The organism is Deinococcus aquatilis DSM 23025, from assembly GCF_000378445.1.
Taxonomy (GTDB): Bacteria; Deinococcota; Deinococci; order Deinococcales; family Deinococcaceae; genus Deinococcus; species Deinococcus aquatilis.
Window position 1 is genome coordinate 56,081 of sequence record NZ_KB899708.1, and the last position, 48,361, is coordinate 104,441.

A 48,361-nucleotide genomic window follows, 5' to 3' on the forward strand; every position below is an offset into this window, starting at 1 on the left:
AATTCATCGAGGTAAGCCTTGATTTCGCGGGGGGTGGGGAGTTCGTCGAGGCTGAACTCGCTGCCGCCCTTCTTGTTCTGCTTGACGAGTTCGTGCGCCCGCTCGGTGCACTCGTTGCAGATGAAAGCGGCGCGGCCCGGTGCCTCGATCAGTTGCGCGATCTGAGGATGCTGCCGCCCACAAAAAGAGCAACGGTCGCCGCTGGTGGTGCCAGAAGTATTGCCTGTGCGTCCGGTCATTGCGATTCTCCAATCTGCCGTGTCTGCTCGATCACGGTGTCGATCAGGCCGTATTTCAGGGCTTCTTCGGGCGACATGAAGTAGTCGCGCTCCATGTCACGCATCAGCTTTTCATGGGGAAGATCGGTGTGGCGGTGGTAGATGCTGACCAATTTGTCTCGCAGGTGCAGCACTTCCTTGGCCTGCACTTCCAGATCGGGGGTGTTGCCCCGGAAGCCCGCCGATCCCTGATGAATCATGATGCGGCTGTTGGGCAGGGCCATGCGCTTGCCCTTATCGCCGCCCATCAGCAGCACGCTGCCCATGCTCATGGCGATGCCCACGCAGATGGTGGACACGGGAGCCTTGATGTACCGCATGGTGTCGTAGATCGCCAGACCCGCGTACACCTCACCGCCGGGGCAGTTGATGTACATCTGAATCTCCTGCTCCGGGTTTTGCGAATCGAGCAACAGGAGCTGTGCCACGATGGAATTCGCCATCTGCGACTCGATGGGAGTGCCCACGAAGATAATCCGGTCTTTGAGCAAACGGGAGTAAATGTCGTAACTCCGCTCGCCCCGCCCGGTCTGTTCAATCACATACGGAATCACGCTCATGCGGCGCATTATCGCACGGGTTGCCCGCAGGAACGTAGCCAAAATGAGGGTTAAGACAGAAGGTATCCGGTGGTCTGTTGGGGGCAGGGGTGTGAAGTACAGCTTTGGATAGGCTGGCCGAAGGTATTAGGACAGCATTCTGTGAGGAGTTTGTGGGCGGCGGGAAAGGGAAACGGTATTGCTGTGATAGGCCACAAAGCATAAGCCAGAGGGCCTAAGCAAAGGCGCATCCGCCCTTCCTTAGACCCCCTGCTACATCCCTGTTTTATTGATCTATTTAAGCTGTCGCCCTCAGTCCACGATCATCGGAATGAGCACGGGATTGCGCCCTGTCACCTTCCGCACGAAGCGCCGGACTGCGCCGTACATATCGTCGCGCACGTCTTCGAGGCGTTTTTTCTCGCGTACGCCCTGTTCCACTGCTTCCAACGCCACGCGGCGAATCTGGTTGTCGAGTTCGCGGTTGGCCCGCACAAAGCCGCGTGACACGATTTCGACGTGTGGCACGGGATGCAGCACCGCCGTCATGATCAGAATGCCTTCCTGACTCATGTTCACGCGGTCCAGAAGCACGTCGTCGCCAATGTCGCCCACGCCGAGGCCGTCCACATACACCGCTCCGGCGGGCACGGTTCCACTGACCTTGAATTCGTCTGGGCCGAGGCGCACCACGTCACCGTTTTTGGCGATCAAGGTGCGTTTGGGCGGGCGCGGCAGGGTCTGGGCCAGGCGGGCGTGGTTGATCTGGTGGCGGGGTTCGCCGTGCCAGGGCAGGAAGTATTTGGGGCGGGCGAGGTTGAGCACCTGCGCCAGTTCTTCCTGACTGCCGTGACCCGAGGCGTGCACCTTGTGGTTGGGCGGGTAATACACGTCCACGCCGATTTCATAGAGTCGGTTGATCACGAGGTTTACGGCCTCTTCGTTGCCGGGAATCGGGTTGCTGCTCAGAATCACGCTGTCGCCGCGCCGCAGCGCAATCTTGGCGTGCGTGCCGAAGGCGAGGCGAGACAGCACGCTCATGGGCTGGCCCTGCGACCCGGTGCACACGAACAGCACCTGCTGGTCTTGCAGGCCGCCCACTTCCTCGCTGGTCAGGAAGGGATCGGGGGCCGTCATGTAGCCCAACGTCTGCGCGACCTGCGCGTATTTCAGCATGGAGCGGCCTTCCATAACCACGCGGCGGCTCTGGCGGTGGGCCATGTTCAGGATGTTCTGAATGCGGTGGACCTGTGAGGCGAAGGTGGTCAGGAACACGCGGCCCTTGCACCCGGCGATCACTTCTTCGAGGGCGCGGGACACGTCGGCCTCCGAGGTGGTGCGGCCCTGACGCTCGGCGTTGGTGGAGTCGCTGATCAGCAGCAGCACGCCGTCTTTGCCCGCCTGCTCGATGCGCGGCAGGTCGCTGAGCAGGCCGTCGGTGGGATGTTCGTCCAGCTTGAAATCCCCGGTGTGCAGCACGCGGCCCACGGGCGTGGTCAGGATGTACCCGGCATTGTCGGGAATGGAATGGGTCATGCGAATAAACTCGACGTGAAAGTGCGTGCCGATCTGAACCTTGTCGTTCATGCCGACTTCGCGCAGGTCGGTATCGGCATCCTTGATCCCAAATTCCGACAGCTTTTCACGGAGCAGGCCCATCGTCAGGCCGCCGCCGTACACGGGCACGCGGGGCAGGCGGGGCAGGATATAGGGCAGGCCGCCGATGTGGTCTTCGTGGCCGTGCGTCAGAATCCAGCCCTTGATCATGTGGGCGTTTTGCTGGAGGTAGTCGATGCGCGGAATGATCAGGTCAATGCCCATCTGGTGCGAATCGGGAAAGGCCAGACCGCCGTCAACGACCATGATTTCGTCGCCGTAGCGGTAAGCGAAGATATTCTTGCCGATCTCGCCCATGCCGCCCAGCGGAATCACGTCGAGGTGGCCCGGCTCGGAGGCGGGCACGGCTGGCGTAAGCGAGGTCGGTACGGCCCCTGTAGACGGGTCGGTGTCTGTGGTGTTCATGTGGACTCCAAGTGGTCTCAAAAGAAAGTTTGAGCCTTGTTATGAATGGTGCAGCGGCGCATGAGGCGCGGCCCTAATGTTGCGGCGGTATTGATCTTGCAGCTCGGTGCAGCAGTGTGAACTCAGCAGTGTTGACGCATTGGGCTTGCAAATTGTGTCGCTCGGTCACAACAACAGACCAGAACGCGGTTCCCTCAACCTAGCACATGGCCGCCGGGGGTGCCGCCTTCCCTACCGGTTCCTTGCAGCGGCTCCATATCCATAGTGCAGCTCCTTTAATGAAAACCAGGAGAGCGTTACGAAAATGAGTTTTTTAAGAGATTTGAGGGTCTTGACAGACCGAATAAATAACGCCTCTTGATTTCAAGTCTGACGCCCCAGACGCAGCCGTCATATCTACTTTAATGTGACAAAAGCCCCATTTCCCATCAATAGTCATACCTCGCATGAATATAAGTTCATGAAGTCGTATCATGGGGGGGTGAGCGCACAACGGATTCTGGTGGTCGAGGACGACCTCGACATTGCAAATGTCCTGCGAATGGACTTAACTGACGCAGGTTACGCGGTTGACCACGCGGACTCGGCCATGAACGGCCTGATTCGCGCACGGGAAGATCACCCGGATCTGATCTTGCTGGATCTGGGCCTGCCCGATTTCGACGGTGGAGACGTGGTTCAGCGCCTCCGGAAGAACAGCGCCGTGCCGATCATCGTGCTGACGGCCCGCGATACCGTGGACGAAAAGGTGCGGCTGCTGGGGCTGGGAGCCGACGATTACCTGATCAAGCCGTTCCATCCCGACGAACTGCTGGCCCGCGTGAAGGTGCAACTGCGCCAGCGCACCAGCGAGAGCCTGAGCATGGGCGACCTGACCCTCGACCCCCAGAAGCGTCTGGTGACCTACAAAGCCGAAGAACTGCGCCTGTCTCCCAAGGAGTTTGACATTCTGGCGCTGCTGATCCGTCAGCCGGGCCGCGTGTACTCGCGCCATGAAATCGGTCAGGAAATCTGGCAGGGCCGCCTCCCCGAAGGCAGCAACGTGGTGGACGTGCATATGGCGAACCTGCGGGCCAAGCTGCGCGACCTCGACGGATACGGCCTGCTGAGAACCGTGCGCGGCGTCGGGTACGCCCTGCGCGGCTGAATCTCCTGCAATGAGAGCGGCCAGATGACATCAGACCAGGCCAAACTGGAAGAGGGCCAAGCGGCCTCCCCCCCACAGGCCTGGTCTGGCCTGCCCGCCGGGGCGCTGCTGGCTGCCCTGCCCGATCCGGTCTTCTGGCTCCATTCGGGCGGCGTGCTGCCCAATGCTGCGGCTGAGGCGCTCTTTTCCTGTCATCTCCACTCCCTCTCTTCTGCCCAGCACGCTGGCTCCCCTGCCCAGAATTCAGGCTGGCCTGCGCTGCTGGGCGGTATTCCTGCCCTGACTGACGCCCTGCCCCGCGCAGAGGCGGGCGAAACCCTGACCCTGCCGCTGACTGTGGAGGGGGCGGGGTTTACGGCCACTCTTTCCCCGGCTGGCCCTTCCTCCGGCCAGCCGGGCGGCGTGTTGCTTCACCTGCGGGCCAGAGTGCTCGATCCGCTGGAAGGAGCGCTGGAGTTGCTGGACAACCTGAATCTGGGCCTGACCGTTCAGAATCGGGAGGCCAGGATCTTGCATGCCAACAATGCAGCGCAAAAAATTCTGGGCCTCACACTGGATCAGCTGACGGGCCGGGATTCGCTCGACCCACGCTGGAAGGCGGTGCATCCGGATGGCTCGCCGTTTCCGGGCAACACCCATCCCAGCATTCGCAGTCTGGAAACCGGGCAAATCCTGCGTGATGTGCCGATGGGCGTGTTTACGCCGCCCACCTCCCAACGCGCTTCAGAGGAATGGCGCTGGCTGAGCGTCACGGCGCTTCCGCAGGGGCCGAGTCCCTGGTTACCGGAGGGCGGCGTGCTGACCATTTTCAGTGACGCCACCGCTGCCCAGCGCACGCGGGGGCAGTTGCAGGGCACCGAGGCCCGCTTCCGGTCACTTGTAGAGGCCACCTCTCAGATCGTGTGGGTGTCGGCTCCGGACGGCATGCTGCACCCGCCTCAGCCCGACTGGACGGAATTTACCGGACAGACCGACGCGGAACTGGCCGGAACCGGCTGGATGAATGCCCTTCATCCCGACGACATCGCTCCATCGGGAGAGGTATGGGGCGAGGCGCTGAGGCGGCAGGGTCTGTACGAAAACGAGTACCGGGTGCGGCGCAAAGACGGCGTGTACGTGCCCATGCAGGCCCGAGCCATCCCGGTGAAAAACGAGGATGGCAGCGTGCGCGAATGGGTGGGTACGAGTTCGGACATCAGCGCGGTGCGGGCCGCCGAAGCACGCCTGCGCGAGCTGAACGCCACCCTGGAGGCCCGCGTGCAGGAGCGCACCGACGAGCTGGCGCAGATCACGCGCTTTACCACCCTGCTGCTGGGCGCGGCGGGCGAGGGGATCCTGGGACTGGACGCAGGCGGGCGCAATACGTTTGCCAATCCAGCGGCGGCCCGTGTGCTGGGCTACGGCATAGAGCGCCTGATCGGGGCCGATCAGCACGCGTTGATCCACCATCATCAGGCAGACGGCACGCCGAACGATCCCGCCGACAGTCCCATTTTGAAAACGATCAGGGATGGTCAGACCCGCCGTGTGGAGGCCGACGTGTTCTGGCACGCACAGGGGCAGCCGGTTCCGGTGGCCTATATCGTGACGCCCACGCAGGATGAAACCGGAAGCGTGACTGGAGCGGTGCTGATGTTTCAGGACATCACCGAGCGCCAGTTGGCCCGCACCGCCCTGGAAGACGCCATTGCCGACCTGGAACGCAGCAACCGCGAGTTGGAGCAGTTTGCGTATGTGGCGAGCCACGACCTACAGGAGCCGCTGAGGACGGTGGGCAGCTATGCTCAGCTGCTCACGCGCCGCTATCAGGGCCAGCTTGACCCGCGTGCCGACCAGTACCTCGGCTTTATGCAGGAAGCAGTGAGCCGGATGCAGAGCCTGATCCGCGAACTGTTGAGCTTTGCTCAGATCGGGCGCACCGATGCCCAACCGCGTCACGTTTCTCTGGAGGCCGTGTTGCAGGAGGCCGCCCAGAACGTGCAGGGGGCGCTGTCGTCTACAGGTGGGCAACTGAACTGGGACGCGCCGGGCACCATACTGGGACATTCCTCGCTGCTGGTTCAGCTTTTTACCAATCTGATCGGCAACGGCCTCAAGTTTCACCGCGAGGGAGTTCCGCCGCAGGTCAGGGTCACGGCGCGGCCCGAGGGAAACATGCTGCGCATTGAGGTCAGAGACAACGGAATAGGCATCACGCCTGAATATCACGAACGAATTTTCGCTATTTTTCAACGGTTGCATCGCCGCGAGGCCTACCCAGGCACCGGCATGGGGCTGGCTATCTGCCGCAAAATCGTGGAGCACCACGGCGGCACACTGGGGATCACCTTACCCCCGCCTGACCAATTTGGCAGTATTCTGACCCTCACCCTTCCCATGCCAGCCTCTCCTCAATCGGCATTGCCCCTGTGAGCCAGCCTGTGAATATACCCAATACACTGAATACACACGCCACCATAGAAATTTTGCTTGTCGAGGACAGCGAGCCAGATATCCTGTTGACCCAGGAAGCCTTTGCCGATGCCCGCGTACCCAACCGCCTGCATGTGGCCCGCGACGGCGTGGACGCTCTGAATTTTTTGCGCCGCGAGGGAATTCATGCCAACGCTCCGCGTCCCGACGTGATTTTGCTGGACATCAACATGCCACGCAAAAACGGCTTGGAGGTGCTGACCGAGATCAAGTCCGATCCCCTGCTGGGCAGCATTCCGGTGGTCATGCTCACGACAAGTCAGGCCGAGGACGACGTCCGCACTTCCTATGCCCGCCATGCGAGCGGGTACGTCATCAAACCTGTCGGCTTCGACAACTTTTTGACGGCCATTCGCGCTTTCGAGGATTTCTGGATGACCTTCGTCCGCTTTCCGCCCCGTGCCTGAGCGTTCTCAGCAGGCCAACTCCAACAACGACGATCCCCCAGCCGAAGAAGCTGGGGGAACGCTTTTGGGGGTGTCAGGCTTAGACGGGGCGGCGGTCCGTGGTGGTGGTCACGGTTGCGGGGCGGTTGCGGCCCAGCAGGCCGAACAGGCCGAGCAGCCCGAGCAGACCCCAGGGGAACTCGCGGGTATCGGCGGTGCCGTTGTTGTTGGCATCCACGACGCCGTCACCGTTGGGGTCTACTGCATTGTCCACGGCTGCACCGGCATCGTCTACAGCTTCGCCGGTTGCGTCTACCGCGTTGTCTACGGCCTCACCAGTGGCGGCAGCAGCGTTGTCTACAGCCTCGCCTGCCTGCTCGGCGGTTCCATCGGTGCTGTCGGTGCTGGTGTCCTGTACCTGAATGTAGCTGGAGGAAGGAGCAGTGGCGAGGGCGGTGGGGGCGGCAAACAGCAGGGCGAGCGTCAACAGGGTCTTGTTCATGGGGTTCTCCTAGGTCAGCCGCGCCTAAGCAGGGCAGTGGGAATGTTCTCTGCCTTGAGGCAAGAGGAATGACCAGAGTGTGCCCTGTATTGCAAAAAAAACCCTGAGATGTTGCCCAAGCTCGCCTTTAAGTGGCGTTTCGCCAACCTGAAGGTAGGATCACGCAGCCGTCAGATTGACCAGAGGCCTTCAGTCGGCGGCGGCCTCCGCCTGTGCGGTGGCCTGCATCGCGCTCAGTACGTTTTGCATGTGCTGGTCGAGTTCTACGCCCAGTTCCTCTGCTCCCTGCACCACCTCGTCACGGTTCACACCACTGGCAAAAGCCCGGTTCTTGAAACGCTTTTTGAGGCTGGACAGTTCCACGCCCCGCACATCCCGGTCAGGGCGCACCAACGCTGCGGCCTGCACCAATCCTGTCAGCTCGTCTACGGCAAACAAGGTGCGGGACAGGAGCGAGGTACGCGGCGTGTGGGTATAGGCGGCGTGCCCCATGATGGCGTCCAGCACAGCTTCGGGCGTATCGGTCTTGGTTCTCAGGAACTCCACGCCCCACTGCGGATGGGTTTCTGGGCGCAGTTCGTAATCGAAGTCGTGCAGCAGGCCCGTCACGGCGTACAGGTCTTCGTCTTCGTTCCAGTGACGCGCATACCAGCGCATGGCCGCTTCCACGTTCAGCATGTGCCGCCGCAAAGATTCGGAGGGCGTGTGTTCTTGCATCAGGGCGTAGGCCTGTTCGCGGTTCATGGTTCAGTTTAGCGGGCAACGACGACGGGTCAGCGTGCAGCAGCGCAAAGAACTCACCTGCATAACTTGACTATCCCTGCATACCGGGCTATACTTTTCTCAATCAAGTTCAGTTCACCGCCGCCAGAAGGCGGATTTTTTTATGGCTCTTGCGGGCCTTTCTGAAGGCAGGCTTTGTGACCGACCTTTTTCATGGTTCCGACCCTATGCTCTAGCCTGCTTCCATGACCGCGCTGCCGCCCCAGCCTGATTTCCAGCCTGACGAACTGCCACCAACGCCGCCGGAAGGCTTACCACTGGAACAGGAAGCCCCGCCCGAACGCGGCCCGGTCCGTCAGCGGTCTCCTCTGCCCGATGTCCTGCGTGGTCTGGCCCTCCTGGGCATCCTGATCGTGAACGTGCAGGACTTTGCCGGGTTCCGGGTCTGGACCCAGGGCGGCCTAGACCGCGCCGTGCAGGTACTCACCGATATTTTCGCCAATGGGCGTTCGATCAGCCTGTTTGCCATGCTGTTCGGCTGGGGCGCGGCAGGGCTGCTGGCACGGCAGGGGGTGGGCACATTTTTGCTGCGTCACGCGGTGCTGCTGGCGGTGGGCAGCCTGCATTTCATCTTCGTCTGGCACGGCGACATCATTGCCAATTACGCGTTGCTGGGCGTGTTCTTGCTGCTGACCATCCAGATGACGGCTCCTCTGCTGGTGCTCCTGGCAGGAGGAATGGGCGCGTGGTGGCTGGCAGATGGAGTGTGGGCCAGCGTTCAGGCCAGCCTCTCCGAAACGCAGTTTGGGCGCTTCGCGGGTCTGCCCCAACTGAGTTCGGATTACGGCAGCGTGGTCAGCGACCGGGCCAGCGATTTCAGCTCCAACCTGATCGGCGGCAGCATCTACAACGCGCCCTGGCTGCTGGCCCTGTTCTGCCTGGGGGCCGCCGCGTGGCGCACGGGCCTGCTGACCCGCCCACACGAACACCTGCCCCTGCTGCGCCGCCTGACGGGGTGGGGCTGGAGCCTCGGCCTGCCGCTGGGGGTGCTGCTGGCGTGGCTGAACACGCGGGGCGACTACGCTTCGGGCCTGCTGGCAATTCCGGTGCGGATGGGCGGCGGGCTGGCGCTGGCACTGGGGTACGTGGGAGTGCTGGGCACGCTGGCCGCCCGTGACCAACTGGGCCGTTGGCTGGCCTTTGCCGCCAGCGGGCGCGTCGCCATGAGCAACTACATTGCCCAGAGCCTGATCATGACTGCCGTGTTTTATCCCTATGCAGGCGCACAGTTTGGAAAGTGGGGCGCGGCATCGGCAGTGGCGTTGGCACTGGTGGTGGGGCTGGCCCAGTTGCCGGTCAGTGCGTGGATCTTGCGGCGCTGGGGCACGGGGCCGCTGGAACGGCTGGTGCGGGCGCTGGTGTACGGCGTGCGTCCGGGCAAGAAGTCAGGTGAAGTTGGAAGGTGAACCCCCCCGTTGCTGTGCAACGCCCCCCCTTAGACTTGAAAAGCTCCGCAGGAGAGGGGAGGACAACAGCTCTTTTGCGCTCCCCTCAAGGGGGGCTGGCGGCGAAGCCGACTGGGGGGTTCACACACAGCGTTGATGGACCAACGCAACCGGGCCTTTCTTCTCCGCTGCTTTAGAATAAAAAACGTTGTGCGCCTTCCAACGCAAGGGAAGCGCCGAACTCAAGGAGACACAAAAACATGGCCGGTCACAGCAAATGGTCGCAAATCAAGCGCAAGAAGGGAGCCAACGACAAGCGGCGTTCGGCCATTATCAGCAAGCACCTGCGGGCTATCACGGCGGCGGTGCGTTCGGGTGGCAGCGGCGACCCGGCGGGCAACCTCAGCCTCAAAAACTGCATCGCGGCGGCCAAGGCCGATACGGTTCCGGTGGACAACATCGACAGCGCCATCAAGCGGGCCTTGGGCGCGGGCGAAGGTGCAGCGGAGTACAAGGAAGTCAGCTATGAGGGCTACGGCCCCGGCGGAACAGCCATCTTTATCGAGGCCCTGACCGACAACGTGAACCGCACGGTGGCCGAGGTTCGCAGCGTGTTCAGCAAGAAGGGCGGCAGCATGGGCAACAGCGGCAGCGTGGCCTGGCAGTTCGAGAAAAAAGGCGTGCTGCTGGTGGCCGACGCCTCGGAAGCCGCGCAGGAAGCCGCCATCGAACACGGCGCGGAAGACTTTCTGGAAAGTGAGGACGGCCTGGAGATCACCGCCGCCCCCGCCGACCTCTACGCCGTGCAGGACGGCCTGACCGCCGCCGGATTCGCCGTGGAAAGCGCCCAGATCACCATGATTCCCAGCAACACGGTGGCCGTAGAGGGCGACGACGCCCGCAAACTGATGGTGCTGATGGAAGCTCTGGAAGATTTGGACGACGTGCAGAACGTGTATTCCAACGCGGATATGCCGGAGGAAGAAGAGCAGTAAGTGGGAAGTGGTGAGTGGTAAGTAGAAAAAGCGTGGCCTGCACACCGAATATCGTTGCAGGCCACGCCCTTATCTTTTCCCACTCACCACTGACCACTCACGGTTTTACAGCACCAATGCCCGCGCATTTCCGCCCAGCCTGTCCCACAGCGTAAAGGCGGCCCGTGCGCCGGGGCGGATGATGCCTTCATCTTCCCAGCCTGCGGCCAGGGCGGGGCCGCGTGTGTGGGCGTGCAGCACGTCCAGTTCGGTCAGGGCCTCGTGCGGGGCCACCCGGCCACCTTCGTCGTCCACGCGGCTGACGGCGGCGGCAAAATTGGCGCGGTAATCGGGCGGAGTCACGGGGGCGTCACTGCCGAAGGCCAGCACTGCTCCGGCATCCCGCAGAGCGCGGAAGGCGTACGTTTCTGCCTCCAGATGCGGCAACAACTGGCGAATCATCGCGCCGTCGCCCTGTAGGTGCATGGGCTGCACGCTGGCCGTCAGTCCGGCAAACCGGGGCACATCGGCGGGCCGCAGATGCTGGGCATGCTCGATTCTGAGGCGAATTCCACGGGCGGCGGCGGCCTCTCGCAGATGGTCGTAGGCGTCCAGCACCTCGGTATTGGCCCGGTCTCCGATGGCGTGCGTGACGGGCGTGAGGCCCAGCGCAATGGCCTGTGCGCCCAGTTCGCGGATCAGTTCGGGCGAATCCAGCGCGATGCCTGTGCCGCTGCCATCGGCAAACCCCGGCGCGTGTAGCCAGGCGGTGCGGCTTCCCAGTGCGCCATCGGCAAAAAACTTGACGCCGCCCCACTGAAACAGCCCGCCCGGTCCCTGCGGAGCCACGCCGAGGCCGAGGCCCAGTTCACGGGCCAGATGCAGGCGCTCGTGCGGCAGGCTGGCCCAGACCCGCAGCGGCAACTCTGCGCGGGAAGCGAGGGTTTGCAGGGCGCGGGGAGCCTCGGGCGCTTCGTAGGCCATCGTGTGGGCGCTGACGTAACCGCGTGCCGCGAGGTCATCTGCCCCGGCCTTTGCAGCAGCCAGATACTGCGCCTCACTGGGAGCCGGAATCGCGCCGACGACCAGATCGGTGGCACTCTCCAGCAATGTACCGAGGGGCCGCACGATTTTTCCGCCCGCCGGATCGGGGGTGGCGTCTGAAATTCCGGCCAGACGGAGCGCCAGCGAATTGGCCCACGCCAGATGCAGGTCGCGGGAATACAGCAAGACCGGGTGGTGCGGGCTGACCTCGTCCAGCAGCGCGGCACTGGGGTATTCGGTGAGGCCCAGTTCGCTCATCAGGAAGCCGCCGCCGCGAATCCAGGTGCCGTGGGGTGTGTTCATGGCCCGCTGCGCCACCCGTGCCTGCACTTCCGTGACGCTGCGTGCGCCGTGCAGCCCGACTTGCGACAGAGAAAAGCCGTAGCCGACCAAATGAATATGCGCGTCGGCCAGCCCAGGCGTCAGCAGCAGGTCACGGTGATCGTGGCGCTGGGCGCGGGGAGCGAGTGCGCCCAGTTCTTCGGCAGACCCGGCGGCCAGAATGCGCCCGCCCCCCACCAACACAGCCCCGACTTCGGGCTGGGCAGGATCGAGCGTGAGGGTACGGGCCAACAGAAGATGCAGCGGCGGAGTCATGGCCTCAGCCTAGAGCAGCGGCGCGGGGGCTGTCCGGGTATTGGCCCCAGGTCGTTCCTGTATGCGGGAATGGAAAACACTGCATTTACGGTCACTTGTTCTCACAGTGCGGCAGGAGCCTGCTAGACTGCTCACATGCCGCGCATCCTTGTCGTGGATGACGACGCCGCCATCCTCAAGCTCATCAGTGTCATCCTGTCCCGTGCTGGGCATGAGGTTCGCACCAGCAATCATCCGGTCGAAGCCCTTGATCTGCTTAAAGTTTTCACGCCTGATCTGGTGATCAGCGACGTGGTCATGCCCTACATGACGGGCCTGGAGTTTCTGGAAAAAGTGCGTGACAACGAGCAGTTGGGCGCATTACCGTTTGTGCTGCTGTCGAGCCATGCCGAGCGCGGCGACGTGCGCCGGGGCATGAATCTGGGGGCCGATGACTACCTGCCCAAGCCCTTCACACCGCAAGACCTGACCACTGCCGTAGACGCGAGACTGCGCCGCGCTGGCCTGACCATTCAGGGCGAAAGCGGAATGCTGGCAAAGGGTCTGGGCACCGCTCAGGTGGTCTGGAAAGGGGCGGCGGTGGCGTGGGTTTCACGCAAGGCGCTGGAACTGTTCTTCTATCTGCTGGAACACAAAGAAGTGACGAGCTGGGAAGCCGCCGAAGCGCTGTGGCCCGAAAAAGACGAGGCCCGCGCCAGCAGCCTGTTTCATACGACCCTGCACCGCCTGCGCCGCAGCCTCAGCAACGAGGCCGTGATTAGCACCAACCGCCGCTACGCCCTCGCCAGCGACCTGACCCCCGAATACGACGTGCAGCGCTACGAACTGCTGGCTGGGCAGGCCGAAAACGGCAGCCTCGGCCTGGAAGAACTGCGCGAATTGGCAGGCATCTACGGCCACTTTTTGCCCGGAGCCGACAGCCCGTGGGTCGATGACGTGCGCTCGCGGCTGGAGCAAAAGCAGCTCAGCATTCTGGGCCTTGCCGCCCGCGCCGCCACCGACGCCGGACGTGCCAAAGACGCCGCCATGCTGCACCAACGCGCCCTCGCCATCGACCCCATGAGTGAACTGGACTGGCAGGGTTTGGCCCGCGCCCTCGATACCATCGGTGATCCCCGCGCCCGCCTCGCCGCTCAGCGCGAAGCTTGGTGGGCTGTGGATCTGGACTGAGCGGAGAGAACACAAGAGTTTTGGTGCGCCCCTTTAAGGGGAATTGGCGACAAAGCAGACTGGGGGGTTCACATGCCAACGTTGCGTGTGAACCCCCCAGTTGTTGACGCACCGCCCTTCATCTGGCAGATTCACCCCTTCCCCGCCGCTGATAGACTGCACCTATGACGGTTCCGCCCACCACTGCCCCAACCACGGCACAGATTCGCGAAAAGTATCTGTCTTTTTTCGAGAGCAAAGGCCACCTGCGCCTGCCCAGCCACAGCCTGATTGCCCCTGACCCCACCACGCTGTTTACGGTGGCGGGAATGCAGCCCTTCAAACCGCAGTTTATGGGCGCGGCGGCCAAATTCCCCGGCTACGGCGACAATCCCCGCGTAACCACGGCCCAGAAATGCCTGCGCGTGGGCGACATCGAGAACGTGGGGCGCACGCTGCGTCACTGCTCGCTGCTGGAAATGCTGGGCAACTTCAGCTTTGGCGATTACTTCAAGCGCGAGGCCCTCACCTGGGCGTGGGAATTCCTGACTTCTCCAGAATGGATGGGCCTTGATGCGTCCAAGCTGTACGCCACCATCTACGAGAACGACGAGGAAGCCTTCGGCATCTGGACGCAGGAAATAGGGCTGCCCGAAGACCACCTGCTGCGCTTTGGGGCCGACGAGAATTTCTGGCCCGCCGATGCGCCCGCCAAAGGGCCAAACGGCCCCTGCGGGCCATGCAGCGAGATTTTTTATGACCGGGGGCCAGCCTACGGCGACGATACGTGGGCAGAATACGCCGACACCCGCGAAAGTGCCCGCTTTCTGGAAATCTGGAACAACGTGTTTCCGCAGTTCGAGCGGCAGGAACCGCAGGCCGACGGCACACCCACTCTGGTCGAATTGCCCGCCAAGAACATCGATACGGGCATGGGCCTGGAGCGCGTCGCCACCGTGGTGCAGGATGTGTTCGACTTCTATTCCAACGATGTGTTCGCGCCGATCATCGCCCGGATCGTGGAACTGAGCGGCAAGCCGTACCTCGGGCCAGAAAGCATCTCTCACCGCGTGGTGGCCGAGCATGTCCGGTCTGTGAGCATGACCCTGGCCGACGGCGTTTCCCTGAGCAACACCGGGCGCGGCTACGTGATTCGCAAGATTTTGCGCCGCGCCAGCCGCCACGCCTATCTGCTCGGCCTGCGCGAACCCGTGCTGCATACGCTGGTGCCGCTGGTGGTGGCAAGCATGGGCGGCGCTTACCCCGAACTGGTGAGCGAAGAAGCCCGCGTGACGGCAGCGATTCGGGCCGAGGAAGAACGGTTCCTGAAGACGCTGGAAGGCGGGATTCAGCGACTCCAAGTAGCTATTGCCAAACTGGGACGTTTGTACGACAGGCAAAATTCATCCGATGGCGTGACTTACACCATCCGTGACGAGCATCGTAAGTACCATGATTGGGTTTATACAAAGTTTGGGAGAGAAATTTACAGCAAAGCAGACATCATGAATCCAGATGGCATGATGACTATCGGGCGGGCCAGCTTCCCAGCACATATTGCTCAAATCACAGATTTTCAGCCTACAGACCTCATACTTTCTGGCGAGGAAGCCTTTACCCTCTACGACACCTACGGCTTCCCGGTAGACCTGACCAAAGAAATTGCCGAAGAATACGGCGTCACCGTGGATGAAGCCGGATATGCCGAGAGCCTGGAAAAGGCGCAGGCCACAGCGCGGGCAGGCAGCAAGTACGGCAAATCCGAACTGTTTGGCGCACAGGACACCGTGGGCGACCTGAGCGCCACCGCGTTTGTGGGCTACGACCACCTCGAAGCCGAGGGGCTAGTGCTGGCGCTGATGACCTCTGAAGGCCGCGTGGACGCGCTGGAAGCGGGCACGGCGGGCACGGTGGTACTCACGCAGACGCCGTTTTATGCCGAGGGTGGCGGCGAGGTAGGCGATACCGGACGGCTGGAATGGACAGGTGAGGACGGCCTCGCGGGCGCGGGCGTGGTGCGCGATACCCGCAAGACTCCCGGCGGCGTGTTCCTGCATGAGGTGGAAGTGCAGGCCGGAACCCTGACCCCTGATATCACGGTGCGCGGCGTGGTAGACGGAGCGCGGCAGGCCACCGAGCGCCACCACACGGCCACCCACCTGCTGCACGCGGCCCTGCGTGCCGTGCTGGGCGACGGCGTGCGTCAGGCTGGATCGTTGGTGGCCCCGGATCGTCTGCGCTTTGATTTTGCCCACGGCGCAGCCCTGAGCACCGCAGAACTGGCCGAAGTGGAACGCCTCGTCAGCCGCTGGATCAGCGCCGACTTTGCGGTGCAGTGGCAGGAAATGCCCATTGCACAGGCCAAAGCAGCGGGCGCGACGGCCCTCTTTGGCGAAAAATACGGCGAGACGGTGCGCGTGGTCAGCGTGGAAGGCAGCGTGACCCTTGGCGGCCACACCGTGAGCAGCAAGGAACTCTGCGGCGGCGCACATGTGACCCGTACCGGCGAAATCGGCGCGTTTGTGCTGCTGAGCGATGAAAACGTGGCGGCGGGCGTGCGCCGGATCGAGGCTCTGGCAGGAGAGGCCGCCACCGCGTGGCTGCGCGAACGCCTGAACAGTGACGCCCGCCTTGCCGCCAGCCTGAACACCAGTCTGGAGGGTCTGGAGGTGCGTGTGGCCCAGCTTCAGGCCCAACTGAAGGCCGCCGAGAAGGAAACGGTGCAGGTACGCCGCCAACTGACCGAAGCGCAGATGAGCGGCGGAAACGGCGGCGGCGCGGCCCCCCTGCGCGAATTGGGCGGCTTCCGGGTAGCGGCCCTGAAACTGACCGGAATTGCGGGCAACGAACTGCGCGGAGCCGCCGACAAGTTGCTGGACACCAGCGGCGCTGATCTGGTGGTCATCGCCTCGGATGCCGGACTGGTCATCAAGGCCACCAAAGAAGCTGTGGCACGGGGCGCACACGCGGGCCAACTGGTGGGCAAACTCGCCGCCGCAGCGGGCGGTAAGGGCGGGGGCCGCCCAGATATGGCACAGGCCGGGATCCAGAACCCGGATGCGGCGCTAGAGGCGCTGGACACGGCGTTCTAAGCAATTCCGACTGAGGGAATTCCAACTGAGAGCGGGAGCCGGGGCGATGGCCTGCGGCTCCTGCTTTTTATGGTCAGAACTCTTCCGGCCTGAAGACATCCAGAATCAGGCTGGTGAATCCCAACTGGCCGGAGCCTGCTCGCCACGCTGCATTGCGGTCATCGAGGAAGCTGCTCCGGCCTATTGGAGCCTCGGCTGGGTTCCAGTCGGCGCGGTGAAACTGGCCCGCCGCGTCCCACCATTCCAGCGGGCGCACCCGGAAGCCAGCCGCCTCGAAGATGGGCGCGAAGGTTTCCAGCGTATACACCACCTGATGATCGGCAGCGGGACCGGGGCCGTTGACCGCCACCAACGCCTGATACGCCGGGTCAGGATGGTGGCCGTCCGGCACAGCCACGCGCAGAAATCCACCGGGCTGGAGGTACTGGGAGACCAACCGCGCCGCCGCTCTCCCCTGCTCCAGGGTCAGGTGTTCCCAGACGTGTTCGCACAGGAAGGCATCGGCCCGCGCCTCGCCAAAAAAATGAGCAAAGGTGGCAGGCTTCAGCAGATCCAATTCTTCTTGCTGGGTGGGAATCCAGCCGTTCCAGCGCTGTGTCCCGGCTCCCAGGGCAACGTTCATGCGTCCTCCTGTGTACTCAGTTCTGCCCGCTGCGCCCGCGTCAGGCTTGCCCAGACCAGCGCGTGACTTCCGGCCAGCAATTCCTGCACCAGGTCGTCGGGCACACTGCCGTCCAGCGTGACCGTGATCCAGTGGCGCTTATTGAGGTGATACCCCGGCACGATGGCGGGGTGAGCGGCCCGCAACTGGTCGCCGTGTTCCGGCCGAATCTTCAGCGAAAGCGTCAGCGGATCATCGTTGATGCCCGTCAGCGCGTACATTTTGGCTGTTTCCGGGCCACCCACCTTCCAGACCAGTGTGTCCATGCCAAACGGAAAGGTTTCGTGCGAATGGGGCAGGGCCGCGCAGGCTGCACGCAGATCGGAGACAGAACGCATGGAGGCAGTCTGGCACGCGGGCAGGGTTTCAGCTTTCGGTGATGATGTCCAGCCCTTCCGCCGTGCCCAGTGCTTCGTTGGCCTCGGTCATGCTGGCATCGCCGCCGAGCATGGTGCTGACTTCGCCTGCGCTGAGGCCCTCGGTACTGGGCGTAGGCATGGGCGGAATGGGGCGCTGGGCAAAATCAGCTGGCGCGTCACCCTGTTCGGCGGGCGTGTGTTCAGGCGCGGCCTGATCTGCGCCGCGCACCGAGAGCGCGGGATTTACGGGCAGGGCGTCGCGGTCATCGTTCTGGGTCATGCCCCAGTCTGCGCGGGATGTGTCAGGAGCGTCTGACGGTTCGCTCAAGAAACCGTGATGAACTGACGCCATGCGCCGCCTCGTCCTTCTGTTGCCGCTGCTGCTGTCGGCCACTCCTGCCCCAAGCGCCGCCCCCGACCTGATGCGCGTGGCGGTTCTCAGCGACTTCAACGGCTCTTATGGCAGTCTGACCTATCCTCCCGACCTGAAATCCACCCTCGACCGCATCATCAACACCTGGAAGCCAGATCTGGTGCTGTCGGCGGGCGACCTGATCGCGGGCCAGAAAGCCAGCCTGACCGACGCCAACGTGCGCGGCATGTGGGCCGCCTTCGGGCGGGAGGTGCGTGCGCCACTGGCACAGGCCGCCATTCCCTTCGTCTTTGCGCTGGGCAACCACGATGCCAGCCTGACGCGGGATCGGCGGGAAGCGGCGGCCTACTGGAAGCAGTTTGCCCCTGCCGGAACTGTCGTGGACGCCGCGCAGTATCCCTTCCGTTACAGCCTGACCCGCACCGACCGGGCCGGACGAACCCTCTTTCTTGCCGTGCTGGACGCCAGCGGGCCGGGGGTAGACGCCGCGCAGCGGGCATGGCTGGCCGCGCAACTCGGCACACCGCAGGCGCGGGCAGCGGGTGTGCGTCTGGTCGTGGGGCATCTGCCGCTGGCAGGCGTCAGCGAGGGCAAAAACAGACCCGGCGAGGTGATCGCACAGGCCGCCGCCCTGCGGGAAGTGATGGAGCGGGGGCGCGTGCTGGCCTATGTCAGCGGGCATCACGCGGCCTACTACCCGGCCCGACTGGGCAGGCTGAACGTCCTGAACAGCGGCGGAATCGGCGGGCGAGACTACGTGGGCTTTCCCGGCACGGCCCGCAGCGTGGTCAGCGTGCTGGACATCGACTTGCAGGCCGGAAGCGCCCGCCTGAGCGCCGTGGACGCCGGGACGGGCGCGGCCATCGACCCCACAAAACTGCCCGCCCAGATCAACGGATTGGGCGGGCCACTGCTGCGGGTCAATGAATTTCGGTGAAGGGAGGTTGAATTACTGACTGCGTGGACGAGATGGCCCCCCGCCTTTTCCCACTCGCCACGCACCGAAGTTGGCCCTTACTTCGGCATCAACTTGTAAAACTCCATGCCCCGCGCCGTGCGGTTCTGGAATCCGGGCCAGTAGGTATCGTCGGCCTTGGGCGTGCCGTCGGCGTTGCGGCTGAATTTGCCGTCGTTGGACAGGGGCGTGGGCACATTCAGGTAGGCGGCGGCGGAGGCCATCCCCTTGAGTTTGGTATCCAGAAAGGCCGTCACGAAATGCTGATTGATGTTGTTCAGGCGGCCCATGTCCCACGCGGGTTCGGCGTAGTGCATGTAGTCGTCAAAGCTGTTCAGGGTAATGGCGGGCGGCGGATTGGGAGCCGAGTTGTGGCTGGCATTCTGGTAGACCAGCATGTACCGCTCGGCGTTCACGGCATTCTCAAACAGGGATTTCACGCCGCCCGTGTAGCCTGCCACGTCATCCTTATCGCCCACGATGAACAGAGTCGGCACCTTGAGGGCCGCCAGCCCCGCTTCATCCCAGAAGCCGTATGCACCACCAAAATTGACGCCGATAGAGCGCACGGCGGCGTCTCCTCCCCACGGAGCGAAGGCCACCACAGCCTTGACGCGCGGGTCGGTGGAATAGGCCCCGGTCTGGCGGGCGGCCAGTGCGCCCCCCGGCACCAGCGGCAGCATCTGCGGGCCAAAGCCTGCGCCCGCCGCGTTCAGTGCACCGTAACCGCCCATGCTGTAGCCCACCAGCCCGGTCTGATCGGCGTTGACCATGCCGCTCAGGACACTGCCGCTGCCCGCCGCCCCCAGCCGCGCCATCTCGTTCAGCACGAACATGTCGTCCAGCGGGCGATTCAGCAGCGTGCTGGCAAAAGCGGCCTTATCGCCGTGGGTGCTGTCGGTGTGGTCGATGGCCGCCACGATATAGCCCTTGCTCGCCAGATTTTCGGTCAGGTAGGTCATCAGGCTGCGGCTGCCGGGGTAGCCGTGAGACACGATCACCAGCGGAAACGGCCCGCCCTGAAGGTTGGCCGGGGCATTGCGGGTGGCGCGTCCGGGCGTGGCAAACGGCGTATTGGGCCGCTTGGGATCGTTGGGGCCGCTGCCCAGCACGTCGCCGTAGGTGGTCGCGCCCGCGCCGCTGGCCCCGGTGGTGGGATACCAGACTTCCACCGTCAGCGGGCGGTCATAGCGTGGGGTGGCCCCTTCCTTGGGCGCGTTCACGATGTCCAGTTGGCCGGGATTCACCAGCTTGACGGTCTGCACGCCCACCGCATAGTTGCCGCGTGGACTGAGGGCGGGGGCGTCTGGGCGCAGGTCTCCGGGCACCGACAGGGGCGGCAAGGCCACCGGGGAAGTCTGTGCCATGCCCGGAAACATCAGGCTGCAAGAGGTCAGCGTTCCGGTAGACAGGAGCGCCGCGACAGTGATGGAAAGGCCAAGTCGTTTCATGCTGAACCTCGCAGAGCAAAGGGAGCGGGAGAGGGCAAACCGGGCCGAGGCCCAGGTCCCATGACAGAAAACGCCGACAGAGGAAGGCAGTGAATTGTCTGTTACGGGCTTCAGCCTAACGTCAAACGAGGCACAGGGCACCTAGATTAAGGTCATCTTTATATTGCCGTATTCCTCTGTCCAGCCAGCACAAAAAGCCGGAGCAGTTTGACGCTGCCCCGGCCTGTACTTGATTGTTGTCCCTACCCAGCGGCTTACTCTTCGCTGTAGGTCTTCTCGATGGGCAGGCCCACGCCGTTGCCCCATTCTGTCCAGGAGCCGTCGTAGTTACGGACGCTGGGGTAGCCCAACAGTTCGCGCAGCACGAACCAACTGTGGCTGCTGCGTTCCGCGATGCGGCAGTACGCGATCACGTCTTTGTCGGGCGTCACGCCTTCGCCGCCGTAGAGGGCGGTCAGTTCGTCGGCGCTCTTGAAGGTGCCGTCCTCGTTGGTGGCCCTGGCCCAGGGGATCGAGCGTGCGCCGGGGATGTGGCCGCCGCGCAGCACGCCTTCCTGCGGGTAGGCGGGCATATGCGTGACCTTGCCCGAAAACTCGTCGGGGCTGCGAACGTCGACCAGTGCGCCCGTTCCGGCCTTCACGCTTTCCAAGTGCGCCCGAACTTCATCGCGGTAGGCCCGCAGGCTCTCGTCACGGGTAAGTTTGGGGTAGGTGGTGGGCGTCACTTCGGTGGCGTCGGTGGTCTGCTCGCGGCCTTCCGCGACCCATTTCTGGCGGCCTCCGTTCATCAGTTTCAGGTTCTTCACGCCGCTGTAGCTCAGGAACCAGTAGGCGTAGGAGGCCCACCAGTTGCTCTTGTCGCCGTACAGCACGATCTGGTCGTCTTCCTTGATGCCGAGGCGACCCAGCAGCGCCGACACCTGATCGGCGGTAATAAAGTCGCGCTCCACGGGATGCCAGAAGTCGCCCTGCCAGTCCACCTTCACCGCGCCGGGAATATGGCCTGTGTCGTACAGCAAGATGTCTTCGTTCACTTCCACGAGGCGCACGCCGGGGGTATTCAGGTTCGCGGCCACCCAATCGGTGTTGACCAAAACGTCTTTGGCATAGTTCTGGGTCGGGCTTGCTTGCTGGGTCATGGGGATTCCTCCTGAAGAATGTGGGGGGGCAGGGCCACCATACTAAGCGGTGAGGCAGACTGGTGGTGGGCTTGTCGGCCCTGACTGTTCGGCCTGATTGTACCGAATCGCCCTACTAATTGACAAAATGGGTCAACTGGACAAGCCTTACCATATCCTGCCCAGCCTCGGGGGTACAGTGGCCATATGACCGCCGACTCCACCCCCCCCACTGCGCCCCTGCCCGAAAAACTTCAGAGCATCGTGGATCTGTTCCGGCGTGCGCCCAAGCCGCTGAGATTGCAGGCGCTGCTGGAATACAGCCGCAAATTGCCGCCTCTGCCGCAGGAATACATCGATCACCCGGAATTTTTGCAGCCCGTGCCCGAGTGCGCCAGCCCCTTCTTTCTGGTCACAAAAGAGGAAGGCAGCGGCGTACAGATGTTCTTCAAGGTGCCCGAAGAAGCCCCCACCGTTCGCGGCTACGCGGGCATTCTGAGTGAGGCCCTGAACGGCGAGAGCGCGGAAACCATCCTGAGCGTACCCGATCAGTTCTATATGGACATGGGCCTGACCGAACTGATTACGCCCATGCGTTTGCGTGGCATGGGCGCGATCCTGATGCGGCTGAAGCGGGATGTGCAGGCGCACGCGGAAGGGCAGTAAGACCAACCCCCAGTCGGCTGTGCCGCCAGCCCCCCTTAAAGGGGAGCGCAAAAGCTGTTAGGTCCTCCCCTCTAAGGGGGGCGTTGCGCCAGCAACGGGGGGGTTCACCTTTCAAGTCTCCCGCACTACCGCCGCAGTTTCCTCGCCGCCTCATCTGGCGTAATTTCCCCGCGTTCCAGCCGTTCCAGCACTTCCGACTGGGGGTCAGCGGCCTCGGGTTCGTAACCGATGGCCCGTAGCAGGGTATCGAAGCGGGCGCGAACGGTGGGATAAGACACGCCCAGCACGCGCTCCACTTCCTTGAGGTTACCGCGTACCCGCACGTACAGGCGCAGGAATTCCAGATTGTCGGGCGTGAGGGTCGCAAATTCGTTGAGGGTAAAATCGCCGCGCACCGTGACGCCGCTGCTGGGAAACCGCAGTTCGGTCACGGTGGGCGCTTCCGTTTCATCGGGAAATGGAATGGGCAGGGGGCGGGGCATGGGATTCACTGTAGGGGATGGAGTGTGGAAGGTGGAACGTGGCAACGGCCCAACCACGTTCCACTCTCCGCTCCTTCTACGAAAGTGTCAGCTTGACGCTGTTGCCTTCGCTGTCTTCGGCGTTGATGAGGTTGCCGGGGGGCGGCGAGGCTTCGATCAGGAGTTGCAACGCCTCGATGCTCAGGCCAGCACGTTCCAGGGCGCGAATGCCGTGCGGGGGAATCAGTTTGTGCAGGTGCGCGGCGAGGCTCACGGGCAGGTTGGCGTCGTATTCGTCGCCGCCGCTGGATTCCACCTGTACGCGCAGAATCCGGGCGGTCACTCCGGCGCGGGGGGGCGCTCCCGCCGAACCGATCAATCCGCCCACGCGCCCCAGCACGCTGTTCACGCCTTCCATGATGCCGTCCACATTCACGTCTACATTCATGCCGCGTCCGGGGGGATGGCGATCAAAGCGGGCCTGTTCTTCCCAGGTCCAGCCGGGAGGCCCCGGAGGATTGGGGGGGCGCGGCGCGGCAGGCGGAGTATCACGCACGCCCCGCAGCAGCAGCAGATGCTCGGCCACCTGCCCGGTATCGAGGTCTTCGCGGGCCAGCAACGACCCGATCAGTTCGCGGTCTGCGTCGGTGAGGGCCAGCCGCGTACTCAGGGCGGCCAGCAGCGGCGCGGCGTCGTTCAGGTCGAGTTTTCCGGCCCGCACCAGATCCAGAATGCGCTTGACTTTTTCTCTCATGATGTCACCCCCGATCCGCTCAACACTTTGACCTGACCCGCCGAGACCCGGCAGGAAAGCTGCGCGTCGCCGCTGCCCAGTTGCCCCTCATGCTGGGTATTCAGAAACCCGCCCGATTTGCGTGTGGGAAAGTCGGTTTTGAAGGCTCCCACCGTCACCTCGGCCCTCAAGTGCACGTTGCTGCCCTCTTTGAGGTACAGGGTCGCGTTTCCGGCATTCACTTCCAGACGGTGGTCGCCGCCCGTGAGCAGGCCCGCCCAGCGCAGGTTGCCGCCGTTGATGCTGGCATTCAGGCTGTGTGCGCCCTCAAGGGTCAGGTTGCCACCGTTCACGTTGAGGTGGGTGGGGCCGCCCAGTTCGGTGGCGGTCAGGTTGCCGCCGTTGACTTCGGCGTTCAGGCTGGCGGCGCGGCCCATCCGCACATGGCCGCCGTTCACCTCGGCCTGCATTTCTCCGTCCAGATCGGGCAGGGTCAGGCTGCCGCCCTCCACCTGTGCATGCACATTCCGGGGCACAAACGGCAGGCTCAGGATGGCTTTCAGATTCAGACCGTGATGACCCGAGCGAGCCACCCGGCGCACGACCCAGCCGTGAGCGGTGGCCTGCAAAGTGACTTCGCCGTCGCGGTTGGCGCTGAGCTGGGGGGCAAACAGACGGGCATCTTGCAGCACCGTGAGGCCGTAGCCCGTGACATGCAGATCAAGGTCTGGGGGGCAATCGCTGAATTCATCCGTACTGAGCGTGGGCATCAGCGTCATGCCCTCGGCCCGTTGGTCTGCCGACAACCCGGCTTCCGGCCCTTCGCCTTCCAATAACCCTGCCGCCTCATCGGGGGTGAGTTTGCCTTCGGCCACCAGACGTTGAACCTGCGAGCGGAAATCTTCGGGGGGATGCTGTTCATTCATGCTCGTCTCCTTTGAATGAATATATAGAAACACCAAACTCACAGATTGTCAAGCGCAGTTTTAGACTTAATGAATATCTCGGCGCAATTCGACCCGCTGAACGCACTCCCAGCCCAAACATTGGAAACGGGTCCGGAGGGACTAGCAATCTGAAGTTGCTATTTGCAGAACTTCCGCGCTCCGGCCTGCCCTGCCCCGTATCCTCTAGCTCATGACCCTTCCCGAACTCACGCCCGCCCAGCGCACCGACGTAGAACTGCTGGCGCGGGGCAAGGCCGAGAAAAGCCGTACCCTGCGCGAACTGGGCCAGACCGAAACGCCCGAAGCCGCCCACGCCCTGCTGCTGCGGCTGGGCCTCTGGACGGAGGCCCGCACGCCCTATGCAGACCGTCTGGGCGCGGCTCTGACCCCGGTGACGCTGCCTGTGCCCGACTTTGCCGAAGAAGCCCGCCTCGACCTGACGCACCTCGAAGCCTTTGCGATTGACGACGACGGCAACCGCGACCCCGACGACGCGGTAGGGATCGAAGCCCTCCCAGACGGCCTCACCCGCCTGTGGGTACATGTGGCCGATGTGTCGGCGCTGGTGACGGCAGACAGCCCGCTGGACTTGGAAGCCCGCGCACGCGGCGCGACGCTGTATCTGCCCGACCAGACCATCGGCATGCTGCCCGATGAGTTGGTGGAACGCACCGGACTCGGCCTGCACGACACCATGCCCGCGCTGTCGATCAGCCTCGATCTGGATTCGGACGGCAACGCCGACGCCGTGGACGTGTGCCTGAGCCGCGTGCGCGTGACCCGCCTGACCTACTCGCAGGCACAGGGGCGGCTGGACGCGGGCACAGAACCCTTCTTGACCTTGGCCCGCCTTGCCCGTGCCAGCCGCGATCTGCGCGAATCGGAAGGAGCGCTGAGCATCGACCTGCCCGAAGTGCGTGTGAAGGCCGATGCCCACGGCGCGGAAGTGTCGCCGCTGCCCAAGCCCGAAATGCGATTCGTGGTGCAGGAATGTATGACCCTGGCCGGATGGGGAGCCGCCATCTACGGCGACGACCACAGCATTGCCCTGCCCTTTGCCACGCAGGACGCGCCCACCCGCGACGTGCGCGGCGACACCCTGCCCGCCCAGTGGGCACGCCGCCGCACGCTGGCCCGCACGCGCTTTCAGCCCTCGCCGGGGCCACATCACGGCATGGGGCTGGAACTGTACGTGCAGGCCACCAGCCCCATGCGCCGTTACCTCGATCTGGTGGTGCATCAGCAGTTGCGCTCGCACCTGACGGGCACCGAACCGCTGGGCGGAAAAGCCGTGGCTGCCCGCGTGGCCGAGGCCCAGATGAACGCCGACGCCACCCGGCAGGCCGAACGCCTCAGCCGCAAACACCACACCCTGCGCTACGTGGCCGCCCAACCAGACCGTGTGTGGGACGCCGTGATCGTGGACAGACGTGGCCCGCAGGCCACCCTGTTGATTCCCGATCTGGCCTACGACCTGCCGCTGAGCACGCCCGCCCCGGCAGGAACGGCTCTGCGTGTGCGCCTGACCGACGTGGATCTGCCGAAATTGACTGTGCGGGCCAGAATCGTCACGGGGGAATGACCCAACGGCACTGGAAACGAAACCAACACGTACATTGTGAAAAACTTGGCGAAAGTTCAGCTTACACTCCACGGTCGGAATCTCCAACAAAAGTCTGTACCCGCTTCAAACAACGCTTGGGAACACACCTTTGGCACGCCAAATCCGGTTCACCTTTCATTCATCTACTGCGCTACACGCTTAAAATCGGGGCCATGAACGGCGCGACCTCTGACGTGAACTTGCAAAGCGCACCCTCTGCCCACGGTGCCGGGCTGCTGCCCACCGATATCGTGGCTCTGCGGATCAGCCATTGCCGGGCCGAACATGCCGAGGGTGGGGCGCAGTATCACCTCGCCGTACGCCACTACCGCGACTGTCTGGAGGCCGCCGAACGCCGCGAAGATGCCCGCGCCACACAGTTTTTTGCGCTGAAACTGGCTTCCTGCTACGACATGATGGGCTTTGCCGAAAAAGCCGACATCTTCCGCGCCCTCGCCAGCACCGATCTGGGCGACACGCCGCTGATGGGCTGATTTGACCTGACTGAACTTAGACGGGCGAGGCGGGGATGCTTCGCCCGTTTTTAGTGTATTTATGGGACCAAAAAGATGGGCTATGGGCTGTGAATCCCCCACAACGCTGAGGTGTTCACGGCCCATCACCCTCCCAAAATCACCTTCCCCAAACGCTGGAATGCGACAATGCCCCACGTGACTAGCTCTGATCTGCCTGCCCCCGAACAGCACCTGCTGCCGCAAGACGCTTCTGCCGCCTCGCAGGGCTTTGCGATGCCCGCAGAGTGGGCCGCACACGCCGCGACGTGGATGGGCTGGCCCGCCGACGATGACCTGTGGTTCGGGCATCTGGACGGGGTGCGGGCCGAGTTTGCCGAGCTGGTGCGGACCATTGCCCGCTTTGAACCCGTGCATCTGCTGGTGCGCGACACCGAGAGCGAGCAGGACGCCCGTCAGCGGCTGGAAGGGGCGAACGTGTCCTTCCATCATGTCCCGCTGGACGACGTGTGGATGCGCGACAACGGCCCCATTTTTGTGACTCGGGGAATGGGCGCAGACGCCGACCTGAGCCTGATCAACTGGCGTTTTAACGCGTGGGGCGGCAAATTCAACGCCGACCATGATGACCGCGTGCCGGAATACGTGGCGCAGTCCCTCGGCCTCACGCACTGGGACAGGCCCGAGGTGCTGGAAGGCGGCGGGCTGGAGGTCAACGGCGCGGGCGTGGGCCTGACGACCCGTTCGTGCTTTCTGACCGATACGCGCAATCCGGGCCTGACCGAAGAGGATTACGCCGAACTGCTGCAAGGAACTTTGGGCCTTCAAAAGCTGCTGTGGTTGGATGGCGGGCTGGAAAACGACCACACCGACGGCCACATCGACACCATCACCCGTTTTGTGGATGAGCAGACCATCGTGACCAGCGTGGAACCCAACCCCGAAGACCCCAACCACGCCACGATGGCGGGCAATCTGGCGCAGTTGCGGGCCATGACCGACCTCGGCGGCCAGCCTTTCCGGGTGGTGGAGTTGCCGCTGCCCGCAGACCGTCTGGAGGGCGCAGAGGGCCGCCTGCCGCCCACCTACGCCAATTTTTATATCGGTAACGGTTTTGTGGTGGTGCCCCAGTACGGCGATCCCAACGACCTGCCCGCGCTGGAAGTCCTGCGCCCCCTCTTTCCGGGCCGCGAAGTGATCGGCCTGAGCAGCCGCGCCATCATCGAAGGCGGCGGAAGCTTTCACTGCGTGACGCAGCAGCAACCGCTGGGACAGGCGTGGAATGGGGAGTGAACTGACTCTCGCCCTTCCCATTCCCCCCGCACTTGGCCCCGAAACTGATCTGGGCGGCGGTTACAGCCTGCGCCCCGTGACCAATGCCGAGGCTTGGGCAATGGCCGACCACTTGGAGGCCAAGGCGTACCAGAGCGTGTCGTTCGATTGGCAGGCTGACGCCCCGTTTGCCTTGCCACAGGGCAAGCGCCACGCGTGGCTGATCCTGTTTGCGGGCGAGGTGGCAGGCTGGCAAATCTCGCGGCAATGGGACGCCCGCACCGCGTATATGGTCAATACGGCGCTCTTGCCGCAGCACCGGGGCAAAGGGGTGTATACCCGCCTGCTGCCCGTGGTGCTGGAGGTCCTGAAAGCCGAGGGCTCGGCCCTGGTACGCAGCCACCACCACGCCACCAACAATGCGGTGCTGATCCCCAAGTTACGGGCCGGATTCTGCCTTCAGGGCATGGAGATAGACCATCACGGAGTTATAGCCGTCCTGATCTATAGCTTCGACCCCGTGTACCGCGAGTACATGGACGTTCGCTGCGGCCTGAAACGGGCTGAGGGAGAAGTCGCGCGGCGGCTGGGAATGGATGTGCCAGAGCCTAGGCCTTCTGTGCCGGACGGTTCTTCGCCCGCTTGATGGTGGCAATACCCGCGCCGGAGCGCAGGACTTCGCCGTACAGGTTCCACCAGATCAGCGCCGTATCGGGGTCGCGGGTCAGGTTCTCGAAGCGGTAGTAGGCAGCGCTTCCATCGGGCAGCACAAAGGTGGGCGTACCGAACACTCCGATTTCGGCAGCCTCGGCCAGTTCTGCACGCAGGCTGGCGCGGAGGCCCGCTTCATTGGCGCGGGCGGCAGCAAAGGCGCTCAGATCCAGTCCGGCAGTCTGGGCGGCTTCGGCAATGGCGGTTTCATCCAGCGTCTTTTTGTGTTCGTGGACGGCACGGTACAGCGCCAGCGTAAAAGCCCAGTGCAATTCCTCACCCTGCTGCGCGGCGGCGTGGGCGGCCAGAAAGGCGGCCAGGCTGTGCTGCTGGTACGGGCTACCTTCATCCAGCGGTTGATCGGTCAGCCACCACACCGGGCCGCCCGCCGCCGCGTTATCGGCGTGGTTGCCCTGCACCAGCGAAAAATGCCGCAGCCGGAAGGTGTGGCCCTGCGCCCGCAATACGTCGGCCAGTTCCAGACCGCGCCAGGCGTAGGGGCACAGAAAGTCAAAGAAGACATCGGTGGGAGCAGCAGGCGCAGCAGTCATGCCGGAACGCTAGCACAGGCGTAATGGAGCAATCGGGGCGCTCACTCCTCATTTGATGCAGCAACCAAGTGGCAAGAAACAGTCAAGGCAGCGGCGGCAGGAGTCGAATTCAGCGCCCCGCACCTTGCCGATTCGATCACCAAAGCGACAAAATCTGCCCTGATCACTTCTGTTTCTGGCTGGGTCAGGTAGCCTGAAGACATGAGCCGCACCCCCGACACCCTGAATCTGGCCGTGATCCAGATGCACGTGACCGACCAACTGCAAGACAACGTGGCCCGCGCTGAGGCCCATGTGCGCGACGCGGCCAGGGCGGGCGCACAGGTCATCTTGCTGCCCGAACTGTTCGAGAACCTGTATTTCTGTCAGGTGGAGCGCGAGGAATACTTCGAGTTGGCGCACCCGCTGGAAGGCCACCCGTTTATCGGGCGCTTTCAGAATCTGGCGCAGGAACTCGGCGTGGTGCTGCCGCTCTCCTACTTCGAACGGGCGGGGCAGGCGCATTACAACAGCCTCGTGTGCATCGACGCGGGCGGCGCGGTGCTGGGCAACTACCGCAAAACCCATATCCCCGACGGCCCCGGCTACGAGGAAAAGTACTACTTCAATCCCGGCGACACCGGATTCAAGGTCTGGGACACGCAGTTTGGGCGCGTGGGCGTGGGCATCTGCTGGGATCAGTGGTATCCCGAAACCGCCCGCGCCCTGATGCTGGGCGGAGCCGACTTTTTGCTGTATCCCACCGCCATCGGCAGCGAACCCGAAGGCGTGGAAAGCCCCAACAACCATTCCATGTGGCAGCGGGCCATGCAGGGCCACGCCGTCAGCAACTCGGCGTATGTGGGGGCCGCCAACCGCATCGGCACCGAAACCGTGGGCGACCTCACCCAGACCTACTACGGCCACTCCTTTCTGGCCGACTACACCGGCGAAATCGTGGCCGAACTGAACGAGGCCGAGGAGGGCGCACTGACCCAGACCCTCAACCTCAAAGAAGCCCGCCGATTCCGCGCTGGCATGGGCTTTTTCAGAGATCGCCGCCCAGAACTCTACGGCTCGCTGATGACGCTGGACGGGGTGACGAAACGGGGGTGAGAGACGCTTCGACCACGCTACAGCCAATGATGGATGCTGGCTGAGGTGGGCAACTCCTTGCAGACTGGGCGACTGAACCCTCCCGTTGCTGAATAACCCCCCCGTTGCTTTGCAACGCCCCCCTCAAAGGGGAGGACAAGGGCGTTTGTGCTCCCCTCTAAGCCTCTTCGGAAAGTGAGAGGGGAAGTGGTCAATAAGCTGTGCTAGAACGTGTCCCCCGCTCACCCCCTCCCCAGCCCTCCCCCCTCAAGGGTGAGGGAGCTAAAAATCTCAGCCTAAACAGATTTCTCTTCCAATTAACTTGGCTTTCCTGGATACGCTCTCAAGGGGACTAGCTGGGGGGTTGGGTCTTGAACTCTGTACCCACTTCAGCGGCCTGCCCCCGCACACTGCTACAGTTCCCGGCATGAGTATCAGCGTTGATCTGTCCAGCAAAACCGCCCTCGTGATGGGTGTTGCCAATGCCCGTAGCCTCGGCTGGGCCATTGCCGAGCAATTGTTGGCCGCCGGGTGCCGCATGGGTTTTTCCTATCAGGGCGAGCGCCTGAAGGGAGAGCTGGACAAGCTGCTGGCGGGGCGTGAAGGCGTGTGGACGCAGCAGGCCGATGCTACCAGTGAAGAAGACCTGACGGCCCTGTTTGCCCGCGTAAAAGCAGAATTCGGCACGCTGGACATGCTGGTACACTCCATCGGTTTTGCGCCCCGCAGCGCGATGGATGGCCGCTTTGTGGACACCACGCCCGAAGACTGGAATACGGCCCTGAGCGTCAGCGCCTATACGCTGGTCTCCACGGCCCGCCACGCCGAACCGCTGCTGAATGCGGGCGGCAGCATCGTCAGCCTGACCTACCATGCTTCTCAGCAGGTGGTGCCCAAATACAACGTGATGGGTGTTGCCAAAGCCGCGCTGGAAGCCGCCACCCGCTACCTTGCCTCCGAAATGGGCGCGGCAGGCGTGCGCGTGAACACCATCAGTGCAGGCCCCATGAGAACCATCGCCGCCCGCTCTATTCCGGGCTTTGGGGCCATGTACGACAAGGCCGCCGCCGCCGCGCCGCTGGGCCGCAATGCCACCCCCGAAGAGGTGGGCAAACTGGCCCTCTTCCTCCTGTCCGATCTGGGCAGCGGCATGACCGGACAGACCGTGTACGTGGATGCCGGGGCCAGCATCATGACCATGAAAGTGGACTGAGCGGGCATTGGGGGTGGCGGGTGAATCCCTCCATTGCTCCCGCAATGCCCCCCCTTAGAGGTGGGGACCAAACATCTTTTGCGCTCCCCTTAAGGGGGCTGGCGGCGAAGCCGACTGGGGAGTTTGCTGGTAACGCTGGAAGCTTAACCCCCCGTTGCTCCCGCAATGCCCCCCTTATAGGGGAGGAAAATGATGGGTTTAGGGCATCATAGAGGCACCATGACAGCCCTAGACCTGCCCTATACCCTCGATATTTTGCTGCGCCTGCTGGATACCCCCAGCCCTACCGGGTTCACGGGCGCGGCGGTGGTCCTGATCGAATCCGAGTTGTCGGCGCTGGGCGTGCCTTCTGTTCGCACGCGTAAGGGAGCGCTGACGTGGGAAGTGGCCGGAACTGGGCCGGGGCACACCACCTTCAGCGGGCATGTAGACACCCTCGGCGCAATGGTACGCGGTGTGAAGGGGTCGGGCCGCCTGCTGCTGAGTGCACTGGGCGGCTACGACTGGGCCACGGTGGAGGGCGAAGATGTACGCGTGCATACCCAGTCGGGCCGCGTGGTCACGGGCACGGTGGTCAATATTCGCCAGAGTGTGCATGTGCACGGCGCGGCCCTGCGAGAGCTGCGGCGAGAGCAGAGCGTGATGGAAGTGCGGCTGGATGAGGCCGTATTTTCGGCGGCAGATACGTTTGACCTGGGCATCGGCGTGGGCGATTTCGTCAGCTTCGATGCGCGGCCCCGCCTCACGCCTGCCGGGTACGTCAAGGCGCGGCATCTGGACAACAAGGCAGCGGTGGCGATCTTTCTGGGCGTTACGCGCAAGCTGCTAAAAGCGCCGCCCGCCCGCACGGTGGCTTTTCATGTCACCACCTATGAAGAAGTGGGGCACGGGGCCGCCACCGGCATCCCGGCGCACACCGACGAACTGATCGCCGTGGACATGGCTGCCATAGGTGATGGGCAGACCAGCAGTGAACACCATGTGACGCTGTGCGTGGCCGATTCGGGCGGCCCCTACGACCACGATCTGGGCAACCGGATCAGGGCGGCGGCGGCGCAGGCCGGAGTAGCGTTGCGCGTGGACATCTACCCCTACTATTCCAGCGACGGCACAGCGGCATGGCGAGCTGGCGCAGACTACCCGGTGGCCCTGATCGGCCCCGGCGTGGATGCCAGCCACGCCTACGAGCGCACGCACACGGACGCGCTGACGGCGACGGGGGCGCTGATGCTGGAGTACGTGAGGGAAGGAGTGTAGATCGTGAAGTGTGGATCGTGGAAAAAATGTTGTGGACATCTAGGCTGACATCCGTCTCACAGGATTAAAAGCTCTCGCCCTTCCCCACGATCCACGATCTACCCCCTACAACCTCAGTTCAGCACGTACCCCGCCGCCACATCACGATATTCCTGCGCGGCGGCGGCGGCCCACGCCTCATCTTTGCCCAGTTCCTCGGCCAGAATCGCAGCGGCACGGGGCGCGGCTTCCATGCTGGCGCGGGCATTCAGCAGCAGGGCGCGGGTGCGGCGAGACAGCAGGTCTTCCACGGTGCGTGCGCCTTCTGTGCGGATGCCCCAGCGCAGTTCGGCCTCGGTGTAGGGCAACTCGGGGTGAAGTTGAGTGTCGGCTCCGGTCATGGCCTGAATGCGTTCGGCGTCGGTGCCGTAGACCTTCCAGTGGTCAGGGCGTTCTTCGTCGCTCCAGCCATGCAACTTTAATTTGGGCGTCAGCGTCAGGCGTTCGGGCAGGCCCGCCAGTTGCTCGGCGCGGGTCACGGTGTCTTCTCCCATGCGGCGGTAGGTCGTCCACTTGCCGCCGGTCAGGGTAATCAGCCCGCCTTCCGAAATTCGGATGATGTGATCCCGGCTGATGGCCTTGGTGTCTGCGCCGCCTTCCGGCTTGACGAGGGGACGCAGGCCCGCGTACACGCTGCGAACATCGGCGCGGGTGGGCGCGGGTGAGAGGTAACGACCCGCCGTGTTCAGGATGAATTCCACCTCGTCGGCCAAGGCCCTCGGCTCAAAGCTGGCGCTGGGCACGGCGGTATCGGTGGTGCCGATGACCACATGATCGTGCCACGGCACGGCAAACAGCACCCGCCCGTCATCGGTGCGCGGAATCATGATGGCGCTGTCTCCGGGCAGAAATTTGCGGTCTACGACCACATGCACACCCTGACTGGGCGAGAGCATATCGGGCGCGTCGGGCGTGTCCATGCGCCGGATTTCATCGACCCACACGCCTGTGGCGTTGACCACCGCTTTAGCCCGCACCTCATGCTCCTGCCCGGTTTCGGTGTCGCGGAAGCGTGCGCCCACGACCTTGCCGTCTTCCTTGATCAGGCCGGTCACGGGGGCATGGTTCAGGGCCACGCCGCCGTGATCTTGCAGGGTTCGCAGCAGCGTGATTGCCAGCCGTGCATCATCAAATTGGCCGTCAAAGTACAGGATGCCGCCCATCAAGCCTTCGGGCTGGAGGGTGGGCGTGCGCTTCAGGGCCGCCTCACGGGTCAGGTTTTTGCTGGTGCCGAGGTTTAATTTGCCCGCCAGCACGTCGTACAGTTTCAGGCCGATGCCGTAGAACGGGCCAGCCCACCAGTCGTAGGCCGGAACCACGAAGCCCAGATCGCGCACCAGATGGGGAGCGTTCTGGCGCAGCAGGCCGCGTTCCCGCAGGGCCTCGCGCACCAACGACACGTTGCCCTGTGCCAGATACCGCACGCCGCCGTGCACGAGTTTGGTGGAGCGGCTGCTGGTGCCTTTGGCGTAATCGTGGGCTTCCAGCAGCAGCACGCTGTGGCCGCGAGTGGCGGCTTCTACGGCGGTGCCCAACCCCGACGCGCCCCCACCGATGACCAGAATGTCCCACTGGGCAGAAGTGGTGGCCGCTTGCAGGGTGGCAGTTCGGGGATCGGCTGGCGGGGCAGACACAGAAGACATGCCCGTCATTCTGCTCCTTTCTCTGTCAGAAGAACGTCCTGATCCGCCCAGTCTTTGGCCCGCAACACGGCCCGGCTCCAGCGTGTCATCCGCTCCCCGCGCTCGTCGGCGCTGAGCCGTGGCTCAAAGGTGCGGTCTTCCTGCCACTGGGCCGCAATTTCATCGGTACCCTGCCAGTAGCCCACCGCCAGTCCGGCCAGATAAGCCGCGCCCAGCGCCGTGGTTTCGGTAATGCGGGGCCGCACCACCGGCACGCCCACGATATCGGCCTGAAGCTGCATCATCAGGTCGTTTCGGCTGCCGCCGCCGTCCACGCGCAGTTCGGTCAGGGCCGGACTTCCAGCACCACCCATACGGATTTCGTCCGATTCCCGGCCACCCAGAACCCCACCGGGTGTCCGTCCATCTCCCGAAACCCGTATTCTTTCCTGCTCGCTCCGCTCGGATTGAATCCCAGAACTACGGGATTCAACCGGAATCTTTTTCACGTCCTGTTCCATCGCCGCCAGCACCTCGGCCACCTGCATGGTCACGCCCTCCAGAGCGGCGCGGGCAATGTGGGCCGCCGTGGTTCCCCGCGTCAGGCCCAGCATCGTGCCGCGTGCGTGTGGGTCCCAGTGGGGCGCACCCAGTCCCGCGAAGGCCGGAACCAACGTGACCCCGCCGCTGCTGGACACGCTAGCCGCCAACGCCTCCACGTCGCCACTTTCGCGGATGATGCCCAGCCCGTCGCGCAGCCACTGCACGGTGGCCCCGGCGGTAAATACGCTGCCTTCGAGGGCATAGGTGAGCTGCTGGCCCAAACGCCAGGCCACGGTGGTCAGCAGGCGGTGTTGGCTGGTCACGGCCTGCCGAGCCGTGTTCATCAGCAAAAAACAGCCTGTGCCGTAGGTATTTTTAGCCATCCCGCGCTTCAGGCACACCTGCCCGAAGGTGGCCGCCTGCTGATCTCCGGCGATGCCCGCTATCGGCACCCGCGCCCCCAGCAGCCCTTCGGCGGTTTCGCCGTACACCTCCGAACTGGCCCGCACCTGCGGCAGCATGGCGCGGGGCACGTTCAGCAGGGCCAACAGCTCGTCGTCCCAGTCTCCGGTGTGGATGTTGAACAGCAGGGTGCGGCTGGCGTTGCTGGCATCGGTGATGTGCAGCTCGCCCCCCGTGAGGTTATAGACCAGCCAGGAATCCATCGTGCCAAAGGCCAATTCTCCGCGTTCGGCCTGCTGGCGTGCCCCCGGCACCTGATCCAGCAGCCACGCGACCTTGGTGCCCGAAAAATAGGCGTCCAGCACCAGCCCGGTTTTGGCCTGAATGGTGGCCTCATGGCCCGCCGCCCGCAACGCGTCGCACAGGGGCGCGGTGCGGCGGTCCTGCCACACGATGGCCCGGTGAATGGGCCGCCCCGACGCCCGCTCCCAGACCACCACCGTTTCCCGCTGATTGGTGATCCCGATGGCCGCCACATCTGCCGCCCGCAGGCCCGCCCGCGTCAGGGCTTCTTGCGCCACGCCCACCTGCGTGCCCCAGATCTCCTGCGCGTCGTGCTCGACCCACCCCGGCTGCGGGAAAAACTGCGTGAATTCCTTTTGCGCGGCGGCCACCACTGCCCCCGCCCGGTCAAACACGATGGCGCGGCTAGAGGTGGTGCCCTGATCCAGAGCCAGGATAAATTTCGACATGAGCGAACCCCTCCAGCAACTGCTGTCTGCTTTTGATTTGCCTGCTGAACCTACCTGACGAACAGTGCAAGCAGCCTAGCAGCACAGCTCACATTTGGGCGGGAATCTGATGGGAAATCAAGGCCCCTTCACGCCCCTCTTGTCTGAACAGGAAGGCGGCGGAGCACACTTGGGGCCATTCCGCACACCCGAGGAGGCAACAACCATGACCGGCCCCTATGACCGCCCACCTGCCCCTGCCACCGAACCCACCGACACCCCCATGCCCCGGCCAGAGCGCCTGCCAGGAGGCGACGACCTCGGCCCCATGACCGACCCGCCCGTGAACCCGGACACCCCCGGTTTCCCCGAGCCGGAGCCGACAGACAACCCGGACACGCCGACGTGGCCCAATCCCATGCCGATGCCAGCGATGTAGAAGAACAGTGAGTGGTGAGTGGGAAGGGCGTTCACTCGAGATCAGTCCAGCTTTTGATCTTCCCACTTCCTACTGACCACTCACCACTGACCGTTCTCAGAACTTCATCAGCCCGTGCCCATGCAACCGCAGCCAGTCGCGCTGCGGTTTGTGGTGCGGCATCAGGCGGGAGACGTGTGCCCAGTAACGCGGTGAATGGTTCATTTCCAGCAGGTGCGCGGCTTCGTGGAGGGCCACGTAGCGGGCCACCTCCAGCGGGGCGCGGGCCAGGGCCCAGTGCAGGCGAATATGACCGTCGGCGGTGCAACTGCCCCAGCGGGTGCGGGTATCGCTGACCATGACCGAGGCCAGGTGGGAGCGGGCCGCCAACTGAGCGGCGTATCCCTCGACCAGTTCGCGGTAATGCGGGAGGGTAGCGGCTTTGTACCACTGCGTCAGGGCCGCTTCTGGAGCATCGGAGGGCACACACAGGGTCTGCCCATCGCGCTTGGCCTGTGTGCCGGGAGCCTTCAGGCACAGGGTCAACCTCTCGCCCAGAAAGCTCAATTCTGCGCCGTCTGGAAGGGCAGCCACGGTGGGCATTCGGGCGGCGTAGGTGGCGAGGTGTCCGGCGGCCCAGTCACGTTTGGCATTCAGAAAATCCAGCAGCGTCTGGTCGGGCACCTGCGTGGGCGCATGCAGAATGACCTCGTTCGGGCGCACTTGCAGGGCCAGCGTGCGCCGCCTCGCACTGCGCCTGACCCGAACAGGCACGCCGCCCACGCTCCACTGTTCTGCCCCATCCACGCCGGCTGCCATAGCTATAGCAAACCCCAAGCGCGGCCAAAGCGGGTGAGTGGCCCAGGAATTTTGAACCCAGTCTACCGAATCGGGTTACACTTCAGACATGAGCAATTCAGCGCCCGATCTGGGGCAGGAAGGTGGGCAGAGGGCTGTACGGCTGTCCGAGTCCGCAGGGATAGCCACGCTGACGTTTACGCATCCCAAGGCGGCATTTGGCCCCGCCACCTGGCTGGAAACGGCGCAGGCCTTGGGGCAGTTGGGCCAGGCCCGCGTGCTGATCGTGCGCGGAGAACGCCATTTCAGCGTCGGGCTGGACGTGAAGGCCACCGCGCCCAGTATCGCCGCTGCCCTGAGTCAGCCCGCTGCCACCAGGCACGGGGCGTTTAAAGCTGTGGTAGACGAGATGCACGCCGCCATTGAGGGGCTGGCCGCCCTGCCCATTCCGGTGATCGCGGCCATAGACGGCTGGTGCATCGGCGCGGGACTGGAACTGGCCGCCGCCTGCGATATCCGGCTTGCCACCCACGCGGCCCGCTTCAGCCTGCCCGAAGTGCGCCTCGGCATCGCCGCCGATCTGGGCGGGCTGCAACGCCTGCCGGGAATCGTGGGCCGGGGCCGCGCTGCCCACCTTGCCCTGACCGCCGAACCCATCGACGCCGCCACCGCCGAACGCTGGGGCCTGGTCACAGAGCTTCACGCCGATGCCGACGCGCTGTATGCCCGCGCCGACGCCTTGGCCGCGCACCTGGCCGCCCTGCCTCCCAGAGCGTTGGAAGGCACCAAGCGCACGCTGAATGGCGGCCTGCCTCATGCCCAGAGCTTGGCGGCGGCAGTGGACTGGAACGCCGAACACATGACCGCAGAGGGCTTGGCATCGGCGCTGAACTAGACAACCTGACAGCCTGGGTGCAGCGTTCTAGAAGTTTGCGTACCTCCCCGCAACCCAGAGTTCTCGGCCCCCACGCTTTTCCCACTCACTACTGATCACTGACTGAACGCTGCACCAGCCACATTCAGACCACTTCAAAAGGAGCACCTCCATGACCCAGACTGCCAATCCCGCCACCACCTTTCGCCCCGACCTGCTGAGCGGCAAGCATGCTCTGATTACCGGCGGCGGCAGCGGCATCAACCTCGGCATTGCCCAGAGTTTTGCGGCGCACGGCTGCGCGGTCACGATTCTGGGCCGCAATCTGGAGAAGGCGCAGAAGGCGGCGGCGGGCATCGTGGAAGCGGGCGGGCGGGCCATCGGCGTGAGCGCGGATGTGCGCGATTTTGCCGCCCTGCAGGCGGCGGTGGCGCTGGCCGTGGAAGCCCACGGAGACTTCGACATCGTGCTGGCCGGAGCCGCCGGGAACTTTCCTGCACCCGTGGACGGCATCAGCCCCAACGGATTCAAGACGGTGGTGGACATCGATCTGCTGGGGACCTACAACACCATCAAGGCCGCCGCGCCGCACATCAAGGCTCCGGGCGGCAACGTGCTGAGCATCAGCGCCTACGGCGTGCCTGTGCCGATGCAGGCGCATGTGGTGGCCGCCAAGGCAGGCGTGGACGCCCTGACCCGCACGCTGGCCGTGGAATGGGGCCTGCGCGGAATTCGCGTGAATGCCATCATTCCCGGCCCGATAGACGGCACCGAGGGCATGGCCCGCCTCGCCCCCAATGAAAAAACCCGCGCCCAATTTACGCGCACCGTGCCGCTGGGACGCTTCGGCCTGCCCCAGGACATCGCCAATGCCGCGCTGTTTCTGGTGTCGGACGCGGCCAGCTATGTCACGGGCGTGATTTTGCCCGTAGACGGCGGCCAGAACATGCTGGGCGGTGCGCCGCAGTACCAGATGTTTTTGCAGATGACGCAGGAAACCAAGTCCTGAGAAAGAGTGTTTAGGGGTCGGGGGTTGAGGGTCTGGGAATTGCAGGTTTTTGTGGACCACTGACAGAACGCTGTACTTAGACCCCCAACCTCAAACCCGCCGTCAGGCTTCACACGCTATCCTCTGCGGGTGCGCCGCCTGCTGACCCTCTGTACTTTTATCCTTCTTTCAGCAGAGCTGGCGGCAGTGGCCCCGACCACGCCCATCTCGGTGCACCTGATCCGCGACCCCGGCCTCAGCGCAGGCGTGCGGGAAGTCCTTCAGCGTGCCCCCGACAACGTACAGGTATCGGTACTGGTGCGCGAGGTCGGCGGCGGCCCGGTGCTGGAAGCCCAGCAGCCCGACGAACCCATGATTCCGGCCAGCACCCAGAAGCTGGTCACGGCGGCCTCGGTGCTGATAGACCGGGGCGGCGCGGGAGGCTGGTGGAGTACCGAACTGACCGTGCCAGCGGCAGAAGTGGGCCACCGCAGCGTGTCTGCCCTGACCCTGCGCGGCAGTGCCGACCCGACCCTCAGTGTGTCGGACGGCCTCAACAGTCTGCGGGCACTTGCAAAGCAGGCTTTTGCCCGTGGCCTGCGCCGCGCCGAAACCGTGCGGCTGGACGAGTCCCGGATGCAGGCAGGCAGCTGGACGGACCTGCTTGTGGACGTGCCCATGACCGCCGTACGCCTGAGCGAATGGGAGAACAACCCGCCCACATCAGGGGCACAGGCGCGGGCCAGAGCGGGCGCGGCGCTGGTGGCCGAACTGCGGCGAGCGGGCATCGAGGTGGGGTCGGACGTGGTGGGCGTGGCTCCTGGGTTCATGCCCTACCTTGCCCCCGCCCGTTTGGACAACGACGGCAAACCTCTGCCGCCCGATCCGCTGATTCCCGTGAACCGCCGTCCAGAACAGGGCCTTGCCAGCGTCAGTAGCGGCTCTCCTGCACCGTTTCTGGCCGCCACACTGCGCCCCAGCGACAACCTGAAGGCCGAAGAACTCCTGGGAACTCTGGCCGCCACACCCCTGGGACGCGGCACACTGGAGGGCGCGTTGCTGCGCGAGCGGGCCGCCCTGCGCCGCATGGGAGTAGACCTGAGCGGCGTAACGCTGGCCGACGGCAGCGGCCTGAGCCGGGACAACCGCCTGACTGCCCGTGCCCAGATACAGCTCCTCAGCGTGCTGTACGACCTGCCTTACGCCGCAGCCGGGACATCCCGAACGCTGCCCGCTGCCCTTTACCGCGCCCGCCGCAACGCTTTTGCCGAGGCCCTGCCCCGAGCAGGTACCGGTGAGACTGACCCGCAGCACACCGGACGCGGCGGCACGATGGCCCTGCGGCTGCAGGGTTCGGGGCTGGACGTGCGGGCCAAAACCGGAACCCTGCCGGGCGTCAGTGCGCTGGCAGGCTACGTGACCGCCAAAAGCGGCAAAACACTTGCCTTTTCTATCCTGATGAACGGCCCGGAAACCACGCCGATTCTGACCCTGCGCGGCCTACAAGACCAGATGGTGCAGGCCATAGCGGCGGCGCACTGACGCCCGGCGCCAGAAAAAGAGTCTCGGGAGGCGCAGAGACCGCCTCAACGAGCAGCCTGCCGCCCTCTCCTGAGATTCCTTTGAGGACAACCTCAAGACTGAATCAGTGCGTGTTGGTGGGCTTGCGCCCCGTGTTGGCCGCCCTGCACAGCTAGGGTGCAGCCATGACCTTCAGGCGGCGCGGGTACGGACGGGCATTGACAGCCCTATTGATTTCCTCTGGATTCATTTCCTCCGGGATGAATGGGCAGGCATCGGCGCAATCGGCGGCGGCCCTCGCCAAGCTGGACGCGGCCCAGATGAGTATTCCGGCGGCGCGGGCCAAAACCTTTGCGGGAAGCGCCCTGACGGTACGGCAAAATTTGCGGGCTGGAGCCAACTATTCCCGGCAGGTGGTGAGCTACCAGTCGGATGGCCTGCGGATCGATGCCCTGCTGACGGTGCCGAGTGGCACGCCGCCCAAAGGGGGATGGCCGACCATCGTGTTCAATCACGGCTATATTCCGCCCGCCCAGTACCGCACCACCGAGCGCTACGTGGCCTATCAGGACGCTTTTGCACGCGCCGGATTCATCACCCTCAAAAGCGATTACCGGGGGCACGGCAGCAGTCAGGGAGAGGCGCTGGGCGGCTATTTTGCGCCTGATTACACCACCGACGTGATGAATGCGCTGGCGAGCCTGAAGGCCGATAAGCGGGTCAATCCGGCCCGAATCGGCATGTGGGGCCACTCGATGGGCGGATTTCTGACCCTGCGGGCGATGGTGATAGACCGCCAGATCAAGGCAGGCGTGATCTGGGCGGGCGTGGTGGGCGACTACAACCAGATCATCAACGAGTGGCGCAGCCCGGTTCCGGCTTCTATTCCCCGGTCGGTGCTTGGGCTGCGGCAAAAAGCAGTGGCCAAGTACGGCACGCCGCAGGCCAACCCCAAATTCTGGAACACGCTGGCGGCCAATTCCTATCTGCGCGACCTTGGCGGCCCGATTCAGCTCCATATCGGCACAGCAGACGAAGACGTACCGGTGGCTTTTCACACCCGGCTGACCGCACAGATGAAAGCAGTGGGCAAGCCTGTGCAGAGCTACGTGTATCCCGGCGACAACCATAACCTCAGCCGAAATCTGCAGGTGGCCCTCAACCGCAGCGTGGCTTTCTTCAAGGCGAATCTGTAACCCTGATGCGGCGACTGGTGCAGGTAGGACTCCTGCTGTTGGTGGCGGGCGCGGGCTGGGTGGCCGTGACCCAGCCAGAGAACCTGCCGTTTGCGTTGCCGGGCAACCTCCAACCTGGACGCACCGCCGCCCCCTCCTCCGCCCCCAGCCCAGAAATCAGCAGACCCGCCCCGGACGGCAGCCTGACCGACGCGGCCCTGACTGCACTGGTGGCGTGGCAACCCATCAGCGTGCAGGCCTTGCGAACGCGGAAATACCCCGGCAGCGCCCTGACGGTGCGGCAGAATTTGCGGGCCGGGGTCAACTATTCGCGGCAGGTGGTGAGCTACCAGTCGGATGGCCTGCGGATCAATGCCCTGCTGACGGTACCGAGCGGTACGCCGCCCACAGGAGGCTGGCCCGCCATCGTGTTCAATCACGGGTATATTCCGCCCGCCGAGTACCGCACCACCGAGCGCTACGTGGCGTATCAGGACGCGTTCGCCAGAGCCGGATTCGTGACCCTGAAAAGCGATTACCGGGGACACGGCAGCAGCGAGGGAGAGGCGCGGGGCGGATACAACGATCCCGGCTACACGGTTGATGTGCTGAACGCCGCCGCCAGCCTGAAGGCCGACCCACGGGTCAATCCGGCGCGGCTGGGATTGTGGGGGCACTCGATGGGCGGCCAACTGAGCCTGCGGGCCATGCTGGTCGATGACAGCTTCAAGGCCGCGTCGTTGTGGGCGGGCGTGATCGCCAGCTACGACGTATTGGCGACCGACTGGAACCCCCCTGCCAACGGCCCCAAACCCACGCTGGACCGTCTGAATCGCCGCTACCTGCGGGCACTCAGCCCCAATAGCCTGCTGCGAGAACTGAATGGCAGACCCACTCAGCTTCACCACGGCACCAACGACGCCGATGTGCCCTATGCCTTTCAAAAAGCTCTGGCCGACGACCTCCGCGCCGCCGGGCAGGGGGTGGAGGCCTACCGCTACGAGGGCGACAACCACAACCTGAGCCAGAATCTCTCCACGGCCCTCAGACGTAGCGTGGCATTTTTTAAGGCCAATCTATGAGTTTCCGCAAGTCCTGGGAAGCCAGGGAGTAGGCTCAACACATGACCTCAACTTCCTCTACAGGCAAAGTTCTTCTGATTACGGGCGCAAGCACGGGCATCGGCGCGGCTACTGCCCGGCAGGCGGTACAGGCTGGCTGGCGCGTGGCGCTCCTGGCCCGCAGCGAAGACAAATTGCAGGCGTTGGCTGCCGAACTGGGCGGAGAACAGGCCATTGCCCTCCGCGCGGACGTGACCCAGTGGCCCGACCTGGAGGGTGCTGTGGCGGCCACATTGGAACGCTTTGGGCGGCTGGACGCGGCGCTTGCCAATGCAGGATTCACGGCAGGTGCGCCCCGCTACGCCACCGGCGACCCCACGCCCGACGAGTGGCGCGACATGATCCTGACCAACGTGCTGGGGGCTGCCCTGACCGCCCGCGCCACCCTGCCGCACCTGATCGGCAGCCGGGGCCACCTGCTCCTGGTGGGTTCTGTGGCCGGACGGGTCGCCACACCCGGCCCTTACAGCGCCACCAAATGGGCAATTTCGGGGATGGGCGAAAGCATCCGCCGCGAAGTGAGCGCCGAGGGCGTACGCGTGACCACGATTGAACCGGGCCGGGTCGAAACACCGTTCTGGGCCGAGGGCCGAAAGCCTCAAAACGCCGAATTCCTGCAAGACGACGATGTGGCCCGCGCCATCCTGTACGCACTGGAGCAGCCCGCGCATGTGGCGATCAATGAACTGCTGATCCGCCCGACCACGCAGGACGTGTAGGCGGGCGGATCGGGAAGAATAAATTAGCGGCTGAGGTCGTAGCCCGTGACTTTCTGACCAGAGCGGGGGTTGGTGGTGCTGATCACCACGCGCTTGTCGTACAGGTTCCAGCCCTGAGTCACGTTCATTTCGGGTGTGAACCGGGTGGCCGGAACGTTGCCTCCCACCTGGCTGTAAATCAGCCACTGCTGGTTGCGGGCCACGCTGTCCACCTCGGTGGCGTCCAGATTGGCGTTGTTGTTGGCGTCGTTATAGACCACCACCTGATACACACCCACCACTCCGGGCACGTTGGGCAGATCCACCCCAAAATTCCAGGTGTTGATGCCGGTCAGGAGCACATTCTGGGCCAGATTGCTGTTGTTGGTCACCACTTCGGGGAAGCCTGTACCGACCAGAGCCAACCGCAGCCGTGCATCAGTGCCCCAACTGCCTGCAATGCTGCCGCTGACATCGTAGGCGTCGGGCGTCTGGATACCGCGAGGCCCGCAGGCGGCAAGGGCCAAAGGAACGCACAGGAGCAAAAGGGCAGATTTTCTCATGTATCCAGAGTAAACCGTGAAGCTGATGGGAGCGTGAACCAGGCCTCATTCGGCACGGTAAGTAGAAAGAGCAGTATGGACGTAACCGGGTGCGCCACTTTGCCGATGTGCTGAGGCAGGCGGACGGGGCAGACTGGCCCTGAATAAAGGGGAGGGCACAGAATGAGAGATGCAGATTCGGACGATTGGCGAAGGGCCACAGCAGCGGGCAACAGCGTGACCACGCGCCGCGCCCCCACCCCCTAACACGCGGGCAAGCCCCCATTGAGCAGTACAGAGGCTTCCCGCACAAGGACAGACGATGAACGGGAAGCAAATTACCAAACTTGGATTTGAACGCAAGGCCATTGGGCTGGCCCTCTCTGCCGCCACCCTGCGCGAGCGGGCAGGCCTGAGCCGAGATGAGATTCTGAATGAACTGCGCGGTGTGCAGGCCAACCCCGAGGCTTTTTTGGGTGGTCTGTACAACGACCTCGCCGCCGAATTGATCGCGGTGCGCGGCGTGCAGGAAGCGCGGGCTTTCAGCGACCTGCGGCCCACGCCTCTGCCCTACCCGGTGTGGGGCGCAGACCTGATCGACCCCGGCGCACACACCCAGATGGACGTGGCGATGCGCCTGCCCATCTCGCGTGCGGGTGCGCTGATGCCCGATGCACACGTCGGCTACGGCCTGCCCATCGGCGGCGTGCTGGCAACTGAAGACGCCGTGATTCCGTACGGCGTGGGCGTAGACATCGGCTGCTCGATGATGCTGAGTGTGCTGCCCCTGCCCAGCAACGCCCTGAAAACCGAGGAAGCCAAAGCCCTGCTGATGCGGCATACCCGCTTTGGCGCGGGCGTGGGCTTTGAAAAACGTGACCGCGAAGACCACGCCGTGCTGCACGAGGAAACGTGGGACGCCCTGCCGATTCTGGGTCACCTGCACGACAAGGCCATCACGCAAATCGGCACGAGTGGCAGCGGCAACCATTTCGTAGAGTTCGGCACGTTCAGCCTCTCTGCGCCCGACAGCGGCACGGGGCTGGAAGCGGGCGATTATCTGGCGGTGTTGTCTCACAGCGGCTCGCGGGGGTTCGGGGCACAGGTCGCCAACCACTTTACGCGGCTGGCACAGGCCCTTCACCCCATGATCGACAAAAGCGCCCAGAAGCTGGCGTGGCTTCCGCTCGGCAGCGAGGAAGGTCAGGCCTACTGGCTCGCCATGAATCTGGCTGGCCGCTACGCCCTCGCCAACCACGACCTGATTCACGCCCGCCTTGCCCGCGCACTGGGTGAAACGCCGCTGCTGCGCGTCAGCAACAGCCACAATCTGGCCTGGAAACAGCAGATAGACGGCAAGGAATTGATCGTTCACCGCAAGGGAGCCACCCCCGCCGCCGCCGGACAACTGGGCCTGATTCCCGGCAGCATGGCCGACCCCGGCTTTCTGGTGCGTGGGCGCGGCAACCCGGCAGCCTTGGCAAGTGCCAGCCACGGCGCAGGCCGTCAGCTGGGGCGCAAGGCCGCCATCAACGCCCTTGCCAAAAAGGACGTGCAGGCTTACCTGGACCGTCACGGCATCACCCTGATCGGCGGCGGCATAGATGAAGCGCCTCAGGCCTATAAACGCATCGAGGATGTGATTGCCCGCCAGACGGATCTGGTGGACGTGCTGGGCCAGTTCATGCCCAAAGTGGTGCGGATGGACACGGGGAACGAGGACGTTTAGAGACAGTTTCAGAGACCGTGAGTGGTAAGTAGTTAGTGGGAAGTGGGAAAACCGGAGGAACGCCGAAGCCTGAGCGTTTCTCCGGTTTTTTGTTTGGCCGCCCCATACTCTTGCCCGCCCAATCCGTGTGAGGCCGTCGTGCGTGAAACGCGCGGGCCAATTCCAGCTCAGAGTGAACTGGCACTTCCACTTCAGATGAAAGATTCAGCCGGGGCTGAACACGACAAGATCACTCCTGCCGAGCGCAGCGAAAACTCCCCTCACCCCTTTGGGGGCGGGGGCTGGGGGGTGGGGGAATCCACCGTGGCAGAAGCCCACCCACCCGCCTCGCCCAAAAACTCAGCCCGCTACAGCCCCCGCCCCAGCCGCTCCAGCAGGGCCACCCCGAACGCCACGCCCTGTTCAAAATGCACCCGCAGAATATTTTCGTTGGGCGCATGAATCCGCCCGCCCAGATTGCTGATGCCCATTGCCACGCAGGGCACGCCCAGAAACTCGTTGAACGGTGACATGGGACCGCTGGCCGCGCTGCTGGGATGAATGATCGGCTCCGAACCGTGGGCCTCCCGCGCCGCTTCCAGGCAGGCCACCACAAAGGGATGTCCGGCGTCGGCACGGGCGGGCTTCTGGTGAGATTCCAGTTCCACGACTTCTATGTCGCCCAGACCTTGGGTCTCCAGATGGGCACGCAAGAGCGCCAGAATCTGTTCCGGGTCCTGATCAGGCACCAGCCGGAAATCCAGCTTGACGCTGCCGTGTGCGGGCAATACCGTTTTGCTGCCTTCGCCCTGATACCCGCCACTCCAGCCGTTCACGTTGACCACGGGCAGCAGATTGGTGCGCTGGAAATACTCGGGGCCAGTGGCAAGCGGGCGGGTCACGCCGTAGGTGTCGCGTACTGCCTGACCGTCGCCGGGAATGGTGGCGATGGCGGCAAGGTCGGCGGCGCTGGGGTCGCGCACGGCGTCATGAAAACCGGGAATGGTCACGCGGCCCGTGTCGTCTCGCAGGGAGACCACGGCGCGGGCAAGGCGGTAGAGCGGATTGTCGATCACCGCGCCGAGGCTGCTGTGCAGGTCGGAGTCGGCCACCCGGCAGCGCAGTTCCACGCACATCACGCCCTTCAGCCCCAGTGAGGCCACCGGGCGACCCTCGGGCGTAATGGACCCGAATTCCCACCAGCAGCCATCGGCCCGCAGCTCGTCGGCGTGGGCCTCCACAAAGGCTTCAAGGCTGGGACTGCCCACCTCTTCTTCCCCTTCCAGCAGCCAGCGCACGCGCAGGGGCAACTGGCCGCCGTGCCGCTCGCGCACCGCCCGCACCGCCGCCAGCCGGGAAATAATCTCGCCCTTATCGTCGCTGACGCCGCGAGCATACAGCCGCCCATCGCGCTCGGTCAGCACAAAAGGCGGGCTGTCCCAGAGGTCTAGGGGGTCTTCGGGCTGCACGTCGTAATGGTTGTAGATCAGGAGGGTGGTGGGGCCGCTGCCTGCCTCTGCTACCAGCACAGGCGCAACCGTGCCGGGATACTGGCGCACGGTGAAGCCCTCGGCCTCCAGCAGACGGGTCACGTAGGCCGCCGCTTCGGGCAGCATCCGGCCCTGTGCGCTCACGCTTTCTATGGCGACAAATTCGGCCAAATCCGACAGGCCGCGTGCGATGTGCGGGGACAGGTCGCTGGATGGGGTGGAAGTCATGGCCCTCAGGGTAAAGGATGGAGGGCGGCTTCCCCCCCAAACCCCTACTGCTCGAAGCCGTGCGGATGCGTGCGGTGCCACTCCCACGCGCTTGCCACGATCTCTTTGAGGTCGGTGAATTTGGGCGCGAATCCCAGTTCCTTCACGATCAGGTTGGCATCGGCCACCAGACGCGGGGGGTCTCCGGCGCGGCGGGGGGCCAGTTCTCGGGTCAGAGGTGTGCCCACCACGGCGTCCACGGCGTCCAGCACTTCGCGCACGCTGAAGCCGTGACCGAGGCCCACGTTATAGGTGGTTGCCACCTGCCCGCCGCCGTGCAGCGCTTCCACCGCCAGCACATGCGCGTCGGCCAGGTCCTGCACATGCACGTAATCCCGGATGCAGGTGCCGTCGGGGGTGGGGTAATCGTCGCCGTAAATCAGCATCTTGTCGCGCTGGCCGAGCGCGGTCAGGCAGGCCAGTTCGATCAGGTGGGTCTTGTTGGCGTGCGCCTCGCCAATCGTGCCGCCCGGAGCCGCGCCACACACGTTGAAGTAGCGCAGAATCGTATAGGGCAAGCCGTGAGCGACCCCAAAGGCATGGATCATCTGTTCGGTCATCCATTTGGTTTCGCCGTACACGCTTTCAGGCTGCTTGGTGGCCGTTTCGGGAATCGGCACGGCGTCGGTGGTGCCGTAAACGGCAGCCGTGGAGGAAAACACCAGCGGAATCTTGCGCGTTTCCACGATGGCTTGCAGCAGGTTCAGGCTGCCCAGCACGTTGTTCCGGTAATAGCGGCCCGGTGCACGCATACTCTCGCCCACCTCGATCAGCGCGGCAAAATGAATCACGGCATCCGGCTGATGGGCATTCAGGGCCGCCTTGACCGCTTCGGCATCTTGCAAATCGGCCTTCACCAGCGTCACTTCGGGGGGCAGGGCTTCCGGGTGTCCGCTGGAAAGGTTGTCCAGCACCACCACGTCATGCCCTGCGGCCCGCAATTGCCGGACTGTATGCGAACCGATGTAGCCTGCTCCGCCCACCACCAGAAGTTTCATGCGGTTAGGGTAGCAAAGGCCTGATGCGAAAAGACTCAGAACTGAGGACTCCGGGGTACAGAACGACAAGAACTAAGTAGGTCGAAGTTAATCTATAGATTAACCGAGCGAAGCGAGTATCGAAGAAAGTACGTCGTAGTGGGAATGGAGCTTTATCCCGCAGTTTGGGGTAAAGCGG

Annotated in this window: 45 protein-coding genes (1 of these 45 only partly in view); 24 read left to right on the forward strand and 21 right to left on the reverse strand. The window is 64.0% G+C overall.

Features of this window, described 5'->3' with window-relative positions; all coding sequences use genetic code 11:
- The 3 genes from clpX to F561_RS0109815 all read right to left on the reverse strand — a co-directional run.
- Positions 1–239: the start of an ATP-dependent Clp protease ATP-binding subunit ClpX gene (clpX, locus tag F561_RS0109805; RefSeq protein ID WP_019009785.1), read on the reverse strand. It extends 994 nt beyond the left edge of the window; only the first 239 of its 1,233 coding nucleotides appear in the window; it begins with the start codon at positions 237–239; its stop codon lies off the left edge, out of view.
- Entirely contained in the window at positions 236–847 is a 612-nt protein-coding gene (gene clpP / locus F561_RS0109810) for an ATP-dependent Clp protease proteolytic subunit (RefSeq protein ID WP_019009786.1), read from the reverse strand. Before clpP ends, clpX begins: the two co-directional genes overlap by 4 nt.
- A gap of 282 nt (positions 848–1,129) precedes the next feature.
- Positions 1,130–2,839 carry a ribonuclease J gene (locus F561_RS0109815; RefSeq protein WP_019009787.1) on the reverse strand — a complete coding sequence of 570 codons (1,710 nt, stop codon included), beginning with the start codon at positions 2,837–2,839 and terminating at the stop codon, positions 1,130–1,132.
- A gap of 460 nt (positions 2,840–3,299) precedes the next feature.
- Here F561_RS0109815 and F561_RS0109820 point away from each other — a divergent pair, with 460 nt between their 5' ends.
- From F561_RS0109820 to F561_RS0109830, 3 genes are read left to right on the forward strand one after another with little or no spacing between them, the layout of a single operon-like run.
- Entirely contained in the window at positions 3,300–3,986 is a 687-nt protein-coding gene (locus tag F561_RS0109820; protein WP_040380358.1) for a response regulator transcription factor, read from the forward strand.
- Between the two features lie 24 nt (positions 3,987–4,010).
- A complete protein-coding gene (locus tag F561_RS0109825) occupies positions 4,011–6,398 on the forward strand; it encodes a PAS domain-containing sensor histidine kinase (RefSeq protein WP_019009789.1) in 2,388 nt (795 codons plus the stop codon).
- An 8-nt stretch (positions 6,399–6,406) separates the two neighbouring features.
- Positions 6,407–6,865: a response regulator gene (locus F561_RS0109830; RefSeq protein WP_019009790.1), complete on the forward strand. Its 459-nt coding sequence runs from the start codon at positions 6,407–6,409 to the stop codon at positions 6,863–6,865.
- A 79-nt stretch (positions 6,866–6,944) separates the two neighbouring features.
- Here F561_RS0109830 and F561_RS0109835 read toward each other — a convergent pair whose 3' ends face one another.
- Both F561_RS0109835 and F561_RS0109840 read right to left on the reverse strand, forming a co-directional pair.
- Positions 6,945–7,346, reverse strand: coding sequence for a hypothetical protein (locus F561_RS0109835; protein ID WP_019009791.1), 402 nt, complete (start codon positions 7,344–7,346; stop codon positions 6,945–6,947).
- Positions 7,347–7,535: 189 nt separating this feature from the next.
- Positions 7,536–8,090: an HD domain-containing protein gene (locus F561_RS0109840; protein WP_019009792.1), complete on the reverse strand. Its 555-nt coding sequence runs from the start codon at positions 8,088–8,090 to the stop codon at positions 7,536–7,538.
- A 224-nt stretch (positions 8,091–8,314) separates the two neighbouring features.
- Here F561_RS0109840 and F561_RS0109845 point away from each other — a divergent pair, with 224 nt between their 5' ends.
- On the forward strand, positions 8,315–9,535 hold the full coding sequence (locus F561_RS0109845) for a DUF418 domain-containing protein (RefSeq protein ID WP_019009793.1): 1,221 nt from the start codon (positions 8,315–8,317) through the stop codon (positions 9,533–9,535).
- Between the two features lie 239 nt (positions 9,536–9,774).
- Complete coding sequence (locus F561_RS0109850) at positions 9,775–10,509, forward strand: YebC/PmpR family DNA-binding transcriptional regulator (protein ID WP_019009794.1); 735 nt, start codon at positions 9,775–9,777, stop codon at positions 10,507–10,509.
- 105 nt (positions 10,510–10,614) lie between these two features.
- On the opposite strand, the gene F561_RS0109855 is transcribed toward F561_RS0109850, so the two are convergent.
- Complete coding sequence (locus tag F561_RS0109855) at positions 10,615–12,129, reverse strand: amidohydrolase (RefSeq protein ID WP_019009795.1); 1,515 nt, start codon at positions 12,127–12,129, stop codon at positions 10,615–10,617.
- Positions 12,130–12,264: 135 nt separating this feature from the next.
- On the opposite strand from F561_RS0109855, the gene F561_RS0109860 reads away from it, so the two are divergent.
- Together F561_RS0109860 and alaS are read left to right on the forward strand one after the other, a co-directional pair.
- Positions 12,265–13,299, forward strand: coding sequence for an AfsR/SARP family transcriptional regulator (locus tag F561_RS0109860; RefSeq protein WP_019009796.1), 1,035 nt, complete (start codon positions 12,265–12,267; stop codon positions 13,297–13,299).
- Between the two features lie 164 nt (positions 13,300–13,463).
- Positions 13,464–16,370 (forward strand): alanine--tRNA ligase, encoded by a 2,907-nt coding sequence (gene alaS / locus F561_RS0109865; protein WP_019009797.1) that lies wholly within the window; start codon positions 13,464–13,466, stop codon positions 16,368–16,370.
- 73 nt (positions 16,371–16,443) lie between these two features.
- Here the strand turns inward: alaS and F561_RS0109870 are convergent, their stop codons facing one another.
- Genes F561_RS0109870 through F561_RS0109880 form a run of 3 tightly spaced genes read right to left on the reverse strand, consistent with a single transcriptional unit; the run spans position 16,444 to position 17,670 of the window.
- Entirely contained in the window at positions 16,444–16,992 is a 549-nt protein-coding gene (locus F561_RS0109870) for a class I SAM-dependent methyltransferase (RefSeq protein ID WP_019009798.1), read from the reverse strand.
- Positions 16,989–17,369: an MmcQ/YjbR family DNA-binding protein gene (locus F561_RS0109875; RefSeq protein WP_019009799.1), complete on the reverse strand. Its 381-nt coding sequence runs from the start codon at positions 17,367–17,369 to the stop codon at positions 16,989–16,991. The genes F561_RS0109870 and F561_RS0109875 overlap by 4 nt, the downstream gene beginning before the upstream one ends.
- 28 nt (positions 17,370–17,397) lie before the next feature.
- The gene (locus F561_RS0109880; RefSeq protein ID WP_019009800.1) at positions 17,398–17,670 is read right to left on the reverse strand and encodes a hypothetical protein; all 273 of its coding nucleotides are present in this window, start codon (positions 17,668–17,670) and stop codon (positions 17,398–17,400) included.
- Between the two features lie 70 nt (positions 17,671–17,740).
- Here F561_RS0109880 and F561_RS0109885 point away from each other — a divergent pair, with 70 nt between their 5' ends.
- The gene (locus F561_RS0109885; RefSeq protein ID WP_019009801.1) at positions 17,741–18,700 is read left to right on the forward strand and encodes a metallophosphoesterase family protein; all 960 of its coding nucleotides are present in this window, start codon (positions 17,741–17,743) and stop codon (positions 18,698–18,700) included.
- 77 nt (positions 18,701–18,777) lie between these two features.
- Here the strand turns inward: F561_RS0109885 and F561_RS0109890 are convergent, their stop codons facing one another.
- The gene (locus tag F561_RS0109890) at positions 18,778–20,169 is read right to left on the reverse strand and encodes an alpha/beta hydrolase family protein (RefSeq protein ID WP_019009802.1); all 1,392 of its coding nucleotides are present in this window, start codon (positions 20,167–20,169) and stop codon (positions 18,778–18,780) included.
- Positions 20,170–20,423: 254 nt separating this feature from the next.
- Entirely contained in the window at positions 20,424–21,308 is an 885-nt protein-coding gene (locus F561_RS0109895; RefSeq protein WP_019009803.1) for a sulfurtransferase, read from the reverse strand.
- Positions 21,309–21,494: 186 nt separating this feature from the next.
- Here F561_RS0109895 and F561_RS0109900 point away from each other — a divergent pair, with 186 nt between their 5' ends.
- The gene (locus F561_RS0109900) at positions 21,495–21,953 is read left to right on the forward strand and encodes a SufE family protein (RefSeq protein WP_019009804.1); all 459 of its coding nucleotides are present in this window, start codon (positions 21,495–21,497) and stop codon (positions 21,951–21,953) included.
- Between the two features lie 125 nt (positions 21,954–22,078).
- Here the strand turns inward: F561_RS0109900 and F561_RS0109905 are convergent, their stop codons facing one another.
- The 3 genes from F561_RS0109905 to F561_RS0109915 all read right to left on the reverse strand — a co-directional run bounded on the left by F561_RS0109905 (position 22,079) and on the right by F561_RS0109915 (position 24,073).
- Positions 22,079–22,435 carry a DUF2089 domain-containing protein gene (locus F561_RS0109905; protein WP_019009805.1) on the reverse strand — a complete coding sequence of 119 codons (357 nt, stop codon included), beginning with the start codon at positions 22,433–22,435 and terminating at the stop codon, positions 22,079–22,081.
- Between the two features lie 76 nt (positions 22,436–22,511).
- Positions 22,512–23,168 carry a hypothetical protein gene (locus F561_RS0109910; RefSeq protein WP_019009806.1) on the reverse strand — a complete coding sequence of 219 codons (657 nt, stop codon included), beginning with the start codon at positions 23,166–23,168 and terminating at the stop codon, positions 22,512–22,514.
- Positions 23,165–24,073: a DUF4097 family beta strand repeat-containing protein gene (locus F561_RS0109915; protein WP_019009807.1), complete on the reverse strand. Its 909-nt coding sequence runs from the start codon at positions 24,071–24,073 to the stop codon at positions 23,165–23,167. The genes F561_RS0109910 and F561_RS0109915 overlap by 4 nt, the downstream gene beginning before the upstream one ends.
- Positions 24,074–24,284: 211 nt before the next feature.
- Here F561_RS0109915 and F561_RS0109920 point away from each other — a divergent pair, with 211 nt between their 5' ends.
- The 4 genes from F561_RS0109920 (at position 24,285) to F561_RS0109935 (ending at position 28,088) form a co-directional block, all read left to right on the forward strand.
- Entirely contained in the window at positions 24,285–25,676 is a 1,392-nt protein-coding gene (locus F561_RS0109920) for an RNB domain-containing ribonuclease (protein ID WP_019009808.1), read from the forward strand.
- Between the two features lie 194 nt (positions 25,677–25,870).
- Entirely contained in the window at positions 25,871–26,191 is a 321-nt protein-coding gene (locus F561_RS0109925) for a hypothetical protein (RefSeq protein ID WP_019009809.1), read from the forward strand.
- 168 nt (positions 26,192–26,359) lie between these two features.
- Positions 26,360–27,463, forward strand: coding sequence for an agmatine deiminase family protein (locus F561_RS0109930; protein WP_019009810.1), 1,104 nt, complete (start codon positions 26,360–26,362; stop codon positions 27,461–27,463).
- Positions 27,453–28,088 carry a GNAT family N-acetyltransferase gene (locus F561_RS0109935; RefSeq protein WP_019009811.1) on the forward strand — a complete coding sequence of 212 codons (636 nt, stop codon included), beginning with the start codon at positions 27,453–27,455 and terminating at the stop codon, positions 28,086–28,088. The genes F561_RS0109930 and F561_RS0109935 overlap by 11 nt, the downstream gene beginning before the upstream one ends.
- Here the strand turns inward: F561_RS0109935 and F561_RS0109940 are convergent.
- On the reverse strand, positions 28,051–28,704 hold the full coding sequence (locus F561_RS0109940; RefSeq protein ID WP_019009812.1) for a DsbA family oxidoreductase: 654 nt from the start codon (positions 28,702–28,704) through the stop codon (positions 28,051–28,053). The two genes, F561_RS0109935 and F561_RS0109940, sit on opposite strands and share 38 nt — an antisense overlap.
- 201 nt (positions 28,705–28,905) lie before the next feature.
- Here F561_RS0109940 and aguB point away from each other — a divergent pair, with 201 nt between their 5' ends.
- From aguB to F561_RS0109955, 3 genes are all read left to right on the forward strand, one after another.
- Positions 28,906–29,799: an N-carbamoylputrescine amidase gene (gene aguB / locus F561_RS0109945; RefSeq protein ID WP_019009813.1), complete on the forward strand. Its 894-nt coding sequence runs from the start codon at positions 28,906–28,908 to the stop codon at positions 29,797–29,799.
- 406 nt (positions 29,800–30,205) lie between these two features.
- Positions 30,206–30,991, forward strand: coding sequence for an enoyl-ACP reductase FabI (locus F561_RS0109950; protein ID WP_019009814.1), 786 nt, complete (start codon positions 30,206–30,208; stop codon positions 30,989–30,991).
- Positions 30,992–31,210: 219 nt separating this feature from the next.
- Positions 31,211–32,248, forward strand: a complete 1,038-nt coding sequence (locus F561_RS0109955; protein ID WP_019009815.1) for a M42 family metallopeptidase — start codon at positions 31,211–31,213, stop codon at positions 32,246–32,248.
- A gap of 113 nt (positions 32,249–32,361) precedes the next feature.
- On the opposite strand, the gene F561_RS0109960 is transcribed toward F561_RS0109955, so the two are convergent.
- Both F561_RS0109960 and glpK read right to left on the reverse strand, forming a co-directional pair.
- The gene (locus F561_RS0109960; protein WP_019009816.1) at positions 32,362–33,939 is read right to left on the reverse strand and encodes a glycerol-3-phosphate dehydrogenase/oxidase; all 1,578 of its coding nucleotides are present in this window, start codon (positions 33,937–33,939) and stop codon (positions 32,362–32,364) included.
- Positions 33,936–35,606, reverse strand: coding sequence for a glycerol kinase GlpK (gene glpK, locus F561_RS25220; RefSeq protein ID WP_019009817.1), 1,671 nt, complete (start codon positions 35,604–35,606; stop codon positions 33,936–33,938). The genes F561_RS0109960 and glpK overlap by 4 nt, the downstream gene beginning before the upstream one ends.
- A 205-nt stretch (positions 35,607–35,811) precedes the next feature.
- Here glpK and F561_RS0109970 point away from each other — a divergent pair, with 205 nt between their 5' ends.
- Entirely contained in the window at positions 35,812–36,024 is a 213-nt protein-coding gene (locus F561_RS0109970) for a hypothetical protein (protein ID WP_026298779.1), read from the forward strand.
- A gap of 96 nt (positions 36,025–36,120) precedes the next feature.
- On the opposite strand, the gene F561_RS0109975 is transcribed toward F561_RS0109970, so the two are convergent.
- Positions 36,121–36,822, reverse strand: a complete 702-nt coding sequence (locus F561_RS0109975) for a M48 family metallopeptidase (protein WP_019009819.1) — start codon at positions 36,820–36,822, stop codon at positions 36,121–36,123.
- A gap of 88 nt (positions 36,823–36,910) precedes the next feature.
- On the opposite strand from F561_RS0109975, the gene F561_RS0109980 reads away from it, so the two are divergent.
- The 6 genes from F561_RS0109980 (at position 36,911) to F561_RS0110005 (ending at position 43,199) form a co-directional block, all read left to right on the forward strand.
- Positions 36,911–37,696: an enoyl-CoA hydratase-related protein gene (locus tag F561_RS0109980; RefSeq protein ID WP_019009820.1), complete on the forward strand. Its 786-nt coding sequence runs from the start codon at positions 36,911–36,913 to the stop codon at positions 37,694–37,696.
- A 151-nt stretch (positions 37,697–37,847) separates the two neighbouring features.
- Positions 37,848–38,684 carry an SDR family oxidoreductase gene (locus F561_RS0109985; RefSeq protein WP_019009821.1) on the forward strand — a complete coding sequence of 279 codons (837 nt, stop codon included), beginning with the start codon at positions 37,848–37,850 and terminating at the stop codon, positions 38,682–38,684.
- Between the two features lie 129 nt (positions 38,685–38,813).
- A complete protein-coding gene (locus F561_RS0109990) occupies positions 38,814–40,205 on the forward strand; it encodes a D-alanyl-D-alanine carboxypeptidase/D-alanyl-D-alanine-endopeptidase (protein WP_019009822.1) in 1,392 nt (463 codons plus the stop codon).
- Between the two features lie 239 nt (positions 40,206–40,444).
- Positions 40,445–41,380 carry an alpha/beta hydrolase family protein gene (locus F561_RS0109995; RefSeq protein ID WP_019009823.1) on the forward strand — a complete coding sequence of 312 codons (936 nt, stop codon included), beginning with the start codon at positions 40,445–40,447 and terminating at the stop codon, positions 41,378–41,380.
- Between the two features lie 5 nt (positions 41,381–41,385).
- Positions 41,386–42,441, forward strand: a complete 1,056-nt coding sequence (locus F561_RS0110000; protein ID WP_019009824.1) for an alpha/beta hydrolase family protein — start codon at positions 41,386–41,388, stop codon at positions 42,439–42,441.
- Positions 42,442–42,482: 41 nt separating this feature from the next.
- The gene (locus F561_RS0110005) at positions 42,483–43,199 is read left to right on the forward strand and encodes an SDR family oxidoreductase (RefSeq protein ID WP_019009825.1); all 717 of its coding nucleotides are present in this window, start codon (positions 42,483–42,485) and stop codon (positions 43,197–43,199) included.
- Between the two features lie 23 nt (positions 43,200–43,222).
- On the opposite strand, the gene F561_RS0110010 is transcribed toward F561_RS0110005, so the two are convergent.
- Complete coding sequence (locus F561_RS0110010; protein ID WP_019009826.1) at positions 43,223–43,741, reverse strand: hypothetical protein; 519 nt, start codon at positions 43,739–43,741, stop codon at positions 43,223–43,225.
- 301 nt (positions 43,742–44,042) lie between these two features.
- Between F561_RS0110010 and F561_RS0110015 the strand changes: the two genes are divergently transcribed.
- Positions 44,043–45,449 (forward strand): RtcB family protein, encoded by a 1,407-nt coding sequence (locus F561_RS0110015; protein WP_019009827.1) that lies wholly within the window; start codon positions 44,043–44,045, stop codon positions 45,447–45,449.
- 347 nt (positions 45,450–45,796) lie between these two features.
- On the opposite strand, the gene F561_RS0110020 is transcribed toward F561_RS0110015, so the two are convergent.
- On the reverse strand, positions 45,797–47,146 hold the full coding sequence (locus F561_RS0110020) for a M20/M25/M40 family metallo-hydrolase (protein WP_019009828.1): 1,350 nt from the start codon (positions 47,144–47,146) through the stop codon (positions 45,797–45,799).
- 44 nt (positions 47,147–47,190) lie between these two features.
- Positions 47,191–48,183 carry a UDP-glucose 4-epimerase GalE gene (galE, locus tag F561_RS0110025; RefSeq protein ID WP_019009829.1) on the reverse strand — a complete coding sequence of 331 codons (993 nt, stop codon included), beginning with the start codon at positions 48,181–48,183 and terminating at the stop codon, positions 47,191–47,193.
- Positions 48,184–48,361: the final 178 nt, after the last annotated feature.

Coding starts and splice junctions, on each gene's coding strand:
- clpP (WP_019009786.1), bottom strand. CDS start 847: ATGCGCCGCATGAGCGTGATTCCGTATGTGATTGAACAGACCGGGCGG.
- F561_RS0109815 (WP_019009787.1), bottom strand. CDS start 2,839: ATGAACACCACAGACACCGACCCGTCTACAGGGGCCGTACCGACCTCG.
- F561_RS0109820 (WP_040380358.1), top strand. CDS start 3,300: ATGAAGTCGTATCATGGGGGGGTGAGCGCACAACGGATTCTGGTGGTC.
- F561_RS0109825 (WP_019009789.1), top strand. CDS start 4,011: ATGACATCAGACCAGGCCAAACTGGAAGAGGGCCAAGCGGCCTCCCCC.
- F561_RS0109835 (WP_019009791.1), bottom strand. CDS start 7,346: ATGAACAAGACCCTGTTGACGCTCGCCCTGCTGTTTGCCGCCCCCACC.
- F561_RS0109840 (WP_019009792.1), bottom strand. CDS start 8,090: ATGAACCGCGAACAGGCCTACGCCCTGATGCAAGAACACACGCCCTCC.
- F561_RS0109845 (WP_019009793.1), top strand. CDS start 8,315: ATGACCGCGCTGCCGCCCCAGCCTGATTTCCAGCCTGACGAACTGCCA.
- F561_RS0109850 (WP_019009794.1), top strand. CDS start 9,775: ATGGCCGGTCACAGCAAATGGTCGCAAATCAAGCGCAAGAAGGGAGCC.
- F561_RS0109855 (WP_019009795.1), bottom strand. CDS start 12,129: ATGACTCCGCCGCTGCATCTTCTGTTGGCCCGTACCCTCACGCTCGAT.
- F561_RS0109860 (WP_019009796.1), top strand. CDS start 12,265: ATGCCGCGCATCCTTGTCGTGGATGACGACGCCGCCATCCTCAAGCTC.
- alaS (WP_019009797.1), top strand. CDS start 13,464: ATGACGGTTCCGCCCACCACTGCCCCAACCACGGCACAGATTCGCGAA.
- F561_RS0109870 (WP_019009798.1), bottom strand. CDS start 16,992: ATGAACGTTGCCCTGGGAGCCGGGACACAGCGCTGGAACGGCTGGATT.
- F561_RS0109875 (WP_019009799.1), bottom strand. CDS start 17,369: ATGCGTTCTGTCTCCGATCTGCGTGCAGCCTGCGCGGCCCTGCCCCAT.
- F561_RS0109880 (WP_019009800.1), bottom strand. CDS start 17,670: ATGACCCAGAACGATGACCGCGACGCCCTGCCCGTAAATCCCGCGCTC.
- F561_RS0109885 (WP_019009801.1), top strand. CDS start 17,741: ATGCGCCGCCTCGTCCTTCTGTTGCCGCTGCTGCTGTCGGCCACTCCT.
- F561_RS0109890 (WP_019009802.1), bottom strand. CDS start 20,169: ATGAAACGACTTGGCCTTTCCATCACTGTCGCGGCGCTCCTGTCTACC.
- F561_RS0109895 (WP_019009803.1), bottom strand. CDS start 21,308: ATGACCCAGCAAGCAAGCCCGACCCAGAACTATGCCAAAGACGTTTTG.
- F561_RS0109900 (WP_019009804.1), top strand. CDS start 21,495: ATGACCGCCGACTCCACCCCCCCCACTGCGCCCCTGCCCGAAAAACTT.
- F561_RS0109905 (WP_019009805.1), bottom strand. CDS start 22,435: ATGCCCCGCCCCCTGCCCATTCCATTTCCCGATGAAACGGAAGCGCCC.
- F561_RS0109910 (WP_019009806.1), bottom strand. CDS start 23,168: ATGAGAGAAAAAGTCAAGCGCATTCTGGATCTGGTGCGGGCCGGAAAA.
- F561_RS0109915 (WP_019009807.1), bottom strand. CDS start 24,073: ATGAATGAACAGCATCCCCCCGAAGATTTCCGCTCGCAGGTTCAACGT.
- F561_RS0109920 (WP_019009808.1), top strand. CDS start 24,285: ATGACCCTTCCCGAACTCACGCCCGCCCAGCGCACCGACGTAGAACTG.
- F561_RS0109925 (WP_019009809.1), top strand. CDS start 25,871: ATGAACGGCGCGACCTCTGACGTGAACTTGCAAAGCGCACCCTCTGCC.
- F561_RS0109930 (WP_019009810.1), top strand. CDS start 26,360: ATGCCCCACGTGACTAGCTCTGATCTGCCTGCCCCCGAACAGCACCTG.
- F561_RS0109935 (WP_019009811.1), top strand. CDS start 27,453: ATGGGGAGTGAACTGACTCTCGCCCTTCCCATTCCCCCCGCACTTGGC.
- F561_RS0109940 (WP_019009812.1), bottom strand. CDS start 28,704: ATGACTGCTGCGCCTGCTGCTCCCACCGATGTCTTCTTTGACTTTCTG.
- aguB (WP_019009813.1), top strand. CDS start 28,906: ATGAGCCGCACCCCCGACACCCTGAATCTGGCCGTGATCCAGATGCAC.
- F561_RS0109950 (WP_019009814.1), top strand. CDS start 30,206: ATGAGTATCAGCGTTGATCTGTCCAGCAAAACCGCCCTCGTGATGGGT.
- F561_RS0109955 (WP_019009815.1), top strand. CDS start 31,211: ATGACAGCCCTAGACCTGCCCTATACCCTCGATATTTTGCTGCGCCTG.
- F561_RS0109960 (WP_019009816.1), bottom strand. CDS start 33,939: ATGACGGGCATGTCTTCTGTGTCTGCCCCGCCAGCCGATCCCCGAACT.
- glpK (WP_019009817.1), bottom strand. CDS start 35,606: ATGTCGAAATTTATCCTGGCTCTGGATCAGGGCACCACCTCTAGCCGC.
- F561_RS0109970 (WP_026298779.1), top strand. CDS start 35,812: ATGACCGGCCCCTATGACCGCCCACCTGCCCCTGCCACCGAACCCACC.
- F561_RS0109975 (WP_019009819.1), bottom strand. CDS start 36,822: ATGGCAGCCGGCGTGGATGGGGCAGAACAGTGGAGCGTGGGCGGCGTG.
- F561_RS0109980 (WP_019009820.1), top strand. CDS start 36,911: ATGAGCAATTCAGCGCCCGATCTGGGGCAGGAAGGTGGGCAGAGGGCT.
- F561_RS0109985 (WP_019009821.1), top strand. CDS start 37,848: ATGACCCAGACTGCCAATCCCGCCACCACCTTTCGCCCCGACCTGCTG.
- F561_RS0109995 (WP_019009823.1), top strand. CDS start 40,445: ATGAATGGGCAGGCATCGGCGCAATCGGCGGCGGCCCTCGCCAAGCTG.
- F561_RS0110000 (WP_019009824.1), top strand. CDS start 41,386: ATGCGGCGACTGGTGCAGGTAGGACTCCTGCTGTTGGTGGCGGGCGCG.
- F561_RS0110005 (WP_019009825.1), top strand. CDS start 42,483: ATGACCTCAACTTCCTCTACAGGCAAAGTTCTTCTGATTACGGGCGCA.
- F561_RS0110010 (WP_019009826.1), bottom strand. CDS start 43,741: ATGAGAAAATCTGCCCTTTTGCTCCTGTGCGTTCCTTTGGCCCTTGCC.
- F561_RS0110015 (WP_019009827.1), top strand. CDS start 44,043: ATGAACGGGAAGCAAATTACCAAACTTGGATTTGAACGCAAGGCCATT.
- F561_RS0110020 (WP_019009828.1), bottom strand. CDS start 47,146: ATGACTTCCACCCCATCCAGCGACCTGTCCCCGCACATCGCACGCGGC.
- galE (WP_019009829.1), bottom strand. CDS start 48,183: ATGAAACTTCTGGTGGTGGGCGGAGCAGGCTACATCGGTTCGCATACA.